The organism is Haloarchaeobius amylolyticus, from assembly GCF_042678045.1.
Taxonomy (GTDB): domain Archaea; phylum Halobacteriota; class Halobacteria; order Halobacteriales; family Natrialbaceae; genus Natrinema; species Natrinema amylolyticus_A.
This window is the reverse complement of record NZ_JBHUDI010000009.1, coordinates 215,997-271,168: the sequence shown is the minus strand read 5'-3', so window position 1 is coordinate 271,168 and position 55,172 is coordinate 215,997. Positions and strand designations below refer to the sequence as shown.

The 55,172-nt window shown below is 63.3% G+C and carries 58 protein-coding genes, 1 tRNA gene and 1 pseudogene (1 of these 60 only partly in view); 31 read left to right on the top strand and 29 right to left on the bottom strand.

Annotation, left to right across the window (positions count from 1 at the left end):
* The 7 genes and pseudogenes from ACFR99_RS15055 to ACFR99_RS15025 form a co-directional block, all read right to left on the bottom strand.
* Positions 1-51, bottom strand: partial view of a hypothetical protein gene (locus ACFR99_RS15055; RefSeq protein ID WP_390288789.1) — the beginning only. Its footprint begins 828 nt before the window's first position; the window shows 51 of its 879 coding nt (coding positions 1-51); the start codon lies at positions 49-51; its stop codon lies beyond the left edge, outside the window.
* A 1,368-nt stretch (positions 52-1,419) separates the two neighbouring features.
* Positions 1,420-2,412: a tyrosine-type recombinase/integrase gene (locus ACFR99_RS15050; RefSeq protein ID WP_390288786.1), complete on the bottom strand. Its 993-nt coding sequence runs from the start codon at positions 2,410-2,412 to the stop codon at positions 1,420-1,422.
* 1 nt (position 2,413) lies between these two features.
* Positions 2,414-2,929, bottom strand: coding sequence for a hypothetical protein (locus ACFR99_RS15045; protein WP_390288783.1), 516 nt, complete (start codon positions 2,927-2,929; stop codon positions 2,414-2,416).
* A gap of 58 nt (positions 2,930-2,987) precedes the next feature.
* Positions 2,988-3,860, bottom strand: a pseudogene (locus ACFR99_RS15040) (tripartite tricarboxylate transporter permease); the annotation flags it as partial.
* Positions 3,861-4,010: 150 nt separating this feature from the next.
* A complete protein-coding gene (rpl12p, locus tag ACFR99_RS15035; RefSeq protein ID WP_390288780.1) occupies positions 4,011-4,352 on the bottom strand; it encodes a 50S ribosomal protein P1 in 342 nt (113 codons plus the stop codon).
* A gap of 21 nt (positions 4,353-4,373) precedes the next feature.
* On the bottom strand, positions 4,374-5,414 hold the full coding sequence (locus tag ACFR99_RS15030; RefSeq protein ID WP_390288777.1) for a 50S ribosomal protein L10: 1,041 nt from the start codon (positions 5,412-5,414) through the stop codon (positions 4,374-4,376).
* 1 nt (position 5,415) lies between these two features.
* Complete coding sequence (locus ACFR99_RS15025; RefSeq protein WP_390288774.1) at positions 5,416-6,048, bottom strand: 50S ribosomal protein L1; 633 nt, start codon at positions 6,046-6,048, stop codon at positions 5,416-5,418.
* Positions 6,049-6,316: 268 nt separating this feature from the next.
* Between ACFR99_RS15025 and ACFR99_RS15020 the strand changes: the two genes are divergently transcribed.
* Positions 6,317-6,922 carry a hypothetical protein gene (locus tag ACFR99_RS15020; RefSeq protein WP_390288771.1) on the top strand — a complete coding sequence of 202 codons (606 nt, stop codon included), beginning with the start codon at positions 6,317-6,319 and terminating at the stop codon, positions 6,920-6,922.
* Between the two features lie 174 nt (positions 6,923-7,096).
* On the opposite strand, the gene ACFR99_RS15015 is transcribed toward ACFR99_RS15020, so the two are convergent.
* The 4 genes from ACFR99_RS15015 to ACFR99_RS15000 all read right to left on the bottom strand — a co-directional run bounded on the left by ACFR99_RS15015 (position 7,097) and on the right by ACFR99_RS15000 (position 9,861).
* Positions 7,097-7,579, bottom strand: coding sequence for a 50S ribosomal protein L11 (locus tag ACFR99_RS15015; RefSeq protein ID WP_008010397.1), 483 nt, complete (start codon positions 7,577-7,579; stop codon positions 7,097-7,099).
* Positions 7,580-7,661: 82 nt separating this feature from the next.
* Positions 7,662-7,964, bottom strand: coding sequence for a divalent-cation tolerance protein CutA (gene cutA, locus ACFR99_RS15010; RefSeq protein ID WP_390288767.1), 303 nt, complete (start codon positions 7,962-7,964; stop codon positions 7,662-7,664).
* Between the two features lie 80 nt (positions 7,965-8,044).
* Positions 8,045-8,236: an HEWD family protein gene (locus ACFR99_RS15005; RefSeq protein WP_390288764.1), complete on the bottom strand. Its 192-nt coding sequence runs from the start codon at positions 8,234-8,236 to the stop codon at positions 8,045-8,047.
* 113 nt (positions 8,237-8,349) lie between these two features.
* Positions 8,350-9,861, bottom strand: a complete 1,512-nt coding sequence (locus ACFR99_RS15000; protein ID WP_390288761.1) for a phosphoenolpyruvate carboxykinase (ATP) — start codon at positions 9,859-9,861, stop codon at positions 8,350-8,352.
* 456 nt (positions 9,862-10,317) lie between these two features.
* On the opposite strand from ACFR99_RS15000, the gene ACFR99_RS14995 reads away from it, so the two are divergent.
* Positions 10,318-13,314, top strand: coding sequence for a disk-shape morphogenesis protein volactin (locus ACFR99_RS14995; RefSeq protein WP_390288758.1), 2,997 nt, complete (start codon positions 10,318-10,320; stop codon positions 13,312-13,314).
* 117 nt (positions 13,315-13,431) lie between these two features.
* On the opposite strand, the gene ACFR99_RS14990 is transcribed toward ACFR99_RS14995, so the two are convergent.
* Positions 13,432-13,563, bottom strand: coding sequence for a rubrerythrin-like domain-containing protein (locus tag ACFR99_RS14990; RefSeq protein ID WP_390288755.1), 132 nt, complete (start codon positions 13,561-13,563; stop codon positions 13,432-13,434).
* Between the two features lie 98 nt (positions 13,564-13,661).
* Positions 13,662-14,906, bottom strand: a complete 1,245-nt coding sequence (locus ACFR99_RS14985; protein WP_390288752.1) for an MFS transporter — start codon at positions 14,904-14,906, stop codon at positions 13,662-13,664.
* A gap of 253 nt (positions 14,907-15,159) precedes the next feature.
* Here ACFR99_RS14985 and ACFR99_RS14980 point away from each other — a divergent pair, with 253 nt between their 5' ends.
* The 3 genes from ACFR99_RS14980 to ACFR99_RS14970 all read left to right on the top strand — a co-directional run bounded on the left by ACFR99_RS14980 (position 15,160) and on the right by ACFR99_RS14970 (position 16,181).
* Positions 15,160-15,342 (top strand): DUF7501 family protein, encoded by a 183-nt coding sequence (locus tag ACFR99_RS14980; protein WP_390288749.1) that lies wholly within the window; start codon positions 15,160-15,162, stop codon positions 15,340-15,342.
* Positions 15,343-15,678: 336 nt separating this feature from the next.
* Positions 15,679-15,819 carry a rubrerythrin-like domain-containing protein gene (locus tag ACFR99_RS14975; RefSeq protein WP_390288745.1) on the top strand — a complete coding sequence of 47 codons (141 nt, stop codon included), beginning with the start codon at positions 15,679-15,681 and terminating at the stop codon, positions 15,817-15,819.
* Positions 15,820-16,025: 206 nt separating this feature from the next.
* Positions 16,026-16,181, top strand: coding sequence for a rubrerythrin-like domain-containing protein (locus tag ACFR99_RS14970; RefSeq protein WP_390288742.1), 156 nt, complete (start codon positions 16,026-16,028; stop codon positions 16,179-16,181).
* A gap of 17 nt (positions 16,182-16,198) precedes the next feature.
* Here the strand turns inward: ACFR99_RS14970 and ACFR99_RS14965 are convergent, their stop codons facing one another.
* Entirely contained in the window at positions 16,199-16,426 is a 228-nt protein-coding gene (locus ACFR99_RS14965; protein WP_390288740.1) for a hypothetical protein, read from the bottom strand.
* 86 nt (positions 16,427-16,512) lie between these two features.
* Entirely contained in the window at positions 16,513-17,292 is a 780-nt protein-coding gene (locus tag ACFR99_RS14960) for an HAD-IIA family hydrolase (RefSeq protein WP_390288738.1), read from the bottom strand.
* Between the two features lie 127 nt (positions 17,293-17,419).
* Between ACFR99_RS14960 and ACFR99_RS14955 the strand changes: the two genes are divergently transcribed.
* The 4 genes from ACFR99_RS14955 (at position 17,420) to purM (ending at position 21,665) form a co-directional block, all read left to right on the top strand.
* The gene (locus tag ACFR99_RS14955; RefSeq protein ID WP_390288736.1) at positions 17,420-17,887 is read left to right on the top strand and encodes a hypothetical protein; all 468 of its coding nucleotides are present in this window, start codon (positions 17,420-17,422) and stop codon (positions 17,885-17,887) included.
* A 179-nt stretch (positions 17,888-18,066) separates the two neighbouring features.
* Positions 18,067-19,836 carry a TraB/GumN family protein gene (locus ACFR99_RS14950; RefSeq protein ID WP_390288734.1) on the top strand — a complete coding sequence of 590 codons (1,770 nt, stop codon included), beginning with the start codon at positions 18,067-18,069 and terminating at the stop codon, positions 19,834-19,836.
* Positions 19,836-20,489: a zinc metalloprotease gene (locus ACFR99_RS14945; protein WP_390288732.1), complete on the top strand. Its 654-nt coding sequence runs from the start codon at positions 19,836-19,838 to the stop codon at positions 20,487-20,489. The genes ACFR99_RS14950 and ACFR99_RS14945 overlap by 1 nt, the downstream gene beginning before the upstream one ends.
* A gap of 192 nt (positions 20,490-20,681) precedes the next feature.
* Entirely contained in the window at positions 20,682-21,665 is a 984-nt protein-coding gene (gene purM / locus ACFR99_RS14940; RefSeq protein ID WP_390288730.1) for a phosphoribosylformylglycinamidine cyclo-ligase, read from the top strand.
* A 205-nt stretch (positions 21,666-21,870) separates the two neighbouring features.
* Here purM and ACFR99_RS14935 read toward each other — a convergent pair whose 3' ends face one another.
* From ACFR99_RS14935 to ACFR99_RS14910, 6 genes are all read right to left on the bottom strand, one after another.
* Complete coding sequence (locus ACFR99_RS14935) at positions 21,871-22,293, bottom strand: universal stress protein (RefSeq protein WP_390288728.1); 423 nt, start codon at positions 22,291-22,293, stop codon at positions 21,871-21,873.
* Positions 22,294-22,399: 106 nt separating this feature from the next.
* Complete coding sequence (locus ACFR99_RS14930; protein WP_390288726.1) at positions 22,400-22,951, bottom strand: macro domain-containing protein; 552 nt, start codon at positions 22,949-22,951, stop codon at positions 22,400-22,402.
* A gap of 71 nt (positions 22,952-23,022) precedes the next feature.
* Positions 23,023-23,346: a hypothetical protein gene (locus ACFR99_RS14925; RefSeq protein ID WP_390288724.1), complete on the bottom strand. Its 324-nt coding sequence runs from the start codon at positions 23,344-23,346 to the stop codon at positions 23,023-23,025.
* Positions 23,347-23,601: 255 nt separating this feature from the next.
* Positions 23,602-24,024 (bottom strand): DUF7988 family protein, encoded by a 423-nt coding sequence (locus ACFR99_RS14920; protein ID WP_390288722.1) that lies wholly within the window; start codon positions 24,022-24,024, stop codon positions 23,602-23,604.
* A 58-nt stretch (positions 24,025-24,082) separates the two neighbouring features.
* Positions 24,083-25,228: a YhjD/YihY/BrkB family envelope integrity protein gene (locus ACFR99_RS14915; protein WP_390288720.1), complete on the bottom strand. Its 1,146-nt coding sequence runs from the start codon at positions 25,226-25,228 to the stop codon at positions 24,083-24,085.
* Between the two features lie 87 nt (positions 25,229-25,315).
* Complete coding sequence (locus tag ACFR99_RS14910; RefSeq protein WP_390288718.1) at positions 25,316-26,275, bottom strand: carbohydrate kinase family protein; 960 nt, start codon at positions 26,273-26,275, stop codon at positions 25,316-25,318.
* 128 nt (positions 26,276-26,403) lie between these two features.
* Here ACFR99_RS14910 and ACFR99_RS14905 point away from each other — a divergent pair, with 128 nt between their 5' ends.
* Positions 26,404-27,543, top strand: coding sequence for a hypothetical protein (locus tag ACFR99_RS14905; RefSeq protein WP_390288716.1), 1,140 nt, complete (start codon positions 26,404-26,406; stop codon positions 27,541-27,543).
* 55 nt (positions 27,544-27,598) lie between these two features.
* On the opposite strand, the gene ACFR99_RS14900 is transcribed toward ACFR99_RS14905, so the two are convergent.
* Complete coding sequence (locus ACFR99_RS14900) at positions 27,599-29,068, bottom strand: aldehyde dehydrogenase family protein (protein WP_390288714.1); 1,470 nt, start codon at positions 29,066-29,068, stop codon at positions 27,599-27,601.
* A gap of 203 nt (positions 29,069-29,271) precedes the next feature.
* On the opposite strand from ACFR99_RS14900, the gene dpsA reads away from it, so the two are divergent.
* A complete protein-coding gene (gene dpsA / locus ACFR99_RS14895; RefSeq protein ID WP_390288712.1) occupies positions 29,272-29,817 on the top strand; it encodes a DNA starvation/stationary phase protection protein DpsA in 546 nt (181 codons plus the stop codon).
* Between the two features lie 219 nt (positions 29,818-30,036).
* Here dpsA and ACFR99_RS14890 read toward each other — a convergent pair whose 3' ends face one another.
* A complete protein-coding gene (locus tag ACFR99_RS14890; RefSeq protein ID WP_390288710.1) occupies positions 30,037-30,198 on the bottom strand; it encodes a hypothetical protein in 162 nt (53 codons plus the stop codon).
* A gap of 232 nt (positions 30,199-30,430) precedes the next feature.
* Here ACFR99_RS14890 and ACFR99_RS14885 point away from each other — a divergent pair, with 232 nt between their 5' ends.
* The 7 genes from ACFR99_RS14885 (at position 30,431) to ACFR99_RS14855 (ending at position 37,474) form a co-directional block, all read left to right on the top strand.
* On the top strand, positions 30,431-31,486 hold the full coding sequence (locus ACFR99_RS14885; RefSeq protein ID WP_390288708.1) for a metal ABC transporter substrate-binding protein: 1,056 nt from the start codon (positions 30,431-30,433) through the stop codon (positions 31,484-31,486).
* Positions 31,483-32,220, top strand: a complete 738-nt coding sequence (locus tag ACFR99_RS14880) for a metal ABC transporter ATP-binding protein (RefSeq protein WP_390288706.1) — start codon at positions 31,483-31,485, stop codon at positions 32,218-32,220. Before ACFR99_RS14885 ends, ACFR99_RS14880 begins: the two co-directional genes overlap by 4 nt.
* Positions 32,220-33,239 carry a metal ABC transporter permease gene (locus ACFR99_RS14875; protein WP_390288704.1) on the top strand — a complete coding sequence of 340 codons (1,020 nt, stop codon included), beginning with the start codon at positions 32,220-32,222 and terminating at the stop codon, positions 33,237-33,239. Before ACFR99_RS14880 ends, ACFR99_RS14875 begins: the two co-directional genes overlap by 1 nt.
* A gap of 78 nt (positions 33,240-33,317) precedes the next feature.
* On the top strand, positions 33,318-33,668 hold the full coding sequence (locus ACFR99_RS14870) for a hypothetical protein (protein ID WP_390288702.1): 351 nt from the start codon (positions 33,318-33,320) through the stop codon (positions 33,666-33,668).
* A gap of 86 nt (positions 33,669-33,754) precedes the next feature.
* Entirely contained in the window at positions 33,755-35,866 is a 2,112-nt protein-coding gene (locus ACFR99_RS14865; protein WP_390288700.1) for an acetate--CoA ligase family protein, read from the top strand.
* Positions 35,863-37,020: a phosphotransacetylase family protein gene (locus ACFR99_RS14860; RefSeq protein ID WP_390288698.1), complete on the top strand. Its 1,158-nt coding sequence runs from the start codon at positions 35,863-35,865 to the stop codon at positions 37,018-37,020. Before ACFR99_RS14865 ends, ACFR99_RS14860 begins: the two co-directional genes overlap by 4 nt.
* Positions 37,021-37,180: 160 nt before the next feature.
* Positions 37,181-37,474, top strand: coding sequence for a PRC-barrel domain-containing protein (locus ACFR99_RS14855; protein ID WP_390288696.1), 294 nt, complete (start codon positions 37,181-37,183; stop codon positions 37,472-37,474).
* 76 nt (positions 37,475-37,550) lie between these two features.
* Here ACFR99_RS14855 and ACFR99_RS14850 read toward each other — a convergent pair whose 3' ends face one another.
* On the bottom strand, positions 37,551-39,008 hold the full coding sequence (locus ACFR99_RS14850; RefSeq protein WP_390288694.1) for a DHH family phosphoesterase: 1,458 nt from the start codon (positions 39,006-39,008) through the stop codon (positions 37,551-37,553).
* 158 nt (positions 39,009-39,166) lie between these two features.
* Here ACFR99_RS14850 and ACFR99_RS14845 point away from each other — a divergent pair.
* From ACFR99_RS14845 to ACFR99_RS14810, 8 genes are all read left to right on the top strand, one after another.
* Positions 39,167-39,240, top strand: a tRNA-Lys gene (locus tag ACFR99_RS14845).
* A 248-nt stretch (positions 39,241-39,488) separates the two neighbouring features.
* A complete protein-coding gene (locus tag ACFR99_RS14840) occupies positions 39,489-40,154 on the top strand; it encodes an MBL fold metallo-hydrolase (protein WP_390288692.1) in 666 nt (221 codons plus the stop codon).
* 96 nt (positions 40,155-40,250) lie between these two features.
* Positions 40,251-40,763, top strand: a complete 513-nt coding sequence (gene mobB / locus ACFR99_RS14835; RefSeq protein WP_390288690.1) for a molybdopterin-guanine dinucleotide biosynthesis protein B — start codon at positions 40,251-40,253, stop codon at positions 40,761-40,763.
* Positions 40,764-40,836: 73 nt separating this feature from the next.
* Positions 40,837-41,790 (top strand): extracellular solute-binding protein, encoded by a 954-nt coding sequence (locus ACFR99_RS14830; protein ID WP_390288688.1) that lies wholly within the window; start codon positions 40,837-40,839, stop codon positions 41,788-41,790.
* Positions 41,787-42,662 (top strand): ABC transporter permease, encoded by an 876-nt coding sequence (locus ACFR99_RS14825; protein WP_390288686.1) that lies wholly within the window; start codon positions 41,787-41,789, stop codon positions 42,660-42,662. Before ACFR99_RS14830 ends, ACFR99_RS14825 begins: the two co-directional genes overlap by 4 nt.
* A gap of 122 nt (positions 42,663-42,784) precedes the next feature.
* Positions 42,785-43,453 (top strand): helix-turn-helix domain-containing protein, encoded by a 669-nt coding sequence (locus ACFR99_RS14820; RefSeq protein WP_390288684.1) that lies wholly within the window; start codon positions 42,785-42,787, stop codon positions 43,451-43,453.
* 138 nt (positions 43,454-43,591) lie between these two features.
* A complete protein-coding gene (locus ACFR99_RS14815; RefSeq protein ID WP_390288682.1) occupies positions 43,592-44,356 on the top strand; it encodes an enoyl-CoA hydratase/isomerase family protein in 765 nt (254 codons plus the stop codon).
* A gap of 92 nt (positions 44,357-44,448) precedes the next feature.
* Positions 44,449-44,865 (top strand): hypothetical protein, encoded by a 417-nt coding sequence (locus tag ACFR99_RS14810; RefSeq protein WP_390288680.1) that lies wholly within the window; start codon positions 44,449-44,451, stop codon positions 44,863-44,865.
* Between the two features lie 149 nt (positions 44,866-45,014).
* Here the strand turns inward: ACFR99_RS14810 and ACFR99_RS14805 are convergent, their stop codons facing one another.
* The 3 genes from ACFR99_RS14805 to pyrB all read right to left on the bottom strand — a co-directional run bounded on the left by ACFR99_RS14805 (position 45,015) and on the right by pyrB (position 47,594).
* The gene (locus tag ACFR99_RS14805) at positions 45,015-45,860 is read right to left on the bottom strand and encodes a glycoside hydrolase family protein (protein ID WP_390288678.1); all 846 of its coding nucleotides are present in this window, start codon (positions 45,858-45,860) and stop codon (positions 45,015-45,017) included.
* Between the two features lie 311 nt (positions 45,861-46,171).
* Entirely contained in the window at positions 46,172-46,660 is a 489-nt protein-coding gene (gene pyrI, locus ACFR99_RS14800; RefSeq protein ID WP_390288676.1) for an aspartate carbamoyltransferase regulatory subunit, read from the bottom strand.
* Entirely contained in the window at positions 46,653-47,594 is a 942-nt protein-coding gene (pyrB, locus tag ACFR99_RS14795) for an aspartate carbamoyltransferase (protein WP_390288674.1), read from the bottom strand. The genes pyrI and pyrB overlap by 8 nt, the downstream gene beginning before the upstream one ends.
* Positions 47,595-47,763: 169 nt before the next feature.
* Here pyrB and ACFR99_RS14790 point away from each other — a divergent pair, with 169 nt between their 5' ends.
* Entirely contained in the window at positions 47,764-48,387 is a 624-nt protein-coding gene (locus ACFR99_RS14790) for an RAD55 family ATPase (protein WP_390288672.1), read from the top strand.
* 23 nt (positions 48,388-48,410) lie between these two features.
* Here ACFR99_RS14790 and ACFR99_RS14785 read toward each other — a convergent pair whose 3' ends face one another.
* Together ACFR99_RS14785 and ACFR99_RS14780 are read right to left on the bottom strand one after the other, a co-directional pair.
* The gene (locus tag ACFR99_RS14785) at positions 48,411-49,403 is read right to left on the bottom strand and encodes a DUF7972 family membrane protein (protein ID WP_390288670.1); all 993 of its coding nucleotides are present in this window, start codon (positions 49,401-49,403) and stop codon (positions 48,411-48,413) included.
* 102 nt (positions 49,404-49,505) lie between these two features.
* Positions 49,506-50,471, bottom strand: coding sequence for an FKBP-type peptidyl-prolyl cis-trans isomerase (locus ACFR99_RS14780; RefSeq protein ID WP_390288668.1), 966 nt, complete (start codon positions 50,469-50,471; stop codon positions 49,506-49,508).
* An 88-nt stretch (positions 50,472-50,559) separates the two neighbouring features.
* Here ACFR99_RS14780 and cyaB point away from each other — a divergent pair, with 88 nt between their 5' ends.
* The 4 genes from cyaB to ACFR99_RS14760 all read left to right on the top strand — a co-directional run bounded on the left by cyaB (position 50,560) and on the right by ACFR99_RS14760 (position 55,088).
* Positions 50,560-51,102 (top strand): class IV adenylate cyclase, encoded by a 543-nt coding sequence (gene cyaB / locus ACFR99_RS14775; RefSeq protein WP_390288666.1) that lies wholly within the window; start codon positions 50,560-50,562, stop codon positions 51,100-51,102.
* A 106-nt stretch (positions 51,103-51,208) separates the two neighbouring features.
* Positions 51,209-52,414, top strand: coding sequence for a methionine adenosyltransferase (locus tag ACFR99_RS14770; protein WP_390288664.1), 1,206 nt, complete (start codon positions 51,209-51,211; stop codon positions 52,412-52,414).
* 154 nt (positions 52,415-52,568) lie between these two features.
* Positions 52,569-53,828: an MFS transporter gene (locus tag ACFR99_RS14765; protein WP_390288662.1), complete on the top strand. Its 1,260-nt coding sequence runs from the start codon at positions 52,569-52,571 to the stop codon at positions 53,826-53,828.
* 81 nt (positions 53,829-53,909) lie between these two features.
* Positions 53,910-55,088, top strand: a complete 1,179-nt coding sequence (locus ACFR99_RS14760) for a tRNA sulfurtransferase (protein WP_390288660.1) — start codon at positions 53,910-53,912, stop codon at positions 55,086-55,088.
* Positions 55,089-55,172: the final 84 nt, after the last annotated feature.

Here is a 55,172-nt window from a genome sequence, read left to right as displayed (position 1 = left end):
AGGATACCACCCCCCGTTATTTCTATACCCCTTATGTTTACTGTCGACCATGTATAATGAATTTCTTCACTACTAATAAAGCCACCAGAATAATATTGAGATTGTACATATTTCGAGGACACTCAAGCAGCTGCGTCAAAAAGGACTTGTAGAATTGAAAGTGCCAGAAGATACGAAAAAGTGAATCTATGGTCTTACTGAAGAAGTGAAAAGGTTGAAAACAAGTGTCTGCTCAGGCTTGATAACGACCGATCTTTCTCTAAACGGTGATGTATAGGACAGAAAATAACATTCTCGAGCGGTATTATTCTATAAAATTCACGTACTGCCATGCCTCACGCGCATATGCGCAAATGGCACAAAACCCAATATTAGGAGATGATAATTTTACTGCAGTTACTGTAAGTCCATGAGGTGGATCACAGTGGATTTGGCCCACTTCACGACCATTTCCCCTCGGTCGGATAAGAATCGTCTCACAACGTACACAGTCGTCTCTGACAGCTCTCCATGACTGTAGCCCAAGTTGAGATACGATTGTGAGATGATATACAAAACAATCCCATTAGAACCCCACACCGCAAAACACCGTACTCCCCAGCTTATCTAGTAATATGAACTGTAATTACTTAACTGTTACTGATACTCTAGTATGGGACCATGTCCATGTAGTGAGCGACGATCATACCCACCAGGAACGATCATAGACCACTCACGGACGTTTCCCCACAACGACAGTGATTGCTACTCGAGTGACTTTGATCGGTGAGAGCAAACTGTGGGCGTCTCAATGGATTGTAGGGCGGTTACTCTACCTACACGGCGGAAAGACCCCTCCCTTGCTGTAGCTGAGTGGAATATCGCTGAAGGCCAGAATTCCGATTAGACGCGTATGTGAGCAAACCTGATTGAAAGTGTGTCATGGTGGTAGTTCACATACCATGCAAATAGTAACAACCCGAGTTGTTAATGGATACTCGAGTGAGAATTGAGAGACGATCTTGCAGCCGCATGAGATAATATCCCACGTTGCTACAGTGGAATAATTGTAGATCAACCCATATCCGAAAGCGTAGGACCACTTATTATATACTTTATAAGGAAATTGTGCCTCCTTGTGGAACCATGACACAGTACTATAGACTCAGATAACCTCCCTTATCTCGATTTACATTCCGAGTGGATAGTTAACACACCAGTGAACGACTGGTATTAGTGTGTGAACCCCGCCCATCAAGGTTAAGTTGGGTAACATGACAGTTCCTCATATGGGTGGGGTCCAATGACCTTTCGATAGAGAAACGAATCTCTTTGCAGCATATATGCGGAACACCCGCATACCCTTTCAAAAATTATTATTTTGGCTCACAGCATGGAGAAGCAACGTTTTGCCCCCTTGGACCCTTGTGTTACATTATGCTAAAGACTTGGACCGTGACGACGGACACTGTTTTCCAAATCTTTAGTTGAATATTTGAGATAGTTTTCTTTAGTGGTTTCAATATTCTTGTGTCCTAAAATATCCATGAGGAAGGAAATATCTCCACCGTCGTTAATAAAGTGAACCCCGAAAGTTTTCCTCAAGGTATGGGCACCAATTCTGTTAATGTTCTGCCCTTGCCGATTTTGGTAAATCGTTTCCTGAATACCAGCGTTTTCTGCTGCGGTGGTTACAACGTCGGTAACGACTTGTTCATCCATCCGCTCACTTCTCGAGGTACAGAATAGATATGGTGATTCATCTGCTGTGAGCTTGGCCTTCCGATCACCATTGATCCACAAGTTAAGTAGGGTATCTAATGATGCTTGATACCATACCTTTCGTGACTCGTCCGTTTTCTTCCCATATACTGTAATCTCTCTACTGTCACGATCTATCTTGTCAAGTTTCACCCTAACAAGTTCTGACCGTCTCATACCCGTTTGGTAGAGCAAACGAACGATTAGTTCATTACGAGTGGTTGGTGCTGGTACGTTGTCTACCAACTTCCGAACTTCCTCTTTCGTGAGGGGTTTATCTCCACCTTCAGCATCCTTTTTAGATTCCGTATGCATCCCATTGATACGTTCGGGAGTAGCGTATTCTGTTGGATCTTGCTCAACAGATACTTCAGGAAACCCTCTCCTTCCTGCGAACTTGTCTATCTGTTTGTAGAAATCTCCAAGAGCAGCGTGAGCTACACGAATGCTCGAAGGTGCATATTCGTCGTCAAACATCCACTGATAGTAATCTTCAGCATGACCGCTATGACAATCCCATAAGGTCACGTCCGTATTCTCATTTAGATATTTGTGGAAACGACGAATGTGACGACGGTATTCACGAGCAGTATCTTCCGACTGTGTTTGCTTGTAACTATAGTGTGCTTTGATCGCACGTTCTGCGATAGATTTGTTCGTTTGTTTAGACATCTCAGTTCACCCTGTACCAGTAAGTTTCACTAACTTGGGGTGCTGCCTCTGGATGTGGTTTTTCAGTAGTATCTATCCGCTTGACTGCATTGGTGTTATGCTCAAGCCGTGAGAGGGTGACAGAGACGTTTTCAGGCTCAGCATCAATTTTGTCGGCTAATTCTGTGGCTGTAATAGCTCGTTCTTCACCTATCGGAAGTTCGTTGTAAACTTCAGACGAAAGGTCACTATCTGTTGTAGCCTCATGCATAGCCAACGTAGCATCGGTGATAGTTGCCTCAAGTTCGTTAACACGGTGAGCCATCTTCTCAACAGCAGTCAGAACCTCACCAATCCGTTCATCACTACCAGCACTGGTGTCGACCGATAGAGATTGTCCTTCGGTTGCTATTTCTCTCTCGACTGAAGTACGAATAAGATCCGTGAGGGTGTCATATTCAGGGGAATCTCCCACATATGATTCCCACCGATCTTTCTGATCCTCACTCACACGGATATTGACTTGCGGCCTTGCCATACCGTCCAGTGTGAGAGATAATCATTTAGTCTTTACTCTGTGTATACAGAGAAGTACAAAAGACCGTATTCGCCGTGTCGACGCCGCTGGTCGCGACGATATACCCTCGGTCGCTGGCTCCTTTCGGGACGACGACCAGCACTGCGACGGCGGCGATCGCAGCCGTGATACCGGGCAGGTAGCCGACTGCGGCACCCGCGAGCGTCCCGGCGACTGCCGTGACCCCGACGAGTCCGCGTGACATCGTAATCTCGGGACCGTCCTGCGGGGGGATCCCGCTCCCGCGAATCGCGTCGATCAACACCGGTGCGCCGAAGAGGCCGGCAAACAGCGGTGCGAGGGTGCCACCGGCCGCGAGCGGCGCTGCCGGCGAGAGATCCAGGGTAAGCGCGCCGAGTCCGGTGGCCAGCCCGAACGAGAGCAGGCCGCCCAGCCGGCTCCGCCACGTTGGCTCCGAGGCGAGCAACGCGACCACGATCGTTGCGAGGAGCACCGACAGCCGGGCCCGCAGCGTCGGGTAGACGAGAGTCACGGCTCGAGTCACAGGGACGGCAAGCGGCACCGCGGCGAGGACGGCGAGGACGCTACCGAGCGCCGAGAGCCTGATCGCTTCGGAGCCGTGTCCCTCGAGGACCAGCCGGTGGCCCGGCAGCGCGGTGACGGCCATCTCCGCGTCGGGGACGCCGAGTGCCATCGCCGGCACGGCGTTCAGGAAGGTGTGGACGACGCCGGCAGCCAGCATCGCACAGCCGACGAACAGCGGCGGGCCGGGGACCGACGGCGCGATTCCCGCCAGTACGAGTGCGAAGTTGTTGGCGTGCAGTCCCGGGACGAGCCCGCTACAGGCACCACACAGCGAGCCGGCGAGGACCCACACGAGCAACTGGAGCGTCAGCGCGGGCTCGGCGACGACCTCGACCGGGGCAGCCATTGGCGGCTCTGGCCGCGCCTTCACTTATATGTTCTCGGCTCGCCCGGTGGCACACGAGTCGGCGCCGCGCCACTGCAGCGTCGCTACTCCTCGGTGAGTCCAAGAAAAAATCGGTGTTTGCAACTCGTCGAAACCGGATCGACGGTGACGTTATCCGAAGAGTTCGCCGAGGCCCTCGCCGCTGGCCTCTTCGTCCTCGTCGTCGTCCTCGTCCGTCGTGTCCGGCACGTCGCTGGTCTCTTCAGCGTCGTCGCCTTCGTCGTCGCCACCTTCCGCAGCTGCGGCGCCGCCTGCGGCGGCTCCGCCAGCGGGGACGGCAGCGGCTTCCTCGACGGCCTCGTCGATGTCGACGTCCTCGAGCGCGGCGACGAGCGCCTTGACGCGGGACTCTTCGACGTCGACGCCAGCAGCGTCGAGCACGTCCGTGAGGTTGTCTTCGTTGATCTCTTCGCCCGATTCGTTCAGGATGAGTGCAGCGTATACGTATTCCATTGGTGTATCCTCCGTGAGTCGTTATCCGAACATTTCGCCGAGACCGGCCGCACCGTCGCCGCCGTCTTCGTCGTCGTCATCGTCGGCGTCGGCGTCATCGGTCTCAGCCTCGTCTTCGGTCTGGTCGTCTGCCGATTCGTCCTCGTCGTCGGCTGCCGCCGGGGCGGCCGCCTCGACGTCCTGAAGCTCCTCAGGAAGTGCCTCCTCGTCGTCGATCTGGGCCGCAAGCGCACGCAGCTGTGCGTCGGCCTTGCTGACGAGGTCGGGCATGAGGGCTTCGTCCTCGATCGCGGCTTGCAGGCCGAGGCTCTTGGCCTCGCCCGTGGCCTTGGCGATGAGCGTCGGTGCGGTCGCGTCGGTCGGGTAGCTCGCGTTGATCGAGAGGTTCTGGGCGCGAGCGGCGGCCGTCGACACGTCGCTCCGGTAGGCGTCGACGTCGATGTCGAGGTCCTCGGGGTCGAACAGGACGCCCTCAGCGATGACGGCGCGCAGGTCGAGTCCGACTTCCTTGGGCTCGATGCCCAACTCGTTGAGGACGTTCGCCAGATCCGCAGAGACTTCCTCGCCGGCCTCGAGGACCGTCGAGTCCTCCATGACCTGGATCGAACCCTCTTCGATGCGTGCGTTCGCGCCGATGCTCTGGAGTTCGCCGACGAACGGCCCCGGGTCGACACCGGTGTCCCCTTCGGGGATTACGATGTCGTTCGGAGCGACCTCGCCCTCGTTGATCGGAGCGGGCGTCTTCGACGCCTCGAGCTCCTTGTACAGCGAGAACGGGTTCTCGTTCGTGCCGACGATGCCGACCTGTCCCTCGATGTGCTCGACGAGGTCGCCGAGGCCGGCGTCCTCGAGCGCGCGCGTCTGCAGGGTGTTGCGGCTGACGCGCAACTCGGCGGTGCCGTGCAGGTCGCGGCGCATGTCCTGAAGCTGCTTCGAAGGAATACCGGCGATGCCGACGATGCCGACGCTCTCGTACTCGCTGATGATCTCGGCGAGTTCGTCGACTTCCTCTTTCTTCCACTGGGGAAGGTTCTCGGTTTTGCGTTCAGCCTGTGCGCTCATTCTAGGCCACCTCCACGGACGGCCCCATCGTCGTCTTCACGTAGACGGCGTCGATGTTCTGGGGCCCCTTCTCGAGGTCGGCGTGCAGGCGACGCAGGATGACGTCGATGTTGTCGGCGATCTCCTCGGCATCCATGTCTTCGGCACCGACGAGGGTGTGGAAGGTTCGTCGGTCGCCGGAGCGAAGCTGCACGGTGTTTTTGAGCCGGTTGACGGTTTCGACGACGTCGTCGTCGGGTGCGAGCGGGTCCGGCATCTTCCCTCGGGGACCGAGAATGGTACCCAGGTGCCGGGCGATGTCTTGCATCATCGCCTCTTCGGCGATGAAGAAGTCCGTCTCGTCGGCCATGTCCTTGGCCTCGTCGTCGTCCAGATCGGCAACGTCGTCTCCCGAGAGGACCTCGTCCGCCGCCTCTTCGGCGCGGACTGCGGTTTCTCCCTCGGCGATGACGACGATGCGCGTTTCCTGTCCGGTTCCGGACGGAAGGACGATCGACTCGTCAACGCGGTTCGACGGTTCGTTCAGGTCTAGGTCGCGCAGATTAATCGCGAGGTCGACCGTCTCGGTGAAGTTCCGATCGGGCGAATCCTCGAGTGCGCGGGCTACTGCTGTTTCAATATCCGAATCTGCCATCGTTCACCTCCGTAGTACGCAGGAGTGCTCCTACGGGTCAGTGAAACAGGCGATGCCTGTCTCCGTTGAACCAAGTGTCATCGCAGACTTAAAGCCGTCGAACTACCCGCGTGCTCGGGCTGTGATTTCGGGTACCATGATCTCGGACAGGAGCCTGACGTATTCACCAGACAACCGTCGTCAGCCATCGGGAGACTGTCTCGACGTGACTGGAATGTCATCCTTACAATCAAAAGTTCTATTATAATCTCCAGTGTAATATACGTCGATGTGGCCATCAGACTTATATACTATCGTTGGGCGCCCGGTTCTGAATTCGGCCGCCACGCAGTCCGCCGCTGACGTGCTCGCGGCGTATCGGTCGCTCGAGCCGTTCGTCCGGGTCGGAATCCAGTTCGCCGGTGCGTTGCTCGTAACGATGATCGTTCTCGGATTGCTCCACGGCTACGGGAGCAAGGCGGTCCAGAAATCGCGACAGAGCCCAGTGATCTCGGCCGGAATCGGGCTCCCGAGTCTGCTCGTCGTCAGCGCTCTCGCGGGAACAGGCTATTTCATCGTCGACACCAGTATCGGGGTGTTCTTCGGCATCCCACTGGTCATTCTCGGCGCGACGGTCATTCCGGTGGTGTTGGCGATCGGGCTCACCGCGATCGGCCGTACGGTCGCCTCGCGGTTCGGAACCGACCGGCTGTGGATCGGAATCGTCGTCGGCGCGCTCCTGGGCGGCCTCGCCGGGCTGGCGGTGCCGGCGACCGTCGCCGTAGCTGGGCTCGCCGGTGCGCTCGGTCTCGGAGCAAGCATTCGGGTGTTGTTCGGTGGTGCCGGCACGGCACGACCCGACGAGCGAACCGTTCCACCTGCGAACAAGATCTAGTTCTGACACGCTCGACCTGCGACCGTCCTACCTGAACATGCACTGCCGAGGAGTGGTTACGTTACCCGTCAGTGCGGCGGAAAGAACGGTCCGGGTTCCAACGCTGATGTCGGCATCGAACGAGGGTGCCATCAAGAAGACGCGGGCACCCGCGTACCGAAACGATAATCCCGATTATGCGTCGGCCGCAAGCACGTCGTCGTACTCGCCGCTGTCGACGCGCTCTTTGAATTCGCGGGCGTCGTTGCCCTCGATGGTGACGCCCATCGAGGCACAGGTGCCGACGACTTCCTTCGCGGCGTTGATCGTATCGTACGCGAGCAGGTCGGGGTGTTTCTGCTCGGCGATCTTCTTGACCTGATCGACGGAGAGGTCCGCGACGAAGTCCTCCTGGGGCTCGCCACTGCCGGTCTCGAAGCCAGCCTCGTCTTTGATCAGTGCCGCCGTCGGTGGGACACCGACGTCGATCTCGAAGGAGCCGTCGTCCTCGTAGTCGACGGTGACGGGGACTTCGGTTCCGTCGAACGCCTCGGTCTGATCGTTGATCTCCTGTACGACAGCCTGCACGTCGACGGGGGTCGGTCCGAGCTCGGGACCGAGCGGCGGGCCAGGGTTGGCCTGGCCACCCGGAACGAGCACTTCGATGGTTCCAGCCATACCCGTCACAACCCGTGCGCGAGTTTTAAGGGTTGCTAATTCAGCCAATCATCGTCTGTGACCGTCTGTCGTGCTAGCGCGACTACTCGACGCTGTCGGCTCGCCACGTCGCGAACGACTCGAGGACGTCACTCTCGTCGAACCGCTCGATGCAGGGTACGTCGTACGGGTGTCGCTCCTGGACGCGTGCGACGAGATCGTCGAAGGCGTCGTCGGTCGTCTTCGCCAGCAGGATCACTTCGTCGTCGTGCTGGACATCGCCCTCCCACCGGTACGTCGAGGTCGTCTCGACCTGATTGACACAGGCAGCGAGTCCCTCCTCGACGAGTGTTTCGGCAATCTCGTCGGCCGCTTCGGGCGGGGCCGTGATGTAAACGGTCGGCATAGCAGAGGCTACGCTCGAGCCGAGAAAAAGGATACTGCCACGACGCGCGGGCGACGGCCGTCGTGTGGCTCGGTCGACCGTTAGCTATCGGATTCGTCGACCGGATTGAACGTGCCGTTGATGTCCCACTCGTGGAGGCAGTGTGGGTTGCCAACCTGTTTCTCGCCGTCTTCGCGGGCGAGTTGCCACGCTTCGAGGTCCTCGTCCCAGACTTCGGCGCGGTCGCATACTTCACAGACTCGCGCGGTCGGTGTTCGTACCTGTGCGCTCATTACCCACCCGTGGGAACTCGACACATATAACAGTATTCGTGTGCGGCAAGCACAGCGCTTCCGCTCGAGTCCGTGTGCGCACAGCGAGAATCAGACAACCGAATGCCGACCGATCAGTACACAGCGTCTTTGATCTCGTCGCGCAGCGTCTCGAACTGCTCGAGATACTCCCGACGTTCGGCACGCAGGTCCGACAGCGCCTCGTCGTAGTCCTCGACGTGGTCCGGCACGTAGAACTCCTCGATGTCGATGCCCGGGACGTGTTCGGGGATCGTCAGCCCCATCTCCTCGTCGTCGGTCCACTCGATGGTGCCGCGAGCGGCCTCGGTGAGGATCGTCACGGACTCGGTGACGCCGATGTCCTGGGACTTCTGGCCGAGATACCCCGTATTGATCACGTAACAGTCGACATCGAGGATATCGATCAGTTCGTGGAAGATGTTGCCCTCTTCGCCCTCCGGGCCGATGATGAAGGGGTTGGTCCCGACGACGCGGATCGACTCGCCAGCTCGCGAGGGGTCACCCGCGCTGGTCTCGATCGACTCGCCGAGCATGAAGGCGACGGCGGCTTGCTCCTCGTTGAGCTTGGCGACCGGCGGCATCAGGGGGTTGCGCGTAATGAAGAAGACCTGATCCATCCGGCCGAGGTCGATCTCCTCGTCGGCGCTCTCGAGTTCGTCACGCTGGATGATCGCCCGGGAGTTCGAGGTATAGCGGTCCTCGTCGAAGTGGACGGTGCCGTCGTCGTCGACCGCGACGTTCTCGAGAATGGCCGACTCGTCGGTCGCAGCCTCGTAGAGTTCGGGCTGTTCGTCTTCGCCGAGGCCGATCGTCTTGATGAACAGGCCCTGGCCTTCGCTTCCGGCGACGGAGCCGTCCGAGAGCAGGCCACAGACGTCGTCCTGGAGCATGGACGCGTCTTCGGGGTCCTCGAGCCAACAACCGTGGGAGGTCAGCGTGGACTTGCCGGTCGCGGACAGGCCCATGAACACTTGCCCGACGGTCTGGAGGTCGCCCTCGTCGTTGCGGACACGGACGCGTTTGCTGCCCGCGTGGAGGCCGAGGCCGCCCTGCTGTTTGATTCGATACATGAACAGCCGCAGGAACGACTTCTTGGCCTCGCCGGTGTAGTCGCTGCCCAGTACCGCGGTAAAGCCGGTGTCGGGCAGGACGCGAATCGCAGTCTCGTCGTAGTCGGGCAGTTGGACGGTGAAGAGGTCGGGGTCCTCCCCGTCGGCGGGCTCGAAGAGGTTCGCCCACGCGTAGGCGATCCGAGCGTGCTCGACGGGAACGAACAGACGACAGCAGAAGGACGCGTCCGGATGGCGGCCCATCAGCCGGTCGACACAGACCAGTTCGACGTCGGTGGTGAGATCGACGGCCTCGTCGATCAGCTGGCGATCGTGGTCGGTGAACTCGTCGTCGACGGCGTTTTTCGTCCGATCGGAACTCCGCGATCGAAACTCGCTGACGTACGACGGCGATCCGAACTCGGTCGTCGTCTCGTCGGGTTTGGCAAGCTCGCGCAGCTCTTCAAGCGACGGGTTGTACCGGACGTTCGACGCTGCCGCTGGATCGGGAAGCTGCCGGACCAGCGGACGAGACTCCGTCCCGGTTTCAGACATACACATAAACCACCATCAGCCTGATAGATAAACGTGAGGATTTCTCTCTTTGTGTGGCATGGCGTACCCAGTGACGAGATGACGTACGGTGCGTAGACCCTGAGTAGCCGGCAATACTCTGATTGGCACGCTACTGTGAGACAGTCTCCGTGACACCCCTCCACAAGTATTCAGATACGAGATAATTCTGGTCGATATGGCGTCGGATTTCTGAGTAGAGTGCCGTTCGATAGCTCACCATGACCGTCCACTCATACGGTCTGCTGTCCCGCTGTCCCGGCGGGTCCGCCGGACGGGTCGCGGGTGCGCCGGCACCCACTGACAGGAGTCCGTATCACGCCTCGAGATCTCTCGCCGTCAGCGATCGTGCGTCGCGGCTCCTCCGTGTCATCCGGCAGTATCACATCTGGTAGTCCAGGGAAAAATCACAAGAGGGTGGTTTGAGTTGCCGAGGGCATGTACGGTCTCGATATCGGGCCAGCAGCGATTCGCGCCGCCACCGACGACGGTGACGGCCCGACGATCGACTCGGTCCCACCGGTCGTGATGCCGGTCGACGACGACACGCTTGCGACGGCTGGTCTCTCGAGGGAGAGCGACACCGTTCAGGTCGATGGAACGACGTACGCGATCGGTACGGCAGCCCGGAACGCCGCAGAGACGGCTGAGGAGGAACCCCAGCCACTGTTCGTAAACGGTCTCCTCGCGGAAGATGGCCCTGCGGACGCAACGGTCGTACTGGACGCCCTCATCGACGACGTCATCGGGGACGTGGCCGACGGCCGACTCTGTTATACGACAGTAGGAACGCCAGTCGATACGGCAGCGCCGACCGACACCCACCACGAGGCCGTAACGACAGCACTGGCCGATCGTGGCGTCGATCTAACGCCGATCAGCCAGGGGTTCGCCGTCGTCTACGATCAGCTTGCGGCCGACAACTACACTGGACTCGGCGTCTGCCTCGGGACCCAGACGACCAGTGCGACGGTGGCGTACTACGGCGTGCCGGCGGTCGCCGTTTCGATCGCGAAGGGGCGCGAGTGGATCGTCGACCGGGTGGCCGACGAGACCGGTCACGAGCCGGCACAGGTCACCAGCATGCTCGAGGACCTGACGCTCGACCCCGACGTGGAAGCAGGCGGGCTCGAGAGTGCCCTCGCCGAAGCCTACGACGAGCTCGTGGCCGAGTTGATCGACGCGATCCGGGACGAGGCCGACGAGAACGACGTCCAACGGGGGCTGTCCATCCCGGTCGCGATCGCAGGCGAGGGGGCGGTCGAGGGCCTCGAGTTCCTCGTCGGTGGTCGCTTCGATGCGGCGACGGTCCCGTTTTCGGTTCGAGACGTTCGACTCGCGGATCTCCCCGCCGAGAGCGCCGCCCGAGGTGCGCTCGCGGCCGCTCGAGACGACGTCGAAGCCGACGAAGCGATGAGCGGGTTCGAATCCGCCGGGGCCGACACCGCATCGGCCGCCACTGAGTCGGCTGTCGAGGGCGAGTCACCCACGAACACGGAACTCGCGTTCGACGAGTTCGACGCTGCCGAGACGACGCCCGATCCGACGGACGACGCTATCGAGAAGCTGTTCGATCGGCTCGCGAATCGTGACGACGAGATCCAGTCCGTTCGTGAGGACCTCGAATACATCGAGGCACGGACGGCTGCCGCCGAAGACGTCGCCGCACTCGACGATCGACTCGAGTCGTTCGCCGACGAACTGGCCGATCTCGAGGCCAAAAGCGAGACCCACGCCACCGAAACTGACGTTGCGAGTCTCGATGCCGATCTCGAGGCCCTGTCGGACGCGTTCGACGCACTCGAGGCCGATATCGACGAGGTCAACGAGACGCTCACGGCGGTCGAGGCGACCGCAGGCGACGAGCGATCCGCGCTCGACGACCGACTCGTCGAACTGGCTGCCGACGTCGAGACCGTCACCGACCGGACGGCGACGATCGACGAGGCACTCAACGAGGTCCGGACGGATCTCGACGACCTCGTGGTGACCGCCGCGACCGAAGCGTCACTCGAAACGCTCGAGGGTACCGTCTCGGACCTCACAGACGACATCGCGGGTCTCGAGCGGGACCTCGAGCAGCGTGGGACGCGTCTCGACGGCGTCGCTGGCCGGCTCGAAGAGCTGCGGACGCGTCTCGACAGTGTTGCTGGCCGACTCGAGGAACACGTCGAGCGGACCGACGCACGTTTCGATGGGGTCGAGACGACGCTCGACGAGGAGATCGAGGCTGTCGACGACGAACTGGATACGATCCGCGAGACGGTCGACACCCGTATAGCGCGCGTTCGGGATGCGATCGACGACATCGAATCGACGGCAGCGGCGGACGAGCGGGTCGACGGCATCGCGGACGAACTGGCGCATCTCGAGACGGCAGTCGACGACGCCGGCGAGACGATTTCAGCGGTCGAAATGCAACTGGACGACCTCGAAACGCGTACAGCCAGCACGGAGACGGTCGATGCTCTCACGACGGATCTCGAGCTGGTCGAAGAGGCTGTCCGTGGCCTCGAGTCAGCACTTGACTCGCTCGAAGACAAACTCGAGGGACAGATCGATGACGCCGTCGCCGACATCGAGGCACGTATCGAGTCGACGACGAACGCGCTCGAGGCCGATCTCGCGGCGCTCGAGTCGACGATCGAGCGGATCGATGCCGAATCAGTCACGGACGACGAGTTGGATGCCTTGCGTGACGCGCTCGCCGACACCGACGACGAGCTCGACGCGATCGCTACGGACCTCGCCGATCTCACAACGACGCTCGAGACGGTCGACGACCGAATCGACGATGTGGAAAGGACGTTCACGGCAGACCTCTCCGCGCTCGAGGCCGAACTTGAGCGCGAAACGGACGCACTTGGCGAGACGATTTCGGCGATCGACGACCGCGTCGACGAGACCGAGCATCGGCTAGACGACTACGGCGAGCAAATCGACGAAACCCGGCGCCGGCTGAACGATCACGATGACCGCATCGACGATCTCGCGTCGTCGATCGAGACGGCCGAGGATACGGCCAGCGACACTGCTGTAACAGCGATCGAAGCTGATCTCGAGGCCGTCGACGACCGTCTCGTGTCGCTCCGGACAGCCCACGACGACCTCGCGCAGGCGGTCGAGTCCAGCCCCGATGAATCGGCGCTCGAGGCGCTCGAGTCCGAACTCGACGCACTGGACAGACGGATCGACGACGTCGAGACGCACGTCAATCGGGACGAGGAACTCGAGGCGCTTCGGTCCGAACTCGAGGCCGTCCGAGCAGACGCGACTGCGACACCGGCACTTCCGCCATCGATCGTCGCCGGGGGTGGCGGAGCAGGCGTCGTCGCTGGCGCTATCGCCGCGCTCTCCAGCGATGCCACGATCGGAGTCGGCGCAGCTGTCGTCGGACTCGTCCTGATCGCCGTCGCGGGCAGCCTCGCTCGGTGAGGCGTTCCGCATCGACAGCCGTGGCTGAGACGGTCTGCTGTACCGATTTCTCGGCGCTGACTGATAGTAGTCCGTATGAGTGTCCCACTCGAGTGAACGGACGAAAGTCGTGAACGACTATTTGCGAATCAGGTCGACGTTTCGCATCTCGCCCCCGCACTGTTGACAGGTGCTGAGGAGCGCGTCATCGACCGTCTCTTGCCGACCACACTGGACGCAGACGTACTCGCGTTCCCCGTTTCGCGTCATATGATAGCATACGACACTATATGTGTTAACTCTTACTGTGGTAAATCCCAGGTTCAGACGGCGATCGAGACACCGAGTGCGATCCAGTGCAGTGGCCATCAGTCGCCACGATCGGTGTCCCGGTCGAAAAGCCAGAGCAGACAGCCCAGTACCGTGGCACCGATGATCGTCATCGCGAGCAGCCAGAACGCGGCCCTGAAACCGGCGGTCTCAGAAAGGCTACCGACGACCGCCGGCGCGATCGCACCGGCACCCATCAACAGCGTTCGGACGACGCCCAGTCCCCCACCGGCGACCTCGTCGGGGATGGCAGTCATCAGATACGCGCCTCTGACCGGTCGAAAACCGTGCGAGCCGACGCCGACGACGATGAGGAGCCCGCCGAGCAGAATCGGCTCTCCGGTCCCGGTCAGTGAGACGAACGCGACGAGTCCGACGGCAGCGAGCCCGAGCGTGCCGACGATCAGCGGCAACCGTCCCACGCGGTCACTGAGGTTGCCTGTCACCAGCTGGACCAGGCTCACGAGAAAGAGACCGCTGTAGAGCAGACTCGCGGTCGCCGTCGAGAATCCCGCTTCCACCGTGAGATAGCGTGGTGCGAACGCCACCAGCCCATTGTATGTAAACGAAAACAAAATCGTCAGCAGTGCAAACGTCGAGAACCGCCAGTCACGGAACAGCGAGGCGTACTGTGTGATCGCACTGCCGCCACGGCCGCGCTGGCTCGCACCGCCGTCAGTGGGCTCGTCGGGGAGCCGCCGGGAAACCCGAATCGCAAACGTCGCCGCGAGCCCGAACCCGACGACCCCGGCGATCAGAAAGAGCAGCCGCCAGCCCGCGACCGGTCCGACGGCCAGCGATGCGATCCCAACGACGGCAGCCGGCGCGACGACGCCGCTGAGTGCGCCGACCGTGTCCAGAATGCCGAGTGCTCGGACAGTCCGGGCGGGATAGACGCGAGCGAGGAGCCGAACAGCGACGGTTTTGTGCGCGCCGGTGCCGGCTCCGATCACGAGCATCGCACCGACGAGGACGAAAAACGGTGCGTCGACTGCGAGCGTGATCGCGGCGGCGGCCGCGACGAGTGCACCGGCCGTGATAACGACTATCGAGCCGAGCCGATCCGCGAACACGCCCGACGGAAACTGCATGGTCGCGTAGACGAGCATGAGTCCCGAAAAGGCGGTCCCGAGGACGGCGTCCGACACCCCATAGCTCGTCCCAAACGCGTCGAACAGCGGCGGGAAAGCATACCGCAGGAACTTCGCGAGAAACCAGATCGCGGCTGTCAACACGAGCGCGTCGTAGCCCGCGACCCGTCCGGCGATGCGTCGAACCGACATCCGTTCTCGCCGAGACTCGCAACCGGACGACCGAGTATCCTCCGATCGCACCCTCGAGTCGCACGCTGCGACGACCTATCGTGCTTTCGCTGCCTTCGAAACCGGCGCTCGAGTCGCGACTGTCGCCAGCGTAGCGTCTCGAGCAGTGTGATGACATCCTTCGGCCTGTATAGTTGTCATTAAATAACATAATATTGTAATAGATCTTACCAGGCAGGATTTATATGAGGGTTCGTGATAGACTATGGTACGAATGGCAACCAACACTTCGACCAACTGGAGCGACCCGGTCATCTGTCCGTTTTGCGGCGACGAACTCGCGTCGCCTGGTGCCGGATTCGTCGATCATATCGACGACAGCGCCGATTGCGAGGAGGGGTTCGAACACTGGCGAGCGAACATCGCCGGCGACCTCGCGGGCGAGTGGACGGGGTAGTCCACGGACACCTGTCCACGAGCCCGATCGTGGCTCGTGTAGTCGGTGTGTGAACTGCCGAGTCCATCGTCTTCGACCTCCCACCACAGCCATCCAGGAGTCAGTTTTTGCCGACAGAGCCGGTCATGACGCCAACTGCGATCAGCAGACGCGTCAGTCTCGCGGGCTTGACACCAGGGGTTGAGTACTGCGAGCGGACGCGGCTGTGCTCACCGGCGTTGTTGCTGCTGGACGTTCGTCCATTAATTAATGAGATATAGCGAACTACCGTGCCCTACATCTGCCTAAAACACTATTAGAGAAATGTTTTCCCGCTATGGAATGCCATGTCTGGCCATGGCATACACCGACCCGTATACGCCAGAACGATCGTACTATGAGTGTCTGAACTGCACCTACCGGGAGACCACCGAGTCGCTCGGACACTGTCCGGAGTGTGGCAGTCACGTTCGCAACATCGCCGTTGCTCGAGAGTAAGGTCCGGCCGACGTAGGAGTTGTCCTGCGCGCGTAGGGAGTGGCTCATACGGACTTCTGTCAGTCATTTCCGGTGCACCCGCGACCGCCCTGCGGTCCCACCGAGACATCGTGACAGCAGACCGTATCAGTCGTGACGTGGGCTATCTACCTCGACAGTGTGAGTTAGGACCCATACTTATGAAAGTAGACATCCAACCCAACGATATGCCTCACGACCAGGACGTCGAAGGTGCGAACGATCCCGAATCCGAGTCGACGTACGAATGCCTGCAGTGTGGAACCGTCGTCGAAGCGACGACGAACCCAGGGGAGTGTGAGTGTGGTGGCGAGTTCCACAACCGGGCGAAATCGCTCGAGTAAGAGACGCCGATCGAGCGCTATTCTGTATCAGCCGATCCGGATCGCGGGTCGTACTCCTCGACGGTCTCGAGCAGCTCCTCGATAGTTCCACGGGTGTCGGCGGCAGTCGCGCCGACGAGGCCGCCGATCGCACCGCCCGTACTCGCGGCGTTGCGACTGAAGACGCTGCCGATCGCCGCACCGATCGCTGCACCGATCGCCGCGTATCGCGCACGCAGCAACACGTCGCTGAAACGTTCTCTCATATGTCGAACGTTGTGACTGTGGGTGATAAATATATCTCTCGAGCGCGGGCGACCCAACGACCGAGCGGCGGCGCGGCGTGAGATGGCTACAGGAGCGTCTCGACCGCGGCGAGCGACTCGAGGACGTGGTCAGGTTCGATCGGCGCATCGGCGAGGGCCGCCCGATCGGTGACGCCGGTAAGCACGAGAGCCGTCTCCATACCGGCGCGGTTCCCGAGCGCGATATCGGTATCGAGCCGATCGCCGACGACGAGCGTGTTCGCGGGCTCGGCGTCCAGCCGCTCCATCGCCGCCGTGGCCGCGACAGAGGACGGTTTGCCGAGGATCGCGTCCGGTTCGCGGCCGGCGACGGCCTCCATCGCGGCGAGGATCGCTCCCGTGCCCGGAATCTCGCCCCCGTCGATCGGGATCGTCGCGTCCGGATCGGTGCCGTAGAAGGGGGCGCCTCCCTCGAGCGCTCGCAGGGACTCCCAGAGCGTTCCGAACGAGAACTCCCTGTCGAACGATCCCAGCACGACCTCGGCCGCGTCGGGGTCGGTCGTCAACTCGACAGCCGCATCCTCGAGGATCGCCTCGAGTCGCCCGTCACCGACGAGGAAGACCCGCTCGTCGGGATGGGTCGCCGCGAGATACGCCGCCGAAACGGTCGCGGAGGTGAGGACGGTCTCCGGATCGACGTTGATCCCGTGAGGTGTGAGTTTCTCCCGGTAGTGGTCGGCCCCGCGCGTCGGATTGTTCGAGAAGAGTAGTCGCGAACAGCCCGCCGCCTCGAGCGCTCGCAGGCCGTCGATCGCGCCGGAAAGCAACTCCTCACCCCGGACGATCGTCCCGTCGACGTCGAGGATCGCCGCCTCGTACGTTGTCATCGCCTGCCGATAGGGATGGCAGGCGATTGAGTGTTTGGATGCGACCCCCTGAGGACACTGCTCGCTGCTCGATCAACCAGCACGACCGGTGGGAATTCTTATCCGATGACCCGACCTACGGCCGCGTATGACACTCGAGGCCGAACCCCCCGAGCCGCCGGAACTGGAGTTCGTCGATCCGAACGAGTACGAGGACGCGACCATCAGCGCCGACGGTGAGGAGATCGACTACCGTCGCGAGGAGCTGCAGGCGTTCCTCGAGGAAGGTGCCTGGGAGGAGGCGTTCGACGAGTGGCGTGTGGACACGGACCTCGGCGAACGCGAGTACGAAATTGCTCGCGACCTCGACCTCTTTGCGGGCTTCGATTTCTTCTGGGACGACTTCGCCGACCGAGTCGGTTATCACGCGCCGGGGATTCCGGAGGACTGGCAGACACGGGAGTATCACCCCGACCTCGACACCTGGGGGACGGTCTCGGCGATCAACGCCGAGCTCACGGAGTTCGGCCAGATCGTCTCAGTAACCCTCAAAGAGGAGTACGTCGACTGGGAAGCCGAGTACGAACCGCCGGAGGACCTGCCCGATTTCGACTGATACGGTTTGCTGCCACGATGTCCCGGTGGGACCGCAGGGCGGGTCGCGGGTGCACCGGCACTGACTGACAGGAGTCCGTATGACAGGGCCCCCACCTGATAGCAGACTGTCTGACGCTCGGTGACAGGTTCGCTGCCGTGTCCGATACTGGTAAAAGTCGCCGCCGAGTTGAGCCTGTAATGAGCGATGCAGGCGAGGCCGACGTGCCGGAGCCGCCAGCACCACCCAATGGCGACGGCGGCTCCGTCGAGGTCCTCGGGACAGCACACGTCTCGCAAGCGAGCGTCGACGAAGTTCGCGAAACGATCGAGCGAGAAGATCCCGATGTCGTCGCCGTCGAACTCGACGACGGGCGCTACCGCCAGATGCAGGGCGGCACGCCCGACGATATCGAAGCGGAGGATCTCCTGTCGGGCAACACCGTCTTTCAGTTTCTGGCCTACTGGATGCTATCGTACGTCCAGTCGCGGCTGGGCGATCAGTTCGACATCGAGCCCGGTGCAGACATGCGAGCCGCCATCGAGGCCGCCGAGGCAAACGGCAGCGGCGTCGCCCTGGTCGACCGCGACATTCAGGTGACGATCCAGCGGTTCTGGAGCCGGCTCTCCGGGATCGAGAAGCTGAAGATGGTCGGCGGGCTCGCACTCGGGATCACCGAGCCACGAACCCTCGGGCTCACGTTCGGTGCCGTCGGCGGCGCGCTCGTCGGATTCGTCATCGGCGCGTTTCTCGCCCCGCTGCTCGGCGTCGGTGAGGTGCTGTTGGCCGGGCTGACCGATCCCACGCTGCTCCAGTACGCCGGCGGCGGTGCGATCGGCGCGGTCGTTGGTGCGTTCGTCGGCCTTGCCATGCTGCCCTCCCTCGAGTCCGCAGGCCGGTATACCGGCGGCTATCTCTCGGGGTTCTCGATACGGATCCTCCTCGGAGTCGTCCTCGGCATCGCCGGCGGGCTCGCGCTGGTCGCGACCGACACGTTCGTCGGGCCGTTCTCGGCTGCGACCGTCGAGAACGCTGGAATCTATGCGGTTCGTGGTACGGCCGGAACCCTTGCCGGACTCGGTGTCGGCGTGACGATCGGGCTCGCCCTGGGGCTCGTCTTCGACGCGCTCGGCGCTGACGTCGACGACGTCGACGAAATCGCCATCGAGGAGATGACCGACGGCGATGTCGTCGACGCGATGATGGAGGAGTTCCGCCAGTTCAGCCCGGGCGGCGCGAACGCCCTGATCGACGAACGCGACGCCTACATCGCCCACAACCTCCACGATCTCCGTGAACAGGGATACGACGTCCTCGCCGTCGTCGGCGCCGGCCACAAAGCCGGCATCGAACGCCACCTGCGAAACCCCGAGGGGCTCCCGTCGCTCGAGTCGATCTCGGGCACCGCCTCGAGCCGCCGGTTCTCGCCGCTGAAGATCGGCGGTTATCTGATCATGGTGGGCTTTCTGGCCTTCTTCTTCCTGCTGATCATGGCAGGGGTCAGGAACACGTTCCTGCTGAAGCTGTTCGCCGCCTGGTTCCTGTTCAACGGGGTCTTTGCCTTTGGGCTGGCGCGGCTGGCCGGCGCACGCTGGACCAGCGCGGGCGTCGGCGGCGCGATCGCCTGGCTCACGAGCATCAACCCGCTGCTCGCGCCGGGCTGGTTCGCCGGCTACGTCGAACTCAGGCACCGACCGGTCAACGTCCGGGACATCCAGACGTTAAACGAGATCGTCGACGACACCGAACAGCCGATCGGCGAGGCCGTCACGGCGATGTTCGACGTCCCGCTGTTCCGGCTGATCATGATCGTCGCGCTGACGAACATCGGGAGCATGATCGCGACGTTCCTGTTCCCGTTCGTGGTGTTGCCGTGGCTGGCACCCGAAATCGGCGGCGTCGACGCGCTGATGGGACAGCTCCTGCAGGGAGCGAGAAACAGTCTCGAGTTGCTTCGGGGACTCCTCTAATGAGCCATCGCACGACGCAAACCCAAGAGCACGAACTGACCTTCAGCGACAAGGAACTGTGGGATCTCGCCGTGGCCTGGATCGCGCTGAGCGTGGCGTTTGCGCTGATCCGCGCACCGTTTCACCGCGGGCTCGCCAGTCTTGAGGATTTCACTATTTCGGTCGGCATCAGTTTCGTGACCGTCGGCGTCGGCTTCCTGCTGCACGAACTCGCACACAAGGTCGTCGCGATCGAACACGGCCAGATCGCCGAGTTCCGCGCGGATTACCAGATGCTCTTTCTGGCGTTGCTCGGTGCAGTCGTCGGCTTCCTCTTTGCTGCACCCGGGGCCGTCTACCACCGGGGCCAGATCACGACGCGGGAGAACGGACTGATCGCGGTCGCCGGCCCGGTGACGAACCTCCTGCTCGCCGCGCTCTTCGTCCCGTTGCTGATGTTCGCCGCGTCACCCGGCTTCCTGCCGACCCTGCTCACCGCGATCGGACAGATGGGGGTCGGGATCAACCTCCTGCTGGCCGCGTTCAACATGATCCCCTTCGGTCCGCTGGACGGGAAATCCGTCCTCAAGTGGCACAAGGGCGTCTTCGCGCTGGTGTTCGTCCCGAGTGTGTTGCTTGCGGGCTACGTGCTCTTCTTCGTTAGGCTCTTCTGATACTCCCGGACAAAAGTCCGTGAATACTCGATCGCGTCCTGACGGCTGTCGCCGTCGGCGACAGCGTCTCGAGTGCGATCGATGTATGAACCGTTTTGTCCGGCAGTATGAGCCCTCCGAGACCGCCCTCGCCGACCGCGATAGCTCCGCCGGACCGGTGACCTTTTGCTCGCCCCGAGAGGTCCTTCGAGTATGACCGACACGGACGACGCGGATCGACTCACCTACGCCGAGACCGGCGTCGACATCGAGGCAAGCGAAGACGCAACCGCGGCCTTGCTCGAGGCCTTCGGCAGCGATCTGACCACCGAGTACGCCGGCCTGATCGACATCGGCGACCGGTATCTGGCGCTGGCGACCGACGGCGTCGGCACGAAGCTCATGGTTGCAGAGGCCATCGAGGACTTCTCGACGATCGGCATCGACTGCATCGCGATGAACGTCAACGACCTCGTCGCCGCGGGCGTCGAACCCGTGGCGTTCGTCGACTACCTCGCGATCGACGAACCCGACGACGACCTCACCAACGAGATCGGCGAAGGGCTCGCCGTCGGCCTGGAGGAGTCCGGCATGACCCTGCTCGGCGGCGAGACGGCCGTCATGCCCGACGTCATCAACGGCTTCGACCTCGCGGGGACCTGTGCCGGTCTCGCCGGCAAAGACGAGATCTTCGCAGGTGAGGCTCAGGTCGGCGACGTCCTCGTCGGCTTCGCCTCGAACGGCGTTCACTCGAACGGTCTCACGCTCGCTCGCGAGGCCGTCACGCGCAACCACGAGTACACTGACCCGTTCCCACACGACACCGACCGGTCGATCGGCGAGGAACTGCTGCGACCGACGCGACTTTACACGGATCTGCTCGAGCCGATGCGCGACCACGGCGTTCGCGCGGCGGCGCACATCACGGGCGGTGGCTGGACCAATCTGCTTCGGATGGGCGACAACGAGTACGTGATCGAGGACCCGTTCCCGGCCCAGCCGATCTTCGAGTTCGTCCAGGAAGAGGGGAACGTCACGGACGACGAGATGCACCGGACGTTCAACATGGGGACCGGCTTCGTCGTTGCGATCCCCGAGGAGCGTGCCGACGACCTCGTCGCCGACACCGACGGGCAGGTTATCGGCCACGTCGAGGACGGTGACTCGGTCGAGATTCGCGGCCTCTCGCTGTCCTGAAATCGGAGCACTCGCTCTATAGTACCAATTGAAACTGTTTACACACTGATTGCACAGCCCTCGTGCGATCAGGTGTGCACTGACTTTCAGTGGCTACTATAGACGTCGCGCGACCGACTCGAGCCGAAACCCGGCCACGACCGGCGACGGCACCCCGCCAGCCCTCGAGCGAGAGACCAGTGCGGGATGTCCGTTCGCGGCCCGATCAGACTGCCTGAACGGGAATCTCCGTCTGGCGCATGACCTGTTCAGTGACGCTTCCGAGCGAGGTTCGTCGGTCGTCGGTCACCCCGCGCCGGCCCATCACGATGAGATCGGCGTCCTCGCGTTCAGCGAAGGTGACGATCTCGTCCCAGGGATTGCCGCGTCGACACTCGTGGTCGACCTCCACACCGCGCTCGCGGCCGCGGTCTTCGATCTCTTTGAGCAGTTCGATTGCTTCATCCTCGTGTTTCTCGTGATCGACTTCGACGGTTCCGAGCGCCGGCGGCCGACCGTATCGACGCTCGTCGACGACGTAGAGACACAGCACCGTCGCGTCGTATTGGGCAGCGAGATCGAGCCCGTATTCGATACCGCGGTCGGCCTGTTCGCTCCCGTCGGTTGGAATCAAGATCGTATCGTACATTACTCGGATGACGATTGCACCCGCGCCATGGAAAAAACTACCACCGTTTCTCAAAACCTGGTTACATGTCTCGAGCGGCTGTGCGAGCGGCTCCAGGACCACGTCGTTACCGGTCCGGGTCGGCCGCGCCGCTCGAGTCCGGGTCCGCGGTCGCGGTCGCGGTCGTGCCGGTCGCTGCCTGCATTGCATCGTACTCCGCATCGCTGTACGCGATCAGGCGAACGTCCTCGAGTGTGTCCGGGTCGTAGTTGTCGATCACCTCGCCGATGATCGCTGCCCCCTCCATGAGATCGAAGCCGGCGACGCCACAGCCGAGCGCAGGAATCACGAGCGAGCGACAGCCGAGTTCGTCGGCTTTCGCGAGGCTGTTGTGGGTCGCGTTCCGGATGCTCTCGGCGGTCGCCTGGCCGTCACCGTAGTGGGGCATTGCGGCCGCGTGGATGACGTATTCGGCGTCGAGATCGTAGGCATCGGTGACCGCGACATCGCCGAGGTCGATCGGTCCCTTTGCCATCGCTTCCTCGTTGATCTCTTCGCCGGCACCGCGACGGAGCGCGCCGGCGACGCCGGAGCCCATCCGAAGGCTCGTGCCGGCGGCGTTGACGAGCGCGTCGGCTGACTGGTCGGCGATGTCGCCCTGAACGACGTCGTACTCCATGTGCGGTCGTTCCGCACGAAACCCAATGAAGCTACCCGTGGGTCACTCCGTGGGGCCCGATCCGACGCGGCTCACGCCGTCCGAACCCAGTCGGCGGCGGCCGGCTCGGGAGTAACGTCGGCGCTGGCGATCCCATAAAACTTCTCGCGACCGACCGGCGTTCGCAGCCGGAGCACGCACGTATAGTCGGTTACCTCGAACGCAGTCACTGTCCGGGTGGACCGCTGGTGATCGAATCGAAAGCGCTGGTCCGCATCCGTCTCAGTCGTAATGCGGTTGCCGAGCGACCAGCTCAGTGATTCGATGCGTTCGATATCGACGTCGAACAGGTGGGCGATCAGGTTCCGACCGCGCCGGCCCATTGGCCCCTGTGACCTGTTCTCGTGTGAACTCATATGACGATAAAATCGCTCCGGTACGAAAAAAGGTACTATCTCCGCGTGACAGCCATCGGCGGTCGAAACCACCGAGCAGGCGGCCGATCACCAGTCTGTACCGGCTGTGGCATGTCGTCGGTGATCGGATCGTCAATAGAGTACCAACTGAAACGATTGACACACTGATCGCATAGCTCTCATGTGATCAGGTGTGCAGTGATGTTCAGTGGCTACGGTAGAGGTGAGCCAGTCCTGCCAGGGAGCGCGACTGCCCTACGCGAGCGAGACCTCGAGTCGGGTTCCATCGAGCCGCCGGTACGACGGTGGGTGACCCGGAGTCGAGTCACGTACCACCTCGAACGCGTCGAATCGGATCACGAGCCGACCGGGATCGATCGTCGCCCGGAGCATGGGGCCGCGGCTGGTCACGACGACGTACGGCGGTGCGGGGACGGGAGTCGCCCGAAGTTCGCACCCAGTCGCCTCGACCGCGTCGACGAGCACGCTCGGCAGGGCCTCGAGGATGCCGGTCTCCGCGAGCGTTCGGCGGAGCCCATCCGCGACCGTCTCGCTGTCGGTCGTGCGTGCGGTATCCCAGGGAGCGGCGACCGCGTCGGCACAGGCGTCGATCCCATCGACGATCGACGCGTGGTCAGTCCGGATCCGACGCCGCACATCACGGACTAGATAAGACATTGCGTTCCGGTGGCACGGGCACGTACTAAGGTATCACGACTCGAGTCGGCACACCGAGCTATTCGCGATGCGTCTCGAGGACGCCCACGTTCAACGTCCGAACTCGCGCCAGCACGCCGTGAAGTCGCCGTCGCCACGACGATCCCCGTCGGACCGCGAGTTCGCGCCGGAGCCGCTCGTTTTCGTCCTCGAGAGCCCGGTTTTCCGATTCGAGCCCGTCGAGTCGCGCTTCGAGCGTATCGACCCGGTCCTCGAGCCGGTACCGACGGCTGCGCTGTGCCGCGCGATCGTTTCGAAGTTGATCACGTTCGCGCTGGAGGTCGATCAGTTGGGACTCGAGGAGCTCGCGTTCGCGGCGGTCCGATGCGACGAACGAGTTTCGTTCCATGTCGTCGGCAGCCGTCTCGTCGGCGTCGAGCTCGAGATGCCCCGAGTGGGTCGCGTTGACGACGGCGCCGACGAGCAGGATCAGGCCACCGAAGTACAGCCAGGTCAGCAGGAGGAGGATCGCGCCGATCGGTCCCGCAGAGGCGGAGCTACTCGAAAACGCGACGTAGACCTGAAACAGCGACTGCAGCGCCGCCCAGCCAACGGCGGCGACGACGACGCCTGGCAGCACCTCCCGGACGGAGACGTCGATGTCGGGGAAGAAGTAGTACATCGGGAGGAACGCGACCGTCAGCCCGACCACGAGCAACAGCGGGTTCAACACCCCAATGAAGGGGATGCTCGGGAAGAACGCGAACACGACGGTGGTCAACGCCGCAGCGACCAGCGCGACGCCGATCACGCTGAAAACGACGATCCCGTCGCGCACCTGATCGACCAGGGAGTTCTCTGCAGTCGACGCGTAGATCTCCGAGAAGGCAGTGTCCAGCCCCCGGAAGATCTTCAGTGATCCCCAGACGAGCGCGACGAGTCCGATGAGGGAAGTGCCGACGCTGCCAGTATCACCCTCGATCCCGTTCTCGAGCATGACCTGTCCACTCTCGGGCAGGAACCCCTCGGTCGTCGCCGAGACCTGTGTGGCGAGTCCCTCGTCGCCGACGAACGACACCAGAAAGAACAGCAACACGAGTAACGGAATCAACGAGACGAACGCCTGATAGGCGATGCTGGCCGCCATGAACGTCACGTTCTTCTCCTGGATACCGGTCACGACCGACTTCGCGAAGGGAACTGCGTCGCGGACGGTGCTACCCATACCGACGGTCCGTCACAGGCCCGGATAGCGGCCCGGCTTGCAGCCACGCGCCCCATTTGGAGTGATTCCGAGCCCGAGACGGTCTGCTCACTCCGTCTCGAGCAACTGTCCCACCGCGTCGCGGGTCGGGAGTGCCACCATCGCGCCCCGTGCGGTTGTCGCCATCGCCGCGACCGCGTTCGCGAACGCCACCGCGTCCGCAAGATCGCGGCTGCCGCGCAGCGCAGCAATCGCGCCGGCGACGAACGCGTCACCGGCCCCGGTTGTGTCGACCGTCTCGACCGCGAACCCGGAGTGGGAAACCACGTCCGCGGGCCACGGTGCGTCGTCGCCCGCGACAGCGACTGCTCCCTCGCTCCCCCGGGTCACGAAAACGGTGTGGCCCGCGCCGTCGTCGAGCGCCGCGCGAGCGACGTCGGTCGGCGACTCGCCGGCGAACCCTACCGCCTCGAGTTCGTCGACCGTCGCGAGACAGACGTCGACGTGGACGAGTGCATCGGCGACGACGCTCGCGAACGTCTCCTCGTCGGGCCACAGTTCGGGCCGCCAGTTCGGATCGAACGACGTCGTACAGCCCGCTGCAGCGGCCCGCTCGAGCAAATCGAGTGTTGCCGCACGCGAGGAGCCACCGGCGAGCGTCACGCCGCCAGCGTGAACCCACTCGCAGTCGGCCAGCGTCTCGTCGTCGATCCGTCCGGGTTCGAGGCGCGTGTCGGCGGTGTCGTCGCGGTAGAACGTGAACGTACGGTCGCCGGCCTCGTCGTGGGTGACGAACGCGAGGGTCGTCTTCGCCTCATCGTCGCGGTCGACGAATCGATCGGGGAGACCGTGGTCGGCGAGCGTCCGCTCGAGATAGCGACCGAACGGGTCCGCCCCGACGCGAGTCCAGAACAGCGGCGGCTCGTCGAGGCGAGCGAGCGCGACGGCGACGTTCGCGGGCGCACCGCCGGGGCGGCGCTCGAAACCGGCGACGTCCTCGAGCGGTCCGGGCTGGTCGGGAACCCAGTCGATCAGCGTTTCGCCGGCGACGAGCACGTCGCGAGTCATGGTCGATGCTCCACTGTCGAGGGGGGTAGATCCTTCGGCGATGACCGGCGGCCGAAATCCGATTGGAGTGTCGATTGCCGAAACTAGATAGATATATGATACTAAAGTTTCGAGTGTATCGTATCACTATGAAAGAGGTTTCACGGCGCAGACTCCTCGCAGCCACAGGAGCGAGTGCGGGTCTCGCATCCAGCGCGGGATGTCTCGGCGGACTCGGGTTCAGCACCGACGACGGTAACGGAGCCGACACGACCGGCGAAACGGACGACGGAACGAGCGATCTCATGCCCCTCGAGCGGTGGGTCCCCACTACTGGAAGCGTAGAACTGCTCTTTCATTATCGAGACCTCGCAACGGTTCGCCAGCACGAGGATGCGCTGCAACCGGCCGTCCTCGAGTCCATCCCGACGATGCCCGATGGGGACAGCAGCGAGGTCGTCGAGCAGGTAGCGGACGGCGAACCGGCAGTGGACTCGATTTGCCGGTTCGGGTCCGAGGGCGTCGCCGGCAACGTCGTCGTTTCCGGCTCGTTCGATCCTGACGCGGTCGACGCGACATTCGAGTCGGCGGCCGGTAATTTCGACCGCTTCGAACGCGACGGCGTCTCGGTGGCCATCTCCGAGGAAACGCTCGTCGTAAGCCCGTCCGATGGCGCGGATCTCGAGACTATCCTCGCGGCGGGCGTCGAGGGGACCGATCGGCGGGTCGATTCGCACGGGAACTTCGCGCAGTTGGTCGACCGAGTCCGCGACAGCACGTTCCTGTGGGGCGAATACGAGGGAAGCGACAATGGCGTCGGAGCCGCCTTCTCGTGGGAACTCGATGCCGAGAGGGCGACGTATTCGGGAATCGCCCTCTACGCCGACGCCGACGGGACGGACGAGTTCGAGGACGCGATGGCGGATCGGTCTGCCAACCTGACGGTCGAAACGGACGGCAACGTCGGTGTCGCGACGAGAACCGTCCCGATCGAGGAGTACGAGTATCGGGACCTGTTCGCCGAACGCGGAAGCCAGTCAACGGAGCCGTACGCGGGGGTGAGCCTCGATACCGACCGGAAGCCGAACGCGGTCGTCGTGATGTATCACTCGAGCGGCACCGCCGATCGGGTCGAGGTGCGCGACGAGAGCGGGGTTCGCGTCGAGTTGACCGAGGTCGGTCAGGCCGAGACGATCGAGTACGAGTCCGGAACGTCGGCGACGATTACTGTCGTCGCAGTCCGCGGCGACGAGGAGAGCGTCCTCATAACTGAAACCGTCTCGTTCTGAGAGGCGGCGAGAGCTTGCGGGACGGAGCGGCCAAAAATCGATAGCGGTCGAGAGACTACAGCACGATACTCTTCTCGCGCATCATCGCGTGGATCGAGGCATCGAGTCCTTCGCGGCCGATGCCCGAGTCCTTGTTGCCGCCGAAGGGGACGTCGCCGAGGCCGTGGCTTGGCGCGCCATTGATCCGGACTGCGCCGGCGTCGATGCGCTCGGCCATCCGCATCGCGCGTTTGTAATCGCTAGTGAAGACCGCGGCGTCGAGTGCGAGATCCGAGCCGTTGGCGATCTCGAGGGCCTCCGCCTCGTCCTCGAACGTCGTGATGGCGGCGATCGGACCGAACTGCTCTTCGTCGACGATGCGGGCGTCGTGCGGGACGTTCGCGAGGAGCGTCGGCTCGAAGAACTGGTTGGCCAGTTCGTCCGGGACACCCTCGGGTGCACGGCGCTCGCCGCCGCGGACGATTTCCGCGCCCTTCTCGACGGCGTCGTCGACGAGTTCCGCGACCCAGTCGGCCTGGTCCTCGCTAATCAGCGGGCCGACGGCAGTATCCTCGTCGAAGAGGTCGCCCGCCTGCCAGGCGTCCATCTGACCCTCGAGCAGGTCGACGAGGTCGTCGTGGACCGACTCGTGGGCGAGCACACGGGAGACGGCCGAGCAGCGCTGGCCGGCGTACTTGAACGAGCCTTTGGCGCAGTTGCCCGCGACGTCGGTGAGATCGGCGTCGTCGAAGACGACTGCCGGCGCGTTCCCGCCCAGTTCCATATGCAGGTTGACCATGCCGCTCTCGCGGGCGACGTGTTTGCCCGCGCCCGAGGAGCCGGTCATGGCGATCGCGTTGACGCGGTCGTCGCCGGCGAGGACGTCGCCGATCTCGCCGGCTTCGCCCGGGACGAAGTTGAACGCACCGTCCGGAATCCCGTCGACGCCGGCGATAACGTCGGCGAGGATCGCCGCCGAGATCGGCGTCTTGCTCGCAGGTTTGAGCAAGACGCTGTTACCGGCCGCGAGTGCGGGTGCGACCTGTAATGCGGTCGTCGCGAGCGGGTAGTTGTACGGCGTGATACAGAGGACGGCACCGATCGGCTCGTGCTTGACGATGGCCTGCCAGCCCTCGTGGCCCGCCGTCGACCCCTCGCGGTACTCGCCTTTGCTAACGATATTGCGCGCTTCCTCGGCCGCCCGGTCGAACCGTTCGGCCGCCTGCTCGACCTCGCCGCGGGCCGACGAGATCGGTTTGCCGGCCTCGCGAACGATGACCTCCGCGAGTTCCTCCTCGCGCTCGCGCAGCCCGTCGGCGATCGTCTCGCACCACTCCGCGCGCTCGACGACCGTCGTCTCCCGCATTCGCGGCTTGATCTCGTGGGCGGCCGCGAGTGCGGCCCGTGCCTCCGTCGGCCCCGCTGCGGCCACCTGTGCGAATGCCCCTCCCTCGGCGAGGTCCGAGACTGGGAGTACGTCCTCGGTCTCGAGCCACTCGCCGTCGACGTAGATCCGCTCTCTCCGCTGTGCGATTCTCGTTGCCATACCCGTCCCTTGAACCTCGTAGGTAAAAACATTTACTCAATACTGAAAAAACAAAGAGATTATTGACGGTGTCGTTCGGTAACACGTTTCTCGGTATAAGGGGGACGACAGTAGGTTATAGCAGAACAATTCTTTAGGCATACCAAAGAAATGTTTCCTAAGGGTGGGTGTTTAAGTGGATGGCGCACGTACCGTGAGATAGGATGAGTACTCAAAAGACCGTCCGTCAATCGGCAGACAGCGTCGAGGAGAACAAGCTTCGCCTCGAGCAGGAGAAGGCCGAGCAGATCGTCGACGCGCTGAACACGGAATTGGCCAACTCGTACGTGCTCTACCACCAGCTGAAGAAACACCACTGGGTCGTCGAAGGCGCGGAGTTCCTTCCGCTCCACGAGTTCCTCGAAGAGGCGTACGAACACGTCGAGGAAGGCGCAGACGAGATCGCCGAGCGCGCCCAGGCACTCGGCGGCGTTCCCGTGTCGGGTCCGGCGAACCAGGAAGAGCGCGCGACCGTCGAGTTCGAAGGTGAGGACGTCTACGACGTCCGCACGATGTTCGAAAACGACCTCGAGATGTACGGCGACATCATCGAGTCGATGCGCGACAGCATCGAACTCGCCGAGAACCTGGGCGACCACGCGACCGCCGAGATCCTGCGCGAGATCCTCGTGACGCTCGAAGAAGACGGCCACCACTTCGAACACTACCTGGAAGACGACACGCTGGTGCTCGAAGAGGCGACGCACTAAGCACGACGCGCGACTCGAAAACACGGACAGACATCACGTCGACGACTGCCGGAACGGGACGCCGAGTAACGGAGACGGTTTTTACCAAACGACTATCATAACCACTAGCGCCTCTATAGTAACAACTGAAACGATTCACACACTGATCGCACAGCCCTCGTGCGATCAGGTGTGCAGTGACGTTCAGTGGCTACTATAGTTACCCGAACAACGGCGAGATCAGGGTTCGAGGTCGACGATCAGATCCGTCGCGATCCAGCCGTCACTGTTGTTTTGTTCAGTGAAAACGACCTTCCCGGGACGAGTCTCGTGACTCGTCACGGACACCGCCGGTTCCTCGAGTGTGTCTTCTGTCCCCTCCCTGCGAGCAGGCACGTCCATTACGATGAGTTAGGCGAGCCTAAATCTAAAAAGGTTTTGGTCGACCTAGGACGTTGCGCCGAATCCGCCGACGGTTGATCGCGTCCCGAAGACGATCGACGTCTCGTTCGCTAATAACTCGGATCGGTATATGAGCAGTTATTGTTAACAGAGTTCGCCGTCACAGCCGAGAGTTAATAAAATAGGTCTACCGAATAATAGCACTTATACTCGGCTAGCACTAGTCTCGAGTATGAAGCTGACACGACGGACGCTGCTGAAGTCTGGCGCCGGTACACTCACTGCGAGCACTGTCGCCGGCTGTCTCGACGACATCAGCGCGGCCGATACGGACCTCGATGCCGGCTATGCCGCTTTCTTTACGCTGTGGGACTGGGCTGAGGAGGTGAGCGGCGACGCGATCGACTTCGAGAATCCAGTGGGGACCGGACAGGCCGGCCACGGCTGGTCGCCAAGCGGCGATCTCACCCGGAACATCGCCGACGCTGGCGTCTTTGTCTACTTCGATACGCCGGCGTTCTCGTGGGCCCAGGACGTCGCGGCGACGCTCGAGGCCGACTACGACACTGTCGCCGTGATCGACGGGCTCGCGGGACTGGACGACCAGTTGCTGGGCTGGGACCACGAGGTCGACGTCAGCGACCACGAGACCGAGCACGGCGACGAGGACCACAGCGACGAGGACCACAGCGACGAGGACGACGAGACCCACGACGACCACGGCCACGACGAGTCGTCGGTCGATCCACACGTCTGGCTCGATCCTGTGCTCGCGACGGAGATCGTCGACACGATCGCGTCGGGACTGGCCGACGCCGATCCGGACAACGCCGAGACCTACGAGGAACACGCCGGCACGTACATCGACGACCTCGAGTCCATCGACCAGCAGTTCGAAACCGTCCTCGATGCGGCGGATCGTCGGGTCGCCGTCTTCGCGGGCCACGACTCGTTTACCTATCTACAGGACCGCTACGGGTTCGAGATTCACACGCCGGTCGGCGTCTCCCCACAGGAAGAGCCGAGCGCTAACGACATCTCCGAGACGATCTCGCTGATCGACGAAGAAGGGATCGAGACGATCCTCTATGACCCATTCGAAGACCCCGACGGAGCGTATCCGCTCGTCGAGACGATCCTCGAGGAGAGCACCACCGCCACCGACGCGATTCCGGTTACGCATCTCTCGGGAACGCTCGCGACGTGGCAAGACGAGGGCTGGGGGTACCTCGAACAAATGGAAGAAATAAACGTCCCCGCGTTCAGAGAGGTACTAGACGCACAGTGACCGTCGTCGAACTCGAGAACGTAACGTTTGCCTACGGCGAACAACCCGCCGTCGAGGACGTCTCGCTGCAGGTCGAAGAGGGAGATTTCCTGGGACTGGTCGGCCCCAACGGGTCGGGCAAGACAACCCTCTTGCAGCTCATGCTCGGTCTGCTACGCCCCGACAGCGGCACGATCGAGCTGTTCGGCGACCCCGTCTCGACGTTCGATGACGGCGAACGAATCGGTTACGTCTCCCAGCAGGCTACCAGCGGCGGCGGTTCGATGCCGGTTACCGTCCGCGAAGCGGTGACGATGGGCCGGTTCGCCCACGTCGGCCACGGCCGGCTGACCGACGACGATCGCGCGATCGTCGACGACGCGCTCGAGACCGTCGACATTACCGAGCTCGCGGACCGGCAGGTCAATCAGCTCTCGGGCGGTCAGCGCCAGCGGGCGTACATCGCACGGGCACTGGCCTCCGAGGCCGACCTGCTGGCGCTCGACGAGCCGACCGTCGGCGTCGACGCCGAATCCCGCGACGCGTTCTACCAGTTGCTCGAGTCGCTCAACGACGACGGGATCACGATCATCCTGATCGAACACGACATCGGCGTCGTCACGGACCGAGCGACCCGGATCGCCTGTATCAACACGGAGCTGTACCACCACGGAGACACCGAATCGTTCGTCGAAAGCGACGCGCTGACAGAGGCTTACGGCGCGACGGGACAGGTCGTCCATCACCACCACTGATGATCGGGAACGGCTCCCTTCGCCGACGGTTCGAGCACGTCGGGATCGCCGTGACTGCCGCCCTCGCGGTCGCGATGGTCGGGCTGCTGGCTATCGACGCGTTGCGTGACGTTCCCGGCATCGCCGTCCTCTACGATCAAGCCCGGATCGCGGGCTGGTGGGCCGATCACTACCTCGGGACGAGCGTCTTCTATCATCCGTTCATGTGGCGCTCGATCGCGACGGGAATCCTGATCGGCGTCGTCGCGCCGCTGGTCGGCACCTACCTCGTCCACCGCGAGATGGCCCTGATCGGCGAGACGCTGGCCCACACGGCCTTCGCCGGCGTCGCGGTCGGTCTGCTGGTGAGTGCAACGACCGGCTGGAACGGCTCGCTGATGGTCGTCGCACTGATCGTCGGGATTCTGGGTGCGCTCGGCGTCCAGTGGCTGGCCGAGCGGACGGACACCTACGGTGACGTGCCGATCGCGATCATGCTGACCGGCAGTTTCGCCGTCGGCACGTTGATCATCAGCTACGGCCGTGGCATGACCGGTATCAACGTCGAGGACTACATCTTCGGCAGCATCTCCGTCGTCACGCCCTCGGGCGCGCGGCTGATGGCCGTCATCACCGTCCTCGTCGTGGCGACCACCGTCGCGACCTACAAACAGCTCCTGTTCATCACGTTCGACGAGCAGGCCGCCCGCGTCGCGCGGCTCAACGTCACGTGGTACAACACCCTGTTGATCGTGATGACGGCCGTCGTCGTCGTCGGCGCGATGCAGATCCTCGGCGTAATCCTCGTTGCCGCAATGCTGGTCGTCCCCGTTGCCGCAGCCACCCAGCTCGCTCACAGCTTCCGGGAGACGCTCTACCTGTCGATCCTCTTCGGGCAGGTAGCCGTCATCGGCGGTTTCGTCCTCTCGATCTCACAGAGCCTTCCCACCGGCGGTTCGATCGTTGTCGTCGCCATCGCCTGCTACCTGCTCGCGGTCTTCGCCTCGAGCCGGTCGTCTCCAGCGATCTCGATGCACTGAGGTGCGAACCATGCGGTCGCCGTCTCCGGCCGGGCTTGCGACCGTGACAATCACGTGTTGGATATCGAACACTCTCGTATGGCTCGAGCGCCGCTGCGAGTCCTCGCAACCAGTCTCCTCGCGTTCGTCGTCGGATACGCGCTCTGGCCGCCCAGACACGTCTACTGGCTGCCGGTCGCAGCCGTCGTCGGGGAGGGAGTCACGCTCGCGTTCATCGCCTTTCTGGCTGTGGTCGCCGGGACGGGTGTCGCGACCGTCCTCGAGTACTCGGTCGAGGAGTTCGTCGTCGGTGGCCTGGTCGCGTACGCCGTCGGAATGGCGCTCGTCGAAGCCGTCTTCGAAACGGATAGTCCGGTCCACTTCCTGCTGTACGGCGGGCTGTTCCTCTGTTACGGTCTCGGCGTGGCGATCGGCGCGTCCCGACGGTGATGCGACCCCGCGGCGTCCCGTCTCGCCATGTCGAACGGCGGGAACACGCCATACGCTTAACACCCTACTCGGCGAACGCTCGACCGATGGGACGGTTATCCGCACTCTTCGATCCCGACACCGTCGCCGTGGTCGGCGCGACAGACCGCGAGGGCGCCGTCGGCCGGGCGATTCTCGAGAACCTACAGAACGGATTCGACGGCGAGGTCGTCCCGATCAACCCCTCGCGTGAGACGGTACTCGGACTCGAGTGCTACGATGACGTGGCGAGCGCCCCGTCGGTCGAACTGGCAGTGATCGCCGTACCGCCCGACATCGTGCTCGAATCGATCCGGAATCTCGCCGAGGCAGGTACCGAGAACGTCGTCGTCATCACCGCTGGGTTCTCCGAGACGGGCAGCGAAGGGGCCGAGCGCGAACGCCAACTCCGCGACCTCGCCGCCGAACACGACCTCAACATCGTCGGCCCCAACAGCCTCGGGATCATGTCGACGCCGAACGGCATGAACGCCTCTTTCGGCCCCGAGCGCCCGCTCGAGGGCTCGATCTCCTTTATGAGCCAGTCGGGGGCGTTCATCACCGCCGTCCTCGACTGGGCCACCGAACAGGGAATCGGCTTCCAGGACGTCGTCTCGCTCGGAAACAAGGCCGTTCTCGACGAGACGGATTTCGTCCGCGAGTGGGGGACAGATCCGGAGACCGACGTCGTGATCGGCTACCTCGAGGACGTCGACGACGGCCAGGCGTTCATCGAGGACACCCGCACGGTGACCCGCGAGACCCCGATCGTGCTCGTCAAATCCGGTCGGACCGACGCCGGCGCGAAGGCGGCCTCCTCGCACACCGGTGCGATCGCCGGCAGCGAACGGGCCTACGAGGCTGGCCTCGAGCAGGCCGGTGTCCTGCGGGCCCGCTCGGTCCAGGAGTTGTTCGATTACGCGCGGGCGCTCTCGGGACTGCCCGAACCCGACACCGACGGCGTCGCCGTCGTGACGAACGCAGGTGGGCCCGGCGTGTTGACGACCGACGCCGTCGGCGACTCCTGTCTCGAGATCGCCGACTTCACCGACGAAACGATCGCGGCGCTGACCGAGGCCATGCCCGACGAGGCCAACGTCTACAACCCGATCGACGCGATCGGCGACGCCGACGTCGACCGGTTCGGTGAGGCCCTGGAGATCGCACTCGCGGATCCGAACGTCGGCAGTGCGGTCGTCGTGTCTGCCCCGACGGCGGTCCTGTCGTACGACGACCTCGCCGACACGGTGATCGAGAAACGCGAGACACACGAGACGCCGGTCGTCACCTGCCTGATGGGCGGGCAGCGGGCCCGCGATGCCGAGAAGCGGTTGCGCGAGGCGGGCATTCCGAACTACTTCGATCCCGCGCGCGCGGTGTCCGGACTCGACGCGCTCGCGCGCTTTCGCGAGATTCGCGAGCGGACGATCGACGAACCCGAGACGTTCGACGTCGATCGAGAGCGCGCCCGACGAATACTGGCGCGCGCCGAGCGTCGCGACAACAACCGGCTGGGCGTCGAGTCGATGGACTTGCTCGAGGCTTACGGCATTCCGACGCCGGCCGGCGAGATCGTCGACGATCCCGCCCGCGCCCGCGAGGTGGCTGCGGAGATCGACGGCGACGTCGTCATGAAGATCGTCAGCCCCGAGATCTCACATAAATCCGATATCGGTGGCGTCAAAGTCGGCGTCGCCACCGACGACGTCTACGACGCCTACGAGGACATCGTTGCGCGGGCGCGCAACTACCAACCAGACGCGACGATCGTCGGCGTCCAGATCCAGGAGCTAGTCGACCTCGAGGCCGCGACGGAGACGATCGTCGGGATGAACCGCGACCCGCAGTTCGGCCCGCTGTTGCTGTTTGGGCTCGGCGGGATCTTCGTCGAGATCATCGAGGACACGTCGGTTCGCATCGCGCCGATCGGCGAGCGTGAGGCCCGTGGAATGGTCGACGAGATCCAGGCCGCGCCGCTGTTGCGCGGCGCTCGCGGCCGCGAACCCGCGGACGTCGATGGGGTCGTCGAGACGATCCAGCGGCTCTCACAGCTCGTGACGGACTTCCCGTCGATCCTCGAACTCGACATCAACCCGCTCGTGGCGGGGCCCGATGGCGTACAGGCGATCGATCTACGACTTACCGTCGACACTGACGAACTCGACACGGAGGACCTATGACCGACACCGACACCGATTCAGAACCCGACCCGACGGCCGCCGAGAGCGAGCCCAGTACGACTGCCGCCGACAGCGACCCGACCGACGCCGGCGACGAGACCGACACGATACTCGTTAGCTCGCTCGCAGAGAGCACCGGCAAGACGGCTATCACGCTGGCACTCGCCCGACTCGCACAGAACGCAGGCGACAGCGTCGGCTACATGAAACCAAAAGGCACCCGACTCCAGAGCAACGTCGGCAAGACCTTAGACGAGGACCCGCTGCTTGCCCGCGAACTGCTCGAGTTGGAGGCGGAGATCCACGACCTCGAGCCGGTGGTCTACTCGCCGACGTTCATCGAGCAGGTGATCCGCGGCCGCGAGGACCCGGACGACCTCCGCGAACGCGTCCGGGAGGCGTTCGAAACCCTCGCGGTCGATCACGACCGACTGTTCGTCGAGGGTGGCGGCCGGTACGACATCGGTCAAATCGTCGACCTCACTGACGCCGATATCGCCGACCTGTTCGACGCCCGCGTCCTGCTGGTCGCGCCGTACGAGATCCCGGCGGACATCGACGACGTACTCACAGCCGCCGATGACTTCGGCGACCGACTCGCCGGCGTCGTCTTCAACGACGTTCCCGACGCGGCCTACGATCAACTCGAGACGGACGTGGTGCCGTTTCTCGAGGGACGTGGCATCCCGGTCCACGGCGTCCTTCCGAGCGAGCGAGCGTTGTCGGGCGTCACCGTCGCCGAACTTGCCGACGAACTCGGCGCGACGATGCTCGTCGACGAGGGACAGGGCAATTACGTCGAGCGGTTCTCCGTCGGTGCGATGGGGCCCGACAGTGCCCTGCGACACTTCCGACGGACGAAAGACGCCGCCGTCATCACCGGCGGCGACCGGGCCGAAATCCATACCGCCGCGCTCGAGGCTCCCGGCGTCCGCTGTCTCATCCTGACCGGCGGCCATCGCCCGTCGGGAACGATCCTCGGCCAGGCGAGCGAGAAAGGCGTCCCGATCCTCTCCGTGCAGACGGACACGCTCGCGACCGTCGAGCGCGCAGAGGACGTGATTCGAAGCGGGCGGACACGCGACGCAGAGACGGTCGACCGGATGGAACGACTGCTGTCGGATCACGCCACCGTCGACTCGATTCTGGGGTAGGTCGAGCATCGCGGTTCGGTGGTTCCCCGGTATTGTCGACGGACACCGTTTTCGTACCGACCGCACTCGCGACGCGGGTGGGACTCCGTAGACTGATGTTCGACAGGCGGACTGTCTTGTCTGACCAAAAGTTAAGAGTCCACCATGCATGAAGCCAGACATGGACGACACACCCCAAGAGATAACCGCTCTCGTCGGTCGCGAGGTCTACTCGAACAACGGCGTCTTCGTGGGCGAAGTCGAGGATCTCAGACTGAATATCGACGGCGAGGTCGTCTCCGGACTCGCACTCGCCAATCTGAACAGCGAACTGTTCGCCGAAGAAGCCCGCAACGGCCAGGGCATCATCGTTCCCTACCGCTGGGTCCGGTCGGTCGGCGACATCATCCTGATCAACGACGTCGTCGAGCGCGTCCGCGACCCCGACGAGGAAGAGGACGAGCTGGTCGTTTAATAGTCCTCACGTCGGCTACTGAATCGAACTCGCGGGCGGCTATCGGTTCGATCCAGCAGTGCAGTGTGAAACGCTACTAGTTGCCGTTCGAGCCTTCGCTACTTCCCTCGACGCCCATCGCGTCGAACAACGTCCGTTTGACCGCCTCTTCGGTCAACTCGAGCAGCGTATCCCGCGTGTCGTCCGAGATTTCGATGCCGGTGAAAATGCCCAGTGGAATCTCGGCACTGGCCTGGGTGGAGTGGCCGGCCGTTTCGCCGATCTCGCCGTAGGCGTCGTCCAGGACCTTGCCGATGTTGATGCGGATGTCCTTCGAGCGGCCGGCGAGGAAGATCGTTTCGTCGGCGATGCCGAAGACTGCCGTGGTGGTCACGCCCTCCAAGTTCAGCAGGTGGCTGGCGGCCTGGGTCAGCGCTTCGCGATCGCGGACGATGCCGGCGTTGGAGATGAGATGGCTGCCCTGGACATCTCGATTCGTGATCGCTTCCGCGAGCACGTCCAGGGTCTCGGGAGACATCGACGGCGACTCGACCTGCTCTAAGGTGTCGTGGTTCGCGAACGGATAGAGGTAGGCTGCGGCAGTGAGATCGGCGGGGGTAGTGTCGCGTTTGAAATCCAGGGTCTCCGCGCGGATGCCATAGAGCAGGGCCGTCGCGACCTCCTCGGAGACGTTCATATCGAACTCCTGGATGTACTTCGTCATGATCGTCGACGTCGAGGACATGTTCGGCCGGATGTCGACGAACTCGGGCTCGACGCCCTCCTCGGTCTCCGACTCGTGGTGGTCGATGACGATGTCGACAGGAAGTTCCATCTCGCCTGCGGTCCCGTGGTCGACTAAGGCGACGGTGTCATAGACCGAGTGATCCTCGATCTCGTCCCACTGGACGAGGTCGATCCCCAGCAGATTGACGAACGCGCGGTTTTCCTGGTGGCCAACGTCGCCGAGGTAGATGATGTCGGAGTCGATCCCCAGATGGTCGGCGATCGCCTGCAAGGCCGCCGCGCTGGCGATCGAGTCCGGATCCGGGCTGTCCTGGGTGATGATCGCCAGCCGCGTCGAGGTCTCCTCGACTAACGCGGCGAGGTTCCCCGCGTTGTACTCGAGTTCGCCGGACTCGAGTGCCCGGAGTGCGGACTCGGCGATGACCGAGGACGGGTTGATGACGATGTCGGCCCCGAGTTCGGAGAGTTCGTCGCCGGAGACGGGATCGCTCGCGCGGGCGACGACGAACTGGTCGTCGTCGGCGTTGCGGATGTGCTCGAGGGCCTGTTTGTTCGATTCGACGTCCGACGCGAGGATCAGGACGACGTCGCGGTCGGCGACCAGGTCGGCGACCTCGGCGTCGCGGATGTCGGCCGCACGGGCATCCAGATCCTGGTCACGGAGCGATTCGACCCGGCTCTCGTCGCGGTCGACGATGAAGACGTCTTTACCCTGTTCGACGAGTTCCTCCGCGACGGCGTACCCCACGCTGCCACAGCCCAAGATAGCGTAGTCAGAAATCGACGAAATCGTAACCCCCGTGCTCATTGCCCGAGTCGTCGGACCGGTCGCACTTAACGTTCCCGAAGCGTGGCATAAACTGACGTTTTGAGTCGGTGGCTCGAGCCACAGTTGCGCGTGGATCACTATCACAGCGCCTGCCAAGGGAAACGTATTTGAACGACCGACGGAAAGTCGGAGGTACAGGGCCGGTAGCTCAGTCCGGCAGAGCGTCTGACTCTTAATCAGACGGTCGCGTGTTCAAATCGCGCCCGGCCCGCTTTTGCGACGAACAATTTCGTGAGGAGCAAAGCGGCCAGAGCGATTTGAATTAGCTGAATCGAGGCGGTAAGCCCCCTCCCTCAAGGAGCGAGCGCAAGCGAGCGAGTAGGGTGGGGTAGTTCACCAGCGAATTAAGTGGTGACATCGACGGACCCGGCCAGCGAAACAGTTGTGCGAACGTGGAACCGGCGCTGAACGCCGAACGACCGACCTATAAGACGACCCTCACCGTACGCTCGAGCCACCATGGCAGTTGACTACGAAGGACTCACGTTCGAGCGACTCGGCCACGCGAGCAAGCGTCTCGAGACCGCGGATGGCACGATCATCTACATCGACCCGTGGAGCGAAGTGGTCGACGGTGAACCGGGTGATGGCGACGTGGTCTTCGTCACGCACGACGATTTCGACCACTACGATCCGGAAGCGATCGCAGCCGTGTCGGGGGCGGACGTCACCGTCGCGGCCTACGAGGCGATCGACACAAGCGAGCTCGCGGTCGACGTCATCGACCTCCCCTACGAGGGCGAGACGACCGTCGACGGAATCGACGTGCGGACGGTCCCCGCCTACAACGCTCCGGGCGGCGACCACGTCGACGAGGACGGCGAGCCGTATCACGCCGACGGCGAGGTAATCGGCCTGCTACTGACGCTCGAGGGAACGACCATCCTGTGTCCCTCGGATACGGATTACCTTCCACATCACGAGTCGCTTGCGGCTGACGTGCTCGTCCCGCCGATCGGCGGCCACTTCACGATGAATCGCGCCGAGGCTGCCGACCTCGCCCGGAGCATCGAGCCCGAGCTAGTCTTGCCCGAGCACTACGACACGTTCGAGCCGATCGAGACCGACGCCGAAGCGTTCGCCGCCGAGCTCGAGGCCGATGGGATCCACGTCGAACTGTTCTGACGCTGGCGTTGACGTCGTGGGCTCCCCGGCAGGCGGACGATGGGGAGCCAGCCGACGCTGCACAGCGATTTAAACGATGACTGCCGATGTCGTCGTATGGAACGAAACGTGAGGCTGCGGGCCGTCTGTCTGGCCGGTCCGAGCGACGCCGGCAAGACGACGCTCGTCGAGCAGTTGGTACCCCGACTGGCCGACAGCGGCCGCGTCGGGACGATCAAGTCGATTCACCACGATATCGAGGTCGACACGCCAGGTACCGACACCCATCGTCATCGAACCGCGGGTGCCGAGACCGTCGTCGGCATCACGCCGGCGATGACCTTCGAGGTGACGACACACGGAAAGGACGCGCCACCGGCCGCCGACGGCGACGCCCTCCTCGCGTCCGACGACCCTGAAGTTCAGGCCCTTTCGCGGACGCTCGAGCGCCTCGCGCGTCGCGGGTACGACATCGTCCTCGTCGAGGGGTTTTCGCAGTCACCGCTGCCGACGATCCTCGTGGGTGACCGAGAGCCGGCTGCGGTCGGCGGCCCCGTCGTCGGCCGCGGTGACGACGCGATCGACGACCTCGTCGATACGATTCGCTCGCTCGAGCCCCTCGAGTGCTAACTGGCTTTGGTTACATTACGTCGCTAAAGGAACTAGCACCAGTTATTTCCTGTGACGTAAATGAACATGACGTATGCACAGCGACGACCGCTCGGATGGGACGGCCACACGCAGTCGTCGGGACCTTCTCGCAGCGGCAGGGGGGCTGACGGCCGGACTCGTCGGAACGGCCGGCTGTCTCGGCAGTACCGATCGCGTTCGCGTGCTGGCCGCGGGGAGCCTGGCCGTTGCGCTCGAGGAAGGGATCGGTCCAGCATTCGAGTCCGCAACGGACCACGGATACGAAGGCGAGTACCACGGCACTAACGCCGTGTTGCGGTTCGTCGAGGACGGAACGAAACAGCCGGACGTGGTGATCGGTGCCGACGTCGCCCTTCTCCAGGAGCGTCTCTATCCCGACGACACCGAGTGGGACGCTGCGTTCGCGGCTAACGAGGTCGTGATTGCCTACACACCGGAGACGGAACTCGGCCAGCGACTCGCGGCCGGCGAGCCGTGGTACGAAGTCGTTGCCGACGCGGCCGACGGCGAGCTCGCGATCAGCGACCCCGACCTCGATCCGCTGGGCTATCGCGCGCTGTTGCTGTTCGAACTGGTCGAACGCGAACACGGCCTCGAGGGGTTTCGCGACGCGATGGCCGACCGGGTCTACCGCGAGCCCGACGAGCCGCAGCTACTCGCCGGCCTCGAGAACGGCAACCGCGCCTGTGCGGTCGCCTACAGTAACATGGCGGCCGAGCGCGACGTCGCCGTTCGCGAACTCGCTGACGAATACAACTTCGGAAACCCCGAATACGCCGATCGATACGCTCAGGCGAGCTACACGACCGCCGACGGTCACACCGTCGAGGGGTCGCCGGTCGTCTACACCGCGACCGTCCGGGCCGGCGCTGACAGGCCGGACGCGGGCCGGGCGTTCGTCTCGTTCCTCCTCGAGAACGGCGACCTGCTCGCCGACCACGGCTTCCGCGTCGACGAGTCGTTGCCCCGATTCCACGGCGAGCCGCCGGAGGCGATCGTGCCGTGAGCCGCATCGATCGCAGTCACGATGGGACCGCAAACGCCGAGGCTGCGAGCGACGGTCCGTCCGCGTCCGGGCTCGGTGGGGGCGGCGGCCTCGAGCGGCTTCCGGGCGGGCTGGCCATGCTGGTGTTGCTGGGGGCGGTGTTGCTCGCGTACTTCATCGTACCGTTTGCGGCCTTTTTGCTCCGAACACGTGGAGTCGACGTCGCTGCCACCCTCTCGGAGCCGGCGGTGCAGGACGCGATCGTGACCTCGCTGGTGACGGCACCGGTTGCGACGGCCATCGCGACCGTCTTCGGCGTCCCGCTGGCATACGTCCTTTCACGAGCCTCCTTTCGCGGCAAGCGACTGATCGAGGCCGCCGTCTTGCTCCCGCTGGTCGTCCCACCGATCGTCGGCGGCGTGATGTTGTTGACCGTCGTCGGCCGCTATACACCGATCGGGTCGGCCGCCGCGGCGCTCGGGGTGTCGCTGACGGGGAGTCGCGCCGGTGTGATCCTGGCCCAGACGTTCGTCGCCGCGCCGTTTCTCGTCGTCACCGCCCGCGCGGGTTTCGACAGCGTCGACCCACGCCTCGAGGAGGCTGCGCGGACGATGGGGTATGGTCGACTCCGGACGGTGCGGCTGGTCTCGCTGCCGCTTGCGCGCAACGCTATCGCCGCCGGGATCGTGCTGACGTTCGTCCGGGCGATCGGCGAGTTCGGCGCGACGATGATGGTCGCTTACAGCCCGCGAACCATGCCGATCCAGCTCCGTGTCTCGTTTATCGCCCGCGGTATCGACGCGATCGTTCCGATCGCGCTCGTCCTGCTCGCGATCGCGGTGATCGTCGTCGTCGCCGTCCAGTTGCTGGTCGGGACGCCTCGACGGTACTGACTCCCGGTGTGCAATGGGGCCGCCAGCCAACCAATCAGCAGGGTTGTAATTCGCTCGAATCTCTTCTAAGTGGTTTGGAAGTGAGGTTATGGACGTCGTCGCTGTATCCATGGGTGAGACTTATGACATCAATCGCAGACATCGAGATTCAGGCCGACGGCACCGGAACCGGCGAGCTGTTCGAGGCCGTTCCGTCGTTAACGTGTGAGATGGAGCGGGTAATCGCCTCGAGCGGCCACGGACTCTGGCTCTCCGGGCCGTCCCAGTCGGACGTCGAGGACGCGCTCGAGGAGGCGACCGCGATCGGAACGTATACGCAGATCAGCAGCGACGAGGACCGCTGGCTGTACGACATCGAGTTCGAGCCGGACACCATCGACCCCTTCGAGCTCGTCCTCGAAGAGGGTGGGACAGTACTGAGTGCGTCGGCGTCGAACGGGACGTGGCTGTTCAGCGTCCGCGTCGTCGACCGCGAGTGTGTGAGTTCGCTGTACGATCGCCTCGACGACGCCGACGTTACCCCGACGATCGTCCGGCTGTTCGACCTAACGTCGGAGACCAACTCCCAGTGTGGGCTGACGACCCGCCAGTACGAGACGCTGGTTGCAGCGATCGATCACGGCTACTTCGAGATCCCGCGCGAGGTTTCGATGCAGGAACTCTCCGAGGAGTTGGACATCTCCCATCAGGCACTCTCCGAGCGCCTGCGTCGGGCCTACCGCGCACTCGTGACGTCCGAACTCAACGTCACCGAAGAGGAGACAGCCACACCGCCGATGCCGACGAACTGACCGCTGACCGTCCGGAGCCACAGTCCCGCTTGACGGCCATCTCGGTGATTTTCGCGACCGCTCGACCTGCCGAGTGCCATCTCCCGGACGAAACTGTCGAGACCCGCGTTTAATAGCCGGGCGCACAACAGTCGTGGCATGAAAACCCATGACGATGATGGCGTGTTACGATTGACGTTCGACCGACCGGACGCACGCAATGCGCTCACGACCGAGACGGCCATCGATTTAGCCGATGCCATCGAAGCTGCCACGCCCGAAGCGTACGACGCGATCGTCATCACCGGTGCGGGCGACGCCTTCAGTGCCGGTGGCGACCTCGAGGCGCTCGCCGAGACCCCCGACTCGTCGCAGGCGGCCTACGAGCAGGTCACCGAGACGTTCGGCCGCGTCGTCGAGGCGATGCTCGCGTGTCCCGTCCCGATCGTCGCGAAAGTAAACGGCGACGCCATCGGTGCAGGACTGTCGATCGTCGCGCTCGCGGATCTCGCGTTTGCCGCCGCTGACGCGCGGTTTTCCTGTGCGTTCGTCAGGGTCGGGCTGCTTCCCGACACCGGCGGCACCGTCATGCTTCCCCATATCGTCGGACTCCGCGCGGCCAAGCGGCTCGCGTTTACCGGCGAGTTCTTCGACGCCGCCCGCGCGGCCGACCTCGAGCTGATCAACGAGGCGGTCCCCGCCGACGATCTCGACGATCGGGTCACAGACACCGTCGCACAGCTCGCGAACGGCCCGACGGCCACGATCGGGCTGATGAAACAGGCCATCCACGAGAACCTGGGTCGGTCGTGGGCGGACGGACTGGATTACGAGAACCTGCTGCAGGCACAGGCCCGCACCTCACGGGCCCACGAAGAGGGTGTCGCTGCCCGTCTCGAGGATCGAGAGCCGACGTTCGAGTGATCGACGACGGGTCACGTCGGCTCGATGCGAGCCGGTCGCAAGCGCAAGCAAGCACCACGACCTTGCGCGACTCGCCCCACTCTTCGAGTGCAATGTCCCCACAGTTTACCGACGACGACATCGGCAAGCGCGTCGTCAACGCCGACGGTGACGAGGTTGGTATGGTCAAAGACGTCGAACACGGCACCGCTCACGTCGAACCGGATCCCGGAATCACGGACTCGATCAAGGCGACACTCGGCTGGGGCGACAGTGGTGAGGATACCTACCCGCTTCAGGAGGAAGCAGTCGGTCGCGTGACCGACGACGAGATCCACCTCGAGCGAAATCCCGCCGGGACCGGCACGACTGGTGGAACCTCCGAGATGGGTTCCGACACCGGAACGGGAGCGTCGGATCGTGGTATCGACCGCAACGAGGACGATATCAGCGGCCGCGACGATGAGGGTATGATACGGGACGATGACGACGACGACCTTCTCGGCGACGACGACAATCGGACCCGGTAGTCCTGCCCACCGACGTCGAATTAACCCGCCGATCGCACCCCGGAGTCACGCGGAGTCGCGGTTCCTTTTCGCGTCACGTCGCTCGGCCGATCATCGAGCCGTCACCGCCAGCCGGCTCTGGTTACCGCCGCTTTCCACACCGACCGTACTCACGAGTCCGACTCGGAGCTCGGTTCGCCGTGAGTGACGCCCTCGCGCTCGTCGGCCTGCATCCGTCGCAGGGCCGCACGGCCGTTGCCTGCATCGTAGCCGAAGAAGACTCCCTTGGCGTACTCCTGGGCGACCTCGCTCGCGTGGATCAGGTTGTCGATGTCGACGTTAACCGCGTACAGTTCGATGTTAAACGGCGTCTCGAGTGCGCTCTCGAAGCCCTTGGCGATCGTCTCGAGCCAGTAGGTCGTCCCGTAGTTCGTATCGTACAACGGGACGACGAACTCGTCGACGTACTCTTCGATGGCCTCGAGATCGATGCCGGCACGTTCGTAGAGGTGGCCGGGGTAGGGATCGGGGTAGAGGGTCATGTAGACGGTCCCCGGAATTCGGTCGACGGCTTCCTCGACGAACTCGGTGATGACGTCGGCCCGCCATTCCATGCGGTCGTCGAACTCGCTTTCCGCGAACGCCTGTTCGCAGACGCCACAGCGACAGTATTCGGCGCGCGGAAACCCGATGTCGTCGAGGCGAACGTCCTCGTTTTCGGCGACACAGTCGTCGATGACCTCGAACAGGCCCTCCCGGTAGTCCTCACGGGACGGACAGATGTAGGCCCAGTCGAAGTAGGGCTGTTGCCGGTCGGCCGGCCGGCCCATGTCGTCGACGGGCATCAGTGACGGGTCGGCGTCGGCAGCGGCGTTATCGCCGAAACACGAGACCATATTGACCCCGTCGGCGATCGGGTCGGACGACCTGCCGGTCACGTCTTTGACTTCGTAGAAGCCGCGCTCGAACTCCGGCCACCGTACTTCTTCGGCGTTACGGGTGACGACGCCGTACATAGCTCAGGGTACGCCGCCGTCACCGTAAGCGGTTCGGAATGGAGTGCGCTACTGTCGGAGACCCGTCCGTGACAGCCGATCGTGTCGCGAGTGCGATCGGCGTCGACGGGTCGTTCGAATACTATTCAGCCGGTTCGTAGTCGACTTCGACGTCGTCGGAGCCGCCGAACGTGACCTTGTAGAGAACGGCGACAACGAACAGGGCGAGTACGATCTTGACGGTACGTGACATGTACGGTTAAAAGTTGGTTGGCAAATACTTAGGTATTCTGGATGGTCATCTCGGCGAGAAAACAGACCGACCGGCAGTCTCAGGTGTCGATCAGCGACGCGATCTCCTCGCGGACGATCGTCCCACAGTATGCACAGCGCACCCCGTCCTCGAGGACCGTAAACCGAGAGGTGACGGGCTCGCCGCTCGTCGTAATACAGCCGGCGTTGGGACAGGAGAGGACGCCCTCGACGACGCCGGGCCGTTCGACGCGGTGTTTCTCGACGACGTCGAAGTCCCGGACGATGTTGATCGTCGCGTCCGGCGCGATCAGCGAGAGGACGTCGACCTCGTCCTGGCTCAGTTCGCGTCCCTCGACCTTGACGATGTCCTTGCGCGCGAGCCGGTCGGACGGGACGTTCATCCCGACCGAGACCTCTTCGCCCTCGCTGCCGTCGATGCCCAGGATTGCGAGGACGTTCAGCGCCTGCCCGCCGCGGACGTGATCGATCACGGTCCCGTCACGGATCTTGCTGACCCGCAGTTCGTGCTCGTCGTTTCCGTCGTGGTGGTCGTGATCGTTACTCATCAGCCTCACCCCCGATCGCTTTGTCGTCGCTCAACAGGAGGTCCAGCAACGCCATCCGGACCGGGACGCCGTTGTGGGCCTGCTCGAAGTAGGCCGCGTGCTCGGTCGCGTCGATCTCGGGCGCGATCTCGTCGACGCGGGGCAGAGGGTGCATGATCGTCAGGTCGTCGCTCGCGGCCTCGAGCGTCTCGGCGTCGATCTGGTACTCGCCAGCGACCTTCTGGTACTCGTTCTCGTCGGGGAACCGCTCGCGCTGGATCCGCGTGACATAGAGGACGTCCAGCGAGGGCAGGATCTCTTCTAAGGAGTCGTGTTCGCGGATCCCTGGTGCATCCTGCTGGTGGAGGTCGTAGACGACCTCTCGCGGTAACTGGAGGCTCTCCGGACTGATGAAGTGCTGGTGGGCGTCGAAGTTCGTCAGTGCGTAGGCCAGTGAGTGGACGGTTCGGCCGTACTTCAGGTCACCCATGATGCCGATCGTCAGATCGTCTAATCCGGCGTTCTCCCGGATCGTGTAGAGATCGAGCATCGTCTGTGTCGGGTGCTGGCCCGCCCCGTCTCCCGCGTTGACCAGCGGGACGTCGACGAACTCGCTGGCCATCGTGGCCGCGCCCTCCTTGGGATGGCGCAAGACCAGCGCGTCGGCATACCCCTCGATGACGCGGACGGTGTCTGCGAGCGTCTCTCCCTTCTTGACGCTCGAGGACTCGATCGAGCCCATGTCGACGACGTCGCCGCCGAGGCGTTTCATCGCGGTCTCGAAGCTCATTTTCGTCCGCGTGCTCGGCTCGAAAAAGAGCAGTCCGAGCAACGTCCCGGCGTGACGGTCGGCGACGGCCGACGGGTCGTCGTCGATTTCGGCCGCGTAATCGAGGATGGTCTCGATGTCCGCCCGCGAGAATTGTTTGCTCGTGATGAGGTGATCGTGGCGCATTCGTTCGTGTAGGCTTTGGCGTGCCCCTTGAATCTCTCCATTCGAGGCGGCGAGCGAGACCACACACGAGCGATGACGAACGAGCGACGGTCTTGTGTAGCTTGCTACCGCAGGCCATGATACTAACGCAAAGAGTTATACAGGCACTACAGCAATTGGTTACAATTGTATGGTCGGTCGGCTGGATACCGGAATCAGCGTGCTCGATCGCAAACTCGACGGTGGACTGCCGCCGGGGTGTCTCGTCGCGTTTGCTGCCGAGCCTGCCAGCCAGTCCGAACTCCTCCTCTACGAACTCACGGCCGCACGAGGAACGCTGTATCTCTCGACTGAACGCTCCGACGACGCTGTCCGCCACGCGATCGAGACCTCCCCGTCCTCGGTCGGCAGCCCCACGGTCAGACACGTCACGAGCGACACCCCTCTCGAGGAGGCGACGCGGCTCGTCGGCGCGCTCCCCGACGGTGCCAATCTCATCATCGATACGATGGACGTCTTAGAACGGACCGACACGAACGACTACGTCGACTTCCTCAACGAGCTCAAGTCCACGATGCTCGAGACCGGTAGTATCGCCATGCTCCACTGTCTGAAAGGCGACGAGCCAGCGAATCGGACACGGACGTATCACGCCGCCGATGCCGTCTTCGATCTCCGGACCGAGATCGCCGGCACCGAACTCGAGAACCACCTGACGATCCCCAAGTTCCGCGGCGGCCGCCAGCCGACCGACGCGATCAAACTCGAGTTGACCGAAGAGGTGGCGATCGACACGAGCCGCGACATCGCGTGATCGCGCCACCGACTCTCGTCCGATCAGACCTCCTGTTCAGGCGTCGTAAACGGCGTGATCGCAGCGGTCCGTTCGGTGACCGTCACCATTCGCAGGATATACGCAAAGAGAACTGAGAGCGGTAGCATGCCGATCGTCACGACGAGCGAAAAGCCGAACACGCGGGCCGGCTGACTGAGGCCCTGTCCGGACCCGACGGTGAGAACGAATAGCGTTGCGATCGCGACGCCCACGGCGGGCAAGCCCGTGTAAAACAGGTAGCGCGAGAGCCGGGAGAGTTCGACCTGCAAGTACACCGATTTGAAATATTGTCGGGCAATGTCGAGTTCGCGCAGTCGGTCGAGCACGTCGTCGATCGCTGAATCGGTTTCCTCGGGCAGGGACGCGCCATACGCCCGACGGACCTCCTCGAGTCGACGGACTTCGTGGGCGAAATTGGTCTCGAGCATCGTCGAGAGCGTGTTGAAGATCCCGGAATCGGATTCCTGGATGAGTCGGTCGATCAGGTCGAACTCGCCGGTAAGCGCGGTGATGACGCCGTCGATCTCATCGTAAACATCAGCCGGCAGCGTGCCCGCGGCGATGCCGCCGAGTCGCTGGGCGTCCTGTCGGGCGCTCTCGATGACGAGCCGGAGAAACCCCGACGGTTCCGCCGGCGCGACCTGATTCGTCACCGCCTCGACCTCCTGCCGAAAGTCGACGGTCGCCTCGATCTCCGACTCGAGTTCGCCCGGGGACTGCAACTCCCGGGAGAGCAACAGTTGATTGATCGAGACGACGACCGTAATTAGCGTCAGGTTCCCCGATATCAGTCTGCTAAGCGCGTAAAACAACGGCTGCATATCGACGAGCGGGGCGACATTGATCATCGAAAGCGCCAGTGTCGCCAGTCCGAACGCAATCGCGACGCCGACCGCGATCGAAATCCGGTTGCCATTGAGGAGAACCCACTGCTTGATCGCTGCCAGTCTCGATTGCGTCTGCGACGCTGCGGTATCGGTCGTCGAATCGACCATCGTCTACGCCGACGTACGCTCCTGTGGGCGAAAAATCCGGTCCGCGCACGTTCGTGCTCGTCAGTACCGGTTACACAAACGGCCAGAAACGGCAGCGTCGCGTTATTCTTCGGCGCCTTCGAGCTCTTCGACGATCTCGTCGGCATCGACGTCGGCGTCCTCGAGGGCCTCCTCGATGTCGCCGCCGCCCATACCGCCCATGCCGCCCATCATACCGCCCATGCCCATGCCACCCATGCCGTCGATGACTTCCTGGACGATGACGCGGTCGACACCGACCTTCTCGATGATGTCCTGGCCGATCTGCTGTTTGCCCATCATCCACTGCTGGTTCATCGTCATCTGGGGCGTGGCCTCGAGGTAGAGCGTCTCCTTCTCGACGGTTTCGGTCTCGAACTCGGGCTCGTCGTCCTCGTCGTCTTCGTCGGGCTCGACGGGGACTTCCTCTTCGACTTCGTCCGTCTCGATCCAGAGTTCGGGCTCCATCCCGAGGTACATCTCGAAGAGACCGGCGGCCTGCTGTTCGCGGTCGTCGACGACGTCGAGGATCTCGTACTCGTACTCGACGTCGTCACCAGCCAGCGGGTGGTTGAAGTCGACGCGGGCGCGGCCGCCGATGATCGTGCTGATGTAGCCCTGCTGGCCCTCGATCGTCACGTTCGCACCGGGGTAGCGGTCGTCCTCGTCGATCTTCTCTGCGCTGACGGTCTGGACGTTGTCCGGGTCGTACTCGCCGAAGGCGTCCTCGGCGGGGATCGTCACGGAGCCGGCGTCGCCGGGTTCGGAGCCGATGAGTGCGTCCTCGACGCCCTCGAAGATGTGGCCCTCGCCCAGAACGATCGTTCGCGGCTTGAACTCCTGACCCTGGTCGTCGACACCCTCTTCCTCGGCGACCTCGGGGTCGGTCGTGTCGACCAGCTGTTCGTCCTCGACGGTGTAGGCGGTGTAGTCGAGTTCGACGAAGTCGCCTTCCTGAAGCCCCTCGGCTTCGTCGGCGGCTTCGTCGGCTACTTCTTCGTCGACGTCATCGGCCTGCTCGTCGAGCTCGGCCTCTTGATCCTCAGTCATACGTTGTACGTCCGCCCGTCTACATTTAAGTACGACGTTTTCGAGCGAGAGCGACCGATACTTACGAGCCCCGTCCGTCCCCACGGGCATGTACGAGGTCGAAGTGAAGGTTCCTGCCGAGCTCGGGGTCGTCCGTGACCGCCTCGAGGCGCTCGAGGCGGCGCGGGTGGGCTCGGTCGTGCAAGCGGACACCTACTACAACGCGCCACATCGCGATTTCGCCGAGACCGACGAGGCATTACGGATTCGCTCGGAGCGATCCGACGACGGCACCGAGGAGACCCGCGTTACCTACAAGGGGCCGCTCGTCGACGAGGAGACGAAGACCCGCGAGGAGTTCGAAACCGGGATCGAAGACGACGAGACGATCGACGCCATCCTGACGAGTCTCGACTTCGAGCCCACCGCAACCGTCCGCAAGGACCGCGAGCGCTTCTCGCTCGATGGGTACACCGTCACCCTCGATTCGGTCGACGGCGTCGGCGAGTACGTCGAGGTCGAGACCGAGGTCGCGGGCGAATCGGATCTCGAGGCAGCTCGCGAGGGTGCCTACGACGTTCTCGAACGGCTGGAACTCGATCCCGACGACCAATTACGGACGTCGTATCTGGGTCTGCTGCTCGAGTCCTAATCGACCGACATCCCTCGGTTCGCGGGCGGTCGGATAACCACCAAGCATTTTCTGACCCATATCTGTTTCCGCAAGTTATAGAACCTCGCTCGCTCAAGTGCCGACAATGAGCGAGCGGAACATTCGGATCGAATCTATCGACCGGCAAGCGGTCGAAGATCAGGAGGTCGAAATCGTCGAACGAAAGGGGATCGGTCATCCCGACTCCATCTGTGACGGGATCGCCGAGAGCGTCGCCGGGGCGCTCGCCCGCGAGTACATCGACCGCGTCGGCGAAGTGTTGCACTTCAACACCGACGAGACACAACTCGTCGCAGGCGAAGCCGCACCCGCCTTCGGCGGTGGCGAGGTCGTCGACCCCATCTATCTCCTGATCGTCGGCCGCGCGACCAAACACTACGACGGTCAGGCCATCCCCGCCGAGACCATCGCACTGCGGGCCGCTCGCGAGTACCTCGAGTCCGAGATTCCGCAACTGACGGTCGGCGAGGACATCGTCGTCGACGTCAAACTCGGCGAAGGCAGCGGCGACCTGCAGGAGGTCTTCGGGGAAGACGAAGTGAGCGTCCCGATGGCAAACGACACGAGTTTCGGCGTCGGCCACGCGCCGCTGACCGAAACCGAGCAGATCGTCCTCGAGGCCGAGCGCCGGCTGAACGGTGAGTACGCCGACGCAAACCCCGAACTCGGTCCGGACGTGAAGATCATGGGCAAGCGCGAGGGCGACACGATCGACGTTACCGTCGCCGCAGCGATGGTCGACGAGTACATCGCGGACATGGACGCCTACGTCGAGGCCGTCGAGTCCGTCCGCGAGTTCGTCGCGGGCGTCGCCCGCGAGCACACCGACCGCGAGGTCAACGTCCACGTCAACACGGCCGACGACTACGAGGAAGGGTCGATCTACCTGACGGTCACCGGCACGTCCGCCGAGCAGGGCGACGACGGCTCCGTCGGCCGAGGCAACCGCGCCAACGGGCTCATCACGCCCAACCGCTCGATGTCGATGGAAGCCACCAGCGGGAAGAACCCGGTCAACCATATCGGGAAGATCTATAACCTCCTCTCGACGGAGATCGCCGAGAGCGTCGTCGACGAGGTCGACGACATCCGCGACCTGCGCGTCCGACTGCTCTCCCAGATCGGCCGCCCGATCGACCAGCCCCACGTCGCCGACGTCCACCTCGTCACCGACGACGGCGTCGCGGTCTCCGACGTCGAGGCCGATGTCGAAGCGATCGTCGACCGGGAACTCGCCGACGTCACCGAGATCACTCGCAGTGTGATCGAGGGCGACCTCACGACGTTCTGAGCCGGTTTCGGGCGCGTTTTCGGCGCCGTCCGACCCACCACGTCGGTCCGAAACCGCACGGCTGGCCTGGTGTCGGAATACTTATACAGTGTGCTCATGTCCAGCGGTACGAACCGAGAGCGTATCTGATGTCGACGCAAACCGGTGAGTAGCAGTGTCCGACTCGAGTCGTCGCTCTACCGACCGTTCCGTCGTCTACGCCGTCGTCGCGAGTACCTTCTTCGTCGGCTTCGGCGGCGGGGTCGTCTTTCCGATCCTGCCGAACCTCGGCGAGGTGCTGGGGATTTCGGCGTTCATGGTCGGCGTTATTCTCTCGGCGAACCGCTGGACCCGGCTGTTCGCGAACGCGCCGGCCGGCGTGCTCGTCGATCGAATCGGCACCCGAAAACCGTTCGTCGCGGGGCTGGCCATCGAGGGAGCCGCGACCGCGGGCTACGTGGTCGCGATCACCTCTGCGATGCCGGAGTTCTGGTTCGTCCTCGCCCGGATCATGTGGGGGATCGGCAGCGCGCTCGTGTTCGCGACGGCGTATACGATCACCGCCGACGTCAGCGAGGCCAGCTCGCGCGGGACGAGCATGGGGATCGTCCGCGCCGGAATCACGTTCGGCTTCCCCGCTGGCATGGTGCTGGGCGGGATCGTCAGCGAAGTCTACAGCAACGCCACGGCGTTCGTCCTCGCGGCCGCCTTCGCCGGTCTCGCGAGCATCATTGCGTACTTCATCGTCCCCGAAACGCACGTCGACAGCCCGGACTCCTCGATCAAACCCTGGGACGTCGAGACGACCCTGCCCGCACTGACCATCGGGATAGTCAACTTCGGACTCTATTTCGCGTACTTCGGCGTGCTCTTCTCGACGCTCGTGTTGTACCTCGAGGTCGAGTCGATGACGCTCGCGCTCGATGTGGCCGGATTCGGCATCGATTACGGCGAACAGGGAACTTCCGGCCTGCTGATGGCCGTTTCGGCGCTTTCGGGAGCCGTCTTCACGATCTCCGGCGGGAAGATAAGCGACAGCGTCGGCGCTCGCGTGCCGATCCTGCTGGTCTTCCTCGTGACGAGCTGCGTCGGGTTCGCAGTCCTGACGCTTGCACCGTCGCTCGGCATCGTCGTCGGCGGCTGTGTGCTGATCGGCGCGGGACAGGGTGGCGTCGGCGGTCCCCTGACTGCCCTGTTGGCGGACCTTACGCCCGAAGATCGAATGGGGCGGGCGATGGGGACCAACAACGTCTTCGGCGACGTCGGCGGTGCGCTCGGCCCGCTGATCTCGCTGCCTTTTGCTAGCGCGATCGGCTTCGACGTGCTCTACGCGCTCAGCGCCATCATTCCGCTGCTGGCTGGCGTGGTGCTTGTCGTCGGAATATACACCTACACCGGCAGTCTGAGTCCGACGGTCGAGGAGTCGATCGTCTGAGGCAGCGGGTCTGCTCTCGTCCGCTCGAGACTGATACGCACCTCGTAACCCCCTTATAGCCACAATCATCTATCACAGTCCATGCACCCCCCGGGAGCCGACACCGTCCTCGTCCGTCATGGGGACGTTAACACCAAGAGCAACACCGTCAAGCGGTACATGGAGGGACTCCTCGTCGAGAACATCGAGGCCCTCCTCGTTGACCGCTCGATTCCCGGCGAGGTCGAGCGCCGGTGGAACCGGCCGCTGGTTCACACGACCGAGGACGCCGTCGCGGACGCGACCGACGCCGTCACGGACGTGTTCGGCGTCGTCTCCGCGAGCCCCGCCCTGACGGTTAGCACCGAAAAAGCACAGATTATCGAGGCCCTCGAAGAGACCGCCCGCGCGTGCTACGACGGCGGGACGTTCGCCGTCGACGCCCGTCGGGCGGACAAGACCCTCCCCTACGATAGCGAGGATCTGGCCCGCGAGGGCGGGGCCGCCATCTGGGAGGCCGTCGCCGACGAGTTCGAACCCGAAGTCGATCTCGACGATCCCGACCTCACCTTCGGCGTCGAGGTCCGCGAGGATGTGACCTTTATTTACCTCGAGACGGTCTCCGGACCGGGCGGACTGCCGCTTGGCTCGCAGGAACCGGTGATCGCGCTCGTCAGCGGCGGCATCGATTCGCCGGTCGCGGCCTACGAGATGATGCGCCGCGGGAGCCCCGTCGTCCCGGCTTACGTCGATCTCGGTGATTACGGCGGCATCGATCACGAGGCCCGCGCCATGGAGACCGTCCGGATCCTCTCGAAGTACGCGCCCAACTTCGACATGCAGGTCTACCGGATTCCGGGCGGTGAGACGGTGGACCTGCTGGTCAGCGAGATGGAACAGGGCCGGATGCTCTCCTTGCGCCGCTTCTTCTACCGCGCCGCAGAGACGCTCGCCGACCGCGTCAACGCCAACGCCATCGTCACTGGCGAGGCAGCCGGCCAGAAGTCCAGCCAGACCGTCCGCAACCTCGGGGTTACCAGCCGCGCCACACGGCTCCCGATCCACCGCCCACTGCTCACGTGGGACAAAGCAGACATCGTCGCGAAAGCCCGCGAGATCGGGACGTTCACCGATTCGACGATCGACGCCGGCTGCAACCGTGTTACCCCCAACCAGGTCGAGACGAACGCTCGTCTCGAGCCGCTGCTCGCGGCCGAACCCGACGACTTACTCGAGCGTGCCGAGGCCGCGGCCGCGGATGCGACGCTGGTTTCTCCCTGAGTCCGGGTCTGTAGTAACGGAAACCACTGACCACCGGTGCAGCTCCGTCGTGCGACCGAGCGTGCAGTACTGTTCAGCAGCTAC

Excerpts from the sequence above, each read along its gene's own strand:
- ACFR99_RS14820 (WP_390288684.1), top strand. The coding sequence starts at position 42,785 with ATGACATCAATCGCAGACATCGAGATTCAGGCCGACGGCACCGGAACC.
- ACFR99_RS14865 (WP_390288700.1), top strand. The coding sequence starts at position 33,755 with ATGGGACGGTTATCCGCACTCTTCGATCCCGACACCGTCGCCGTGGTC.
- ACFR99_RS14805 (WP_390288678.1), bottom strand. The coding sequence starts at position 45,860 with ATGTACGGCGTCGTCACCCGTAACGCCGAAGAAGTACGGTGGCCGGAG.
- ACFR99_RS15020 (WP_390288771.1), top strand. The coding sequence starts at position 6,317 with ATGTGGCCATCAGACTTATATACTATCGTTGGGCGCCCGGTTCTGAAT.
- ACFR99_RS15050 (WP_390288786.1), bottom strand. The coding sequence starts at position 2,412 with ATGTCTAAACAAACGAACAAATCTATCGCAGAACGTGCGATCAAAGCA.
- ACFR99_RS14790 (WP_390288672.1), top strand. The coding sequence starts at position 47,764 with ATGGTCGGTCGGCTGGATACCGGAATCAGCGTGCTCGATCGCAAACTC.
- ACFR99_RS14925 (WP_390288724.1), bottom strand. The coding sequence starts at position 23,346 with ATGAGTTCACACGAGAACAGGTCACAGGGGCCAATGGGCCGGCGCGGT.
- ACFR99_RS14980 (WP_390288749.1), top strand. The coding sequence starts at position 15,160 with ATGGCAACCAACACTTCGACCAACTGGAGCGACCCGGTCATCTGTCCG.
- ACFR99_RS14810 (WP_390288680.1), top strand. The coding sequence starts at position 44,449 with ATGTCCCCACAGTTTACCGACGACGACATCGGCAAGCGCGTCGTCAAC.
- ACFR99_RS15015 (WP_008010397.1), bottom strand. The coding sequence starts at position 7,579 with ATGGCTGGAACCATCGAAGTGCTCGTTCCGGGTGGCCAGGCCAACCCT.
- ACFR99_RS14920 (WP_390288722.1), bottom strand. The coding sequence starts at position 24,024 with ATGTCTTATCTAGTCCGTGATGTGCGGCGTCGGATCCGGACTGACCAC.
- ACFR99_RS14900 (WP_390288714.1), bottom strand. The coding sequence starts at position 29,068 with ATGGCAACGAGAATCGCACAGCGGAGAGAGCGGATCTACGTCGACGGC.
- ACFR99_RS14875 (WP_390288704.1), top strand. The coding sequence starts at position 32,220 with ATGATCGGGAACGGCTCCCTTCGCCGACGGTTCGAGCACGTCGGGATC.
- ACFR99_RS14830 (WP_390288688.1), top strand. The coding sequence starts at position 40,837 with ATGCACAGCGACGACCGCTCGGATGGGACGGCCACACGCAGTCGTCGG.
- ACFR99_RS14905 (WP_390288716.1), top strand. The coding sequence starts at position 26,404 with ATGAAAGAGGTTTCACGGCGCAGACTCCTCGCAGCCACAGGAGCGAGT.
- ACFR99_RS14995 (WP_390288758.1), top strand. The coding sequence starts at position 10,318 with ATGTACGGTCTCGATATCGGGCCAGCAGCGATTCGCGCCGCCACCGAC.
- ACFR99_RS14945 (WP_390288732.1), top strand. The coding sequence starts at position 19,836 with ATGAGCCATCGCACGACGCAAACCCAAGAGCACGAACTGACCTTCAGC.
- cyaB (WP_390288666.1), top strand. The coding sequence starts at position 50,560 with ATGTACGAGGTCGAAGTGAAGGTTCCTGCCGAGCTCGGGGTCGTCCGT.
- pyrI (WP_390288676.1), bottom strand. The coding sequence starts at position 46,660 with ATGAGTAACGATCACGACCACCACGACGGAAACGACGAGCACGAACTG.
- ACFR99_RS14970 (WP_390288742.1), top strand. The coding sequence starts at position 16,026 with ATGCCTCACGACCAGGACGTCGAAGGTGCGAACGATCCCGAATCCGAG.
- ACFR99_RS14960 (WP_390288738.1), bottom strand. The coding sequence starts at position 17,292 with ATGACAACGTACGAGGCGGCGATCCTCGACGTCGACGGGACGATCGTC.
- ACFR99_RS14770 (WP_390288664.1), top strand. The coding sequence starts at position 51,209 with ATGAGCGAGCGGAACATTCGGATCGAATCTATCGACCGGCAAGCGGTC.
- ACFR99_RS14850 (WP_390288694.1), bottom strand. The coding sequence starts at position 39,008 with ATGAGCACGGGGGTTACGATTTCGTCGATTTCTGACTACGCTATCTTG.
- mobB (WP_390288690.1), top strand. The coding sequence starts at position 40,251 with ATGGAACGAAACGTGAGGCTGCGGGCCGTCTGTCTGGCCGGTCCGAGC.
- cutA (WP_390288767.1), bottom strand. The coding sequence starts at position 7,964 with ATGCCGACCGTTTACATCACGGCCCCGCCCGAAGCGGCCGACGAGATT.
- ACFR99_RS14990 (WP_390288755.1), bottom strand. The coding sequence starts at position 13,563 with ATGACGCGAAACGGGGAACGCGAGTACGTCTGCGTCCAGTGTGGTCGG.
- rpl12p (WP_390288780.1), bottom strand. The coding sequence starts at position 4,352 with ATGGAATACGTATACGCTGCACTCATCCTGAACGAATCGGGCGAAGAG.
- ACFR99_RS14890 (WP_390288710.1), bottom strand. The coding sequence starts at position 30,198 with ATGGACGTGCCTGCTCGCAGGGAGGGGACAGAAGACACACTCGAGGAA.
- ACFR99_RS15025 (WP_390288774.1), bottom strand. The coding sequence starts at position 6,048 with ATGGCAGATTCGGATATTGAAACAGCAGTAGCCCGCGCACTCGAGGAT.
- ACFR99_RS14950 (WP_390288734.1), top strand. The coding sequence starts at position 18,067 with ATGAGCGATGCAGGCGAGGCCGACGTGCCGGAGCCGCCAGCACCACCC.
- ACFR99_RS15000 (WP_390288761.1), bottom strand. The coding sequence starts at position 9,861 with ATGTCTGAAACCGGGACGGAGTCTCGTCCGCTGGTCCGGCAGCTTCCC.
- ACFR99_RS14930 (WP_390288726.1), bottom strand. The coding sequence starts at position 22,951 with ATGGAGTACGACGTCGTTCAGGGCGACATCGCCGACCAGTCAGCCGAC.
- ACFR99_RS14815 (WP_390288682.1), top strand. The coding sequence starts at position 43,592 with ATGAAAACCCATGACGATGATGGCGTGTTACGATTGACGTTCGACCGA.
- ACFR99_RS14885 (WP_390288708.1), top strand. The coding sequence starts at position 30,431 with ATGAAGCTGACACGACGGACGCTGCTGAAGTCTGGCGCCGGTACACTC.
- ACFR99_RS14780 (WP_390288668.1), bottom strand. The coding sequence starts at position 50,471 with ATGACTGAGGATCAAGAGGCCGAGCTCGACGAGCAGGCCGATGACGTC.
- ACFR99_RS14840 (WP_390288692.1), top strand. The coding sequence starts at position 39,489 with ATGGCAGTTGACTACGAAGGACTCACGTTCGAGCGACTCGGCCACGCG.
- ACFR99_RS14915 (WP_390288720.1), bottom strand. The coding sequence starts at position 25,228 with ATGGGTAGCACCGTCCGCGACGCAGTTCCCTTCGCGAAGTCGGTCGTG.
- ACFR99_RS14855 (WP_390288696.1), top strand. The coding sequence starts at position 37,181 with ATGGACGACACACCCCAAGAGATAACCGCTCTCGTCGGTCGCGAGGTC.
- ACFR99_RS15030 (WP_390288777.1), bottom strand. The coding sequence starts at position 5,414 with ATGAGCGCACAGGCTGAACGCAAAACCGAGAACCTTCCCCAGTGGAAG.
- ACFR99_RS14860 (WP_390288698.1), top strand. The coding sequence starts at position 35,863 with ATGACCGACACCGACACCGATTCAGAACCCGACCCGACGGCCGCCGAG.
- ACFR99_RS14935 (WP_390288728.1), bottom strand. The coding sequence starts at position 22,293 with ATGTACGATACGATCTTGATTCCAACCGACGGGAGCGAACAGGCCGAC.
- dpsA (WP_390288712.1), top strand. The coding sequence starts at position 29,272 with ATGAGTACTCAAAAGACCGTCCGTCAATCGGCAGACAGCGTCGAGGAG.
- ACFR99_RS14760 (WP_390288660.1), top strand. The coding sequence starts at position 53,910 with ATGCACCCCCCGGGAGCCGACACCGTCCTCGTCCGTCATGGGGACGTT.
- pyrB (WP_390288674.1), bottom strand. The coding sequence starts at position 47,594 with ATGCGCCACGATCACCTCATCACGAGCAAACAATTCTCGCGGGCGGAC.
- ACFR99_RS14975 (WP_390288745.1), top strand. The coding sequence starts at position 15,679 with ATGGCATACACCGACCCGTATACGCCAGAACGATCGTACTATGAGTGT.
- ACFR99_RS15005 (WP_390288764.1), bottom strand. The coding sequence starts at position 8,236 with ATGAGCGCACAGGTACGAACACCGACCGCGCGAGTCTGTGAAGTATGC.
- ACFR99_RS14785 (WP_390288670.1), bottom strand. The coding sequence starts at position 49,403 with ATGGTCGATTCGACGACCGATACCGCAGCGTCGCAGACGCAATCGAGA.
- ACFR99_RS14870 (WP_390288702.1), top strand. The coding sequence starts at position 33,318 with ATGGCTCGAGCGCCGCTGCGAGTCCTCGCAACCAGTCTCCTCGCGTTC.
- ACFR99_RS14985 (WP_390288752.1), bottom strand. The coding sequence starts at position 14,906 with ATGTCGGTTCGACGCATCGCCGGACGGGTCGCGGGCTACGACGCGCTC.
- ACFR99_RS14955 (WP_390288736.1), top strand. The coding sequence starts at position 17,420 with ATGACACTCGAGGCCGAACCCCCCGAGCCGCCGGAACTGGAGTTCGTC.
- purM (WP_390288730.1), top strand. The coding sequence starts at position 20,682 with ATGACCGACACGGACGACGCGGATCGACTCACCTACGCCGAGACCGGC.
- ACFR99_RS14910 (WP_390288718.1), bottom strand. The coding sequence starts at position 26,275 with ATGACTCGCGACGTGCTCGTCGCCGGCGAAACGCTGATCGACTGGGTT.
- ACFR99_RS14965 (WP_390288740.1), bottom strand. The coding sequence starts at position 16,426 with ATGAGAGAACGTTTCAGCGACGTGTTGCTGCGTGCGCGATACGCGGCG.
- ACFR99_RS15045 (WP_390288783.1), bottom strand. The coding sequence starts at position 2,929 with ATGGCAAGGCCGCAAGTCAATATCCGTGTGAGTGAGGATCAGAAAGAT.